The sequence below is a fragment of the Rhodoplanes sp. genome (assembly GCF_013377085.1).
Taxonomy (GTDB): Bacteria; Pseudomonadota; Alphaproteobacteria; order Rhizobiales; family Xanthobacteraceae; genus Rhodoplanes.
In genome coordinates, this window is the sequence record NZ_JACAAX010000003.1 from 226,937 (window position 1) to 274,383 (window position 47,447).

Consider the following 47,447-nt stretch of genomic DNA (forward strand, 5'->3'; position numbering starts at 1 on the left):
ACCCCGCCGCGTCATTCCGGAAGCCGACCGCAGGTCGGCTGTCCGGAATCCATAACCCCTGTCTGTGAGTATGGATTCCGGGCTCGCGGGCCTTCAGCCCGCGCCCCGGAATGACCGAGCCTATCGTGTCGGCAGCGCGTTCACGGAATCCCGGCGATGCTGCGCGCCTCGCCGGTGACCTCGAGGATGTGCATGCCGGTGTTGGCGCGATCGACCACATAGATGTAGCCGCGGTCGTCGGTCTCCACATTGTTGCTCTGGATCGCCACCTTGCAGCGGTCCTGCCCGTCGACCTTGATGCAGCGCTTGTCGGTCGCCTCGGTGATGGGCGGGATGAAGTAGCCGACCTCGCGCGGGTTGAACGGGTCGCGGATGTCGAGCGCCCGCACGCCGGCATTGAACCAGGTGATCAAGGCGAGCTTCCTGTTGAACACCGGCGCCGTGCTCTCGTTGGAGGAGTGCGAGCCGAAGCGGCCGCCGCGCTCGCAGAAGTCGCCGCTCGCCTCCTTCACGGTGTAGTTCGAGATCACCATCGGCCGGCGCTCGATCGTCACGTCGGCGAACCACACCATCTGGCGGGCCTCGCCGGCCTGGCACTCGTTGATGAGCGCCTCGTCGACCATCATGACGATGTCGCGCGTGCTGCCGAACTTGTCCTTGGCGAACTCGGCGATCGGCATCTTCAAGAGCGGGAACACCGTGTGGGCGCCGTTGAGCGGCGTCTCCAGCCGGCCGACCTCGGGCGCTTTCAGGTTCTCCGGCGTCGGCTCGGCCGGCCCCTCGAGCAGCTTCTGGCGGTCGACGATCTGGATGATGCCGCCCTTGTTGGTGCCGTAGCCGAAATAGACGCGGTTGCCGGCCGGGCCGGTCGAGATCGGACCGTGCAGCTCTGTCGGCACGTCGCCGGTCGAGCCGGGCTCCTGGCCGGGCAGGCCGAAGTCGCGGATCTTTCGCGGCTTGGCCGGATCGGAGAGGTCGTAGATCTGGGTCATGCGGCGGGTGCGCCAGCCGGGTGCGCCGGAGACCAGATAGGCGATGCCGGTGTCGCACTCCCAGAAGCTCTTGTGGGTGTCGCGCAGGCCGTCGAGCCGCGTGAGCAGGACCGGCTCCTCCGGCTTGGTGACGTCCCAGATCTCGTGCGCCTGGCCGCCGAACACCTTCAGCAGATAGAACTTGCTGCGGTCGCCCTTGGGCAGGCTGGCGCCGGCGCAGACCCTTGTCATCTGGCCGCCGCCGCCCTCGTAGAGGCCCTCCTGGCCGGGCAGATGCTTCAGGTATTTCGGGTTCTTCGGATCGGTGACGTCGATGATCGAGGTGCCGTTGAACTCCGGCTGGCCGGTGATCGGATTGACCGGCTTGGGCACCGCGTCGGTGCCGCCGTGGTGGCCCACATAGGCGATGTAGCGGTCACCCTGGTGCGCGATGGTCGGCTGATAGGCGCTGCGCGCCTGCAGGTCGCTGTAGCCGACGAGGCGCATGTTCTTCGCCTCGGGCGGGTCGCCGACCTTCTGCATCTGTGCGGCGCTCGCTGCGCCGCATCCGAGACCGAGCGATACGCTCAGCATACAAAGCATACGGATAGAGGGGGCTGCCGTCCCGATCATGCGTTTCCTCACGGTTCTTGTCGGGTGATCGTTTTGCGAGAGCCTACGCAGCCGGTGTCGCGAAAGCAATCTCCCGTCGCACGACCGCGATCGTGACACGGCGGGCGCCGGGTGCGGCGCGTCATCGTCTTCGCAGATGCGATCCGGGCTTCTCGGCAGATGCGCCTCTCGACAGGCAAGGATGCACCGGCCATCATAGCCCGACGCCGTTTTGCCTCGCGCAACGAGTGAGTCATGCTGCCGCGCCGCGCCGGATCCTCCGTGATGGCCCCGATCATCGTCGTTCTGCTGGCGGCCGCACTCGCGGCCGACGGGCCGGCGGCGCCGCGCAGCGCGACCGAATCGGCCACGCCGGTGGCGCGCTGGACCGAGGTGAGCTGGCCGTTCTCGATGGATCAGTGGGGCACGGGCCGCGCCTTTCGCTGCAGCGCGGCGGACTGCGGCAGCGACGTCACCGTCTATGTCCGGCCGAAGATCGGCTTCTGCAATTGCACCACCGGGGTCGCCGACGACGAGGAGATGGACCGGGTCGGCGACGTCGGTCTGCTGAGCGAAACCTATGGGCCGGCGGGGCCGGGGCGCGCCATGCCGGTCGGCGGGCTGACCGGCTGGACGCGCGACTACGTGCTCGGCCGCCGGGGCGATCCGGCCGGAACCGTGATCACCGTCGCCTTCTCGGACCAGTGCAACGTCATGGTGGCGACCGTGGTCGACGCGGTCGGCATCACGCCGTCGGTGCGCGCGCGCGTGCAGGAGCTTTTGGACGGTGCCACCATCCTGCCCTGGGCCCGCGCGGCGCTGGGGTCGTGATGCGCAAAGCGCAAATGCTCGCGGGGCGCAATGAGCGCAGCGAATTGCGCCGGAACAACCCACACAGGCTGCAGTTTTTCCGGCGGTGCACGTCGCTTCGCTCAGTGCACCCTAGAGTTCAGCGCACCGCGGTGAAAAACCGCGAGAGCCGCAGGCCTGCCGGCCACTGCCAGGCCGGCTCGCTGGTGATCGCCGGATTCCACGAGCCGACCACGGCCTCGACGCGGCCGATCACGTCCTCGACCGGCAGCAGGCCGACGCCGCCCTGCTCGGTCGGGACCCGGCTGTCGGCCGAATCGTCGCGGTTGTCGCCCATGACGAACAGGTGCCCGGCCGGCACCGTGATCTCGAAGCTGTCGTCGAGTGGCTGGCGGCCGGCGAGCTTCAGGATCGGATGCTCGCGCCCGTTCGGCAGCGTCTCGACATAGCGCAGTGCCGGAATGGTCGAGCCGTCGCGATTCTCGATCGCATCGGCGCCGTCCGGCCGCAGCCGCGCCGGCCGGCCGTCGATCCACAGTTGCCCGGCGCGCATCTGGATGCGTTCGCCCGGCAGGCCGACGACCCGCTTGACCCACACCTGCGCGCGGTCGCCCGGCCAGCGGAACACGACGACGTCGCCACGCTCCGGGGTGGTGCCGAACAGCCGCTCGGTGCGCGGCAGCACCACGCTCGCCGGCAGCGAGGCCGAGCTGTAGCCGTAAGGGTACTTGGTCGCGAGCAGGCCGTCGCCGATCAGCAGGGTCGGTTCCATCGAGCCGGACGGGATGTAGTAGGGCTCGGCGATGGCGGCCTTGGCCACCGTGATCACCAGCACGGCGGCCGCGATCTCGGCGAGGCTGCGAACCCACGGTCGGGAGTTTTGCGTCGACGGTCGGTCTTCGGATGTCATGTCGCACGGGCTCCGGACGGGGAACGGACCACGGTCCAATAGATCGCGATGACGGCAGGATCGCGGTCGGCGTTTCCGGTCGACGAGGTCCGCGGCGTTATGGCGCGCGAAAAGATCAGCCGGTGCCGCCGACCGTGATGCGGTCCATGCGCAGCGTCGGCTGGCCGACGCCGACCGGGACGCCCTGGCCGTTCTTGCCGCAGGTGCCGATGCCGTGGTCGAGCGCGAGGTCGTTGCCGACCATGCTGATGCGGTGGAGATCGGTGGGCCCGTTGCCGATCAGCATGGCGCCCTTCACCGGCGCGCCGATCTTGCCGTCCTCGATCCGGTAGGCCTCGGTGCACTGGAACACGTACTTGCCCGAGGTGATGTCGACCTGGCCGCCGCCGAAGCTCACCGCATAGAGGCCGTTCTTCACCGAGGCGAGGATTTCTGCAGGATCACGGTCGCCGGCCGTCATCAGCGTGTTGGTCATACGCGGCATCGGGACATGGCCAAAACTTTCGCGGCGGCCGTTGCCGGTCGGCGTCATGCCCATCAGCCGGGCGTTCTGCCGATCTTGCATGTAGCCGACCAGGATGCCGTCCTCGATCAGCACGGTGCGGTTGGTCGGCGTGCCCTCGTCGTCGATGGAGAGCGAGCCGCGCCGCGCGGCAAAAGTGCCGTCGTCGATGACTGTGACGCCCCGGGCGGCGACCTGCTGGCCCAGCAGGCCGGCAAACGCCGAGGTCTTCTTGCGGTTGAAGTCGCCCTCGAGCCCGTGGCCGACCGCCTCGTGCAGCATCACGCCGGGCCAGCCGGCGCCGAGCACCACGTCCATCTCGCCGGCCGGGGCCGGCACCGAATCGAGGTTCACCAGCGCCTGGCGCACCGCGTCGTCGGCGGCGCCGCGCCAAGCCGCCTCGCCGACGAACTGCTCCATGGTGGCGCGCCCGCCATAGCCATGGCTGCCGGTCTCCTGGCGGTCGCCGTCGCCGACCACGACCGAGACGTTGACCCGCACCATCGGCCGCACGTCGCGATAGGTCCCGCCGTCGGGGCGGACGATCTCGACCACCTGCCACGAGGCGGCGACGCTCGCCGTCACCTGCCGGACCCGCGGGTCCTTGGCGCGCGTGTAGGCGTCGATGGCCTCCAGCAGCTTCACCTTTTCGGCGAAGGCGATGCCGGCGAGCGGATTGGCGTCGGTGTAGAGCTTTGCGTTGGTGCGCGCCGGGGCGGCCGCAAGGGTGCCGGAGTAGCCGCCCTTGACGGCCTTGACGGCATCGGCGGCGCGGCCGATCGCCTCCTCGGACAGGTCGGACGAATGAGCGTAACCGACCGCCTCGTCCTTCACGGCGCGTAGCCCGAAGCCCTGCGTGGTGTCGTAGGTCGCCTGCTTCAGCCGCCCATTGTCGAAGGTGAGTGCCTCGGATTGCCGGTATTCGAGAAACAGCTCGCCGTCGTCGGCCCCCTCGAGCCCGCGGGCGATCAGGGTCGAAACCTTGGTCCGGTCCAGCCCGGCGCGGTCGATCAGGGAGGTTGTGGCGGTCATGGGGGCTCTTTGGCTGCGTGCGGCGTTGCCGCCAAGATAGTGTCTCGCACGCGGGTGCGCGAGAGGGGCCGAGGCCGCCGATCAGCGAGACCGTGCCGTGTGCTTCGGCTTGGGTTTCGGCGCGCCCGTGGTGGGGACGGCGGGCGTGCCGTGCGGCCCGGACGACGTCATCTCGCCGAGAGACCGCAGCCGGATCGGCGCGCGCGACGGGAGCCGGACGACCAGATCGAGCTCACCGCCGATGGCTTCGACGAAGCTCCGCAATGTCGAGAGATACATGTCGGTCTGCTTCTCGATCTTGGAGACCGACGGTTGGGTGATGGCCAGCGCGGCGGCGATCTCGGCCTGCACCTTGCCTGCGACGCGGCGCAGTTCCTGAAGGCTCTCGACCTCGTCCTTCAATTCGGCGAAGTGGTCCTCGACGCGGCGGCGCCGGTCTTTCGGCAGCGTCGCGAGAACCTCGTCGAGCGTGCGGGCCATCTTACGTCGTTCCCTTCTTCTGCTTGTCGAGCCGGGCGATATGCGCACTGTAACGCTTGTCGGCCTTGGCGATCAGGGACCGGTAGAACCGTTTCGAACTCACGCCCGCCTTGTCGCCGGCGATGAGAATAATCGCGCTGCGACGAGGATCGAACGCGAAAGCGATCCGCCAGGCACCGCCGGCTGCGTCGAACCGCAGCTCCTTCATGTTCGCGTGGACGGAGCCGGCCAGCGTGTCCACATGAGGGCGACCCAGGCCGGGGCCATATTCCGCGAGCAGCTTCGCAGAGGCGAGCAGCGCATCCTGGACCGCCTCGGCCAGCTTCTGGAACTCCGGATCGAAGGCGTCGTCGAAGACGACTGTCCACGCCATATATAGCCTCGAAGCTATATCGCGTCAACGTTACGCGTCAGTCAGCAGCATACACATTTGTCGTGTGGTTGTGCCCTCACTCCCCCAGCACCAGCAGGCGGTCGGTGGCGATGTCGACCGCGACCGCCGTGTCGACGTCGAGCCCTTCGGGGGCGGTTCCGTGCGAGAGGTCCACCAAAACCTCGGCGCCGCCGGCGACCGCGATGCCGTAGCGCTCGGTCGCCCCCAGGAATTCCATGAAACGGACCTTGCCGTCGAGCCGGGTGCGCCCGGGCGCGAGCGGGGAGTCGAGGCGCGACAGGATCGCGTGGTGCGGGCGGAACACCAGTTTGGCGCCGGGCGGCATATCGCCCTCCGGGACCCGGCACGCCGGTAACGGAATCCTTCCCGCCGCGGTCTCGAAGACGCGGGCGGCGCCGTCGCCCCGCACGATGCCGTCGAGCGTGTTGGTGCTGCCGAGGAAGCCGGCGACGAACAGGTTTCTGGGGCGGTCGTAGAGCTCGGACGGGGCGCCGACCTGCTGCACGGTGCCGTCCTTCATCACGGCGATGCGGTCGCAGATGGTGTTGGCCTCCTCCTGGTCGTGGGTGACGAAGATGGCGGTGAGGCCGAGACGCTGCTGCAGCTCGCGCAGCTCGCGGCGGACCTCGCCCCGCAGCTTGGCGTCGAGGTTCGACAGCGGCTCGTCGAGCAGCAGGACCTTGGGCTCGACCACGATGGTGCGGGCGAGCGCGACGCGCTGCTGCTGGCCGCCGGAGAGCTGCGCCGGCCGTCGCTTGCCGAGCGCCCCGAGGCCGACCAGGTCGAGCGCCGCGGCGACGCGCTTCACGATCTCCTGGCGCGGCAGCCGCCGCTCCTCCAGCCCGAAGGCGACGTTCTGCTCGACCGTCATGTGCGGCCACAGGGCGTAGGACTGGAATACCATGCCGACGTCGCGCTTCCACGGCGGCAGATCCGAGACGTCGCGCCCGGCGATCAGCACGCGGCCGCGGTCGGCCTGGTTGAAGCCGGCGATGAGCCGCAACAGCGTGGTCTTGCCGCAGCCCGACGGCCCCAGGAACGCGAAGAACTCGCCCGGCCGAATTTTCAGGTCGACGTCGCGCAGCACATGGTTGGTCCCGTACCACAGGTCGACATGCTCGATGGCGATGTCGACCGAGGGCGTCGTAGGAATCGCGGCGGGCAGGGCGGTCATCCGGTGGCTCCGGGCACGGCCGGGCCGGCGCCGGCACGGCTCTGCCGGCGGTGCTGGCGCTCGACCACGAGATGGGACAGCAACGTGCAGATCGCCACCAGCACCACGGCGATGACGCCGAGCGCCGCGCCCGGCCCGCGGCCCGCCGGCGACTGCATGAAGACATAGAGTCCGTAGGCGAGCGGCGCGTCGGAGTTCGACTGCACCAGCATCAGGGTGGCGGCGAGCTCGACCGAGGCGGTGGCGAAGCTCGAGATGAAGCCGGCCAGCATGCCGCCCGAGATCAGCGGCACGACGACGCGGCGGATGGTGCGTGCCTTGGTGGCGCCGAGATTCTCGGCCGCCTCCTCGAGCGACACCGAGATCTGCTGGAGCGCGGCGTAGCAGGCGCGTAGCGCATAGGGCAGGCGGCGCACCGCCAGCGCCAGCACGATGACGATCCACAGCGTGGCGAGCGGCACGCCGCCGACATCGATGCCGTAGAAGGTGCGCAGATAGCCGATGCCGACCACCACGCCCGGCACCGCGACGGCCGCCATCGCGGTCCAGTCGAGCCACTGGCGTCCGGGCAGCGTCGTGCGCAGCACCAGGTAGGCGATGGCGGCGCCGAGCACGACGTCGATGAGACCGGCAAGCGACGCATAGAGCAGCGTGTTGGTGATGTAGACCGACGAGTCGCCGAACACGCGGGCGTAATGGGCGAGCGTGAAGCCGTCCGGCAGCGGGCTGTAGGACCACACGGTGGCCAGCGACAGCATCAGCAGCGCCGCGTGCGGGGCGAGCACCAACATGAGGATCAGCGTCACCACGACCCAGGCGATAGCGTGTTCGGCGGGGCGCAGCGCACGCCTGGCGAGCCCGCCGCCGCCGCGCTGAACGGTGGCGTAGTCGCGCCCGCGCATGGCCAGCGTCGACAGCATCACGGCCGACACCGACAGGAGAACCAGCACGACCGAGATCACGTAGCCCATCGGGTCGGCGATGCCGATCGAGGTGATGCGCAGGTACGCCTGCGGCGCCAGCATGTCCTTGACGTTGAGGAGGAGCGGCGTGGCGAGATCGTCGAACACCTTGACGAAGACCAGCGAGGCGCCGGCCATGTAGCCAGGCATGGCGAGGGGGAAGACGATGCGGCGGAACAGCCGCAGGCCCGAGCTGCCGAGGTTTTGCGCCGCCTCCTCCATGCTGCGGTCGATGGTGCGCAGCGCGGTCGAGAGGTTGATCAGGATGAACGGAAAATAGTGCACGCCCTCGACGAAGATGACGCCGTTCAGGCCCTCCATGAACGGGATTTCGATGTCGAGCCAGTCGCCGAGCAGGAGGTTGATGCTGCCGCTGCGGCCGAAGAAGAGCTGCATGGCGACGGCGCCGACGAAGGGCGGCATGATCAGCGGCAAAAAGCCGAGCGTCTGCACCAGCGCGGCGCCGCGGAACTCGAACCGCGTGGTGACGACGGCGAGCGGCAGTGCCAGCGCGGTCGCGAGCAGCACCGTCATCACGGCCGCATAGATCGAGTTCCAGGTCGAGCGGACCAGGAGGTCGGTGCGGGCGAAGTCGACGAAGTTCACCAGCGTGAAGTCGCCCGTGCCCTTCTCGGTGAAGGCGACGTAGACCACGGTCCCGACCGGGATCACCAGCGCCACCAGCAGGAAGGCCGCAATGGCGATCGCCGCGGCCCATTGGCCGGGCGTCGCCGTCGCGGCGGTCTTTGCGCGCGCGGGTGCGGTGGGCAAGGCGAGGGTCATGAAGCGGCTTGGGTTGATGTCCAGGACGCGGCGATCCGGCACGGAGCAGTTCCCTCTCCCCGTTTACGGGGAGAGGGTGGCTCGCCGCGAAGCGGCGGGACGGGTGAGGGGGCGTCTCGTGGATACGGAGGCGCCCCCTCACCCGACGTCCGCGCTGAACGCGCGAACGTCGACCTCTCCCCGCGAGCGGGGAGAGGTGAAGATCGCGCCAGCATGAGATCGCGCCTCGTCACTTCGCCAGCCGCGCCGCCTCGTCGGCCTTCGCCTTGGCGCTGGCGTAGTGGTCGCGGGCAAAGCCGGCCCAGCGGTTCTCCAGCTCGGCCTGGCGGGCGCCCTTCTCCTTGGCCCCCGTGAAGGCCCCGGCGATCTCGGGCGAGGCTGCCTCGGTGGCGCTCAACGGCACGGCGGCGACGAGATCGCGGGCCTCCTTCACCAGGGCGCGGGCCTTCGCATTGTCGGTCTTGGCGAGGGCCGCCTCGGCCTCGTGGATCGCCTTGGTGGCGGCCTTGAGGTTGTCGAGCTGGAACGTGATGGTCTGGTCGAACAGCGCATCGACCACATTGGTGCGCTTCTCCGACACGTCCGGATCGAATTTCACCCGCGACCCCAGCGACGGATCCTTGAACGGGTTGGGATAGTCGGCCGGTGCCTTGGCGTAGGTCGCCGGGTTGACGGGCAGGCGCCGGATGCTCGGCTCGAGCAGCACCTCCTGGCCCTTGTCCGACAGCAGGAACTCGATGAAGGCCTCGGCGCCGGCGCGGTTGGGCGCATTGGCGACGATGCCGACATTGGCCGGCACGATCGTGGTGATGCTCGGATAGACGAACTTCACCGGGAAGCCGGCGGCCTGCGCCGAGAAGCCGAAGAAGTCGATGACGATGCCGACGCCGACCTGGCCGGAATTGACCGCCTCCGGCACGCCGAAGGAGCGCTCGGTGACCTGGCGGAAGTTGCCGGCCATCTCCTTGATGGTACGCCAGCCCTGGTCCCAGCCCTCGCCCTGCAGCACGGTCTCGATGGTGAGATGGGTGGTGCCGGAGCGCGACGGGGCCGCGATCGCCACGTGATCGAAGAACACCGGCTTGGCGAGGTCGCTCCACTCCTTCGGATCGGGCAGCTTGTTGGCCCGCGCGTAGCGGGTGTTCCACATGATGCCGTAGCCCGATGCGGCGAAGCCGAAATAGAAGCCCTCGGGATCGTTGATCGGGAAGGCTCCGATCTTGTCCGGGATGCCGGTCGCGTTGATCTGGTACTTCGCCAGCAGGCCCTTGCCCTTCAGCACCTCGAAGGCGTCCGGGGCCGAAGCCCAGAACAGGTCGACCTGGTTCTTGGCCCGGGTCTCCTCGATGTATTTCACGCCCGCATTGGTGTTGCGGTTCTGCACCTCGAGCGTGAAGGCGGGGGCGGCCTGCTCGAAGGCCTTCTTCACCGGATCGGTCACGTCCTTGGAGAACGAGGTCACGACGGTGACGCGGGACGGCGCCTGCGCCGCCGCCGACCCGGCGACCGCGAGCGAGAGGCCGAGAACGACGAGCAATCGGATCATGAACGGGGACTCACCTGGATGGCGATCTGGGCCGGGCCTCGCCCGGGCCGACCGGAGCATAGCCGCGAACCGGAGCGCGGTCACGGGCGCTCGCACCCACCGTCGCCAAGACAAGTGCCATCGCGGTGGGCCGGAGCGGCTCCCCGATCTCCGCTCGTTCCCGCGCAAGCGGGAATCCAGCTTTTCTTGCCCCTGGGTCCCCGCCTTCGCGCTACGGGATGCACAGATCTCGTTTTGTCGAGACCATCTGGTGGTACGGCAAAAAGAGCGCCTTCCCCACCGTCGTCATCGCCGGGCTTGACCCGGCGATCCATCATCCTGCGAACAAAGCATTTTTGCGAAAATCGATGGATGCGCGGGTCGAGCCCGCGCATGACGCTCTCATGCATGGCAAGCGATGTGTGCATCCCGTAGCGCCTTCGCGGGGACGAGCGGACGGACAGGGCTCGGTTGCTGGTTCACGCCCGGCCTCGACGCACCGCAAAAGGAAAGGGCGGCCCGGAGGCCGCCCCCAAAAGTCCGTCCGGCGGGCCGCTTCAGCAGCAGCGGAAACGGCCGCCTTTGCCGAAGGAGTAGCGCGCGTCCTGTCGCTCCCGGAAGAACTCCTCGTAGGTCATCACGGCCTCGTCGGGATGGGTGACCCGGCGATGCGCCACATAGGTGTCGTAGTCCGGCACCCCGACCATCAGGCGGGCCGCACGAACGGCCCACCCGGTGATGCCCAGAGTGTCAGGCATGGGCGACCCCGCTGCCCACCGGCGCCCCGACCTCGACGGTCGTGACGCGCGACGTGCCGAGCGCCTTCCAGATGCTGACGACGCCGTAGAACACCATGGCGAGCACGACCGCGATGAAGGCGGCCGAGAGCGCGGCGTCGACATAGTCGTTGAAGACGATGCGGCTCATCTCCTCGATGGTCTTGGCCGGAGCCAGGATCTTGCCCTGGGCCAGCGCATCCCCGAACACCTGGGCATGGGCGATGAAGCCGATGCGCGGCGACGGATGGACGAGCTTCTGCATGCCGGCCGTGAGCGTGCAGGCGAGCAGCCACGAGGTCGGCACCAGGGTGACCCAGGCGTAGGCCTGGCGCTTCATCTTGAACAGCACGACGGTGCACAGCGTGAGAGCGATGCCGGCCAGCATCTGGTTGGAGATGCCGAACAGCGGCCACAGCGTGTTGATGCCGCCGAGCGGATCGATGACGCCCTGGTACAGGAAGTAGCCCCAGCACATCACCGAAAGGGCCGAGCCGACGAGGTTGTTGGTCCACGACTCGGTGTTCTTGAAGGCCGGGATCACGCTGCCGATCATGTCCTGGATCATGAAACGGGCGACCCGGGTGCCGGCGTCGACCGTCGTCAGGATGAACAGGGCCTCGAACAGGATGGCGAAGTGGTACCACACGCCCATCAGGGCCTGGCCGCCGAACATGCCGGACAGGATGTGGGCCATGCCGACCGCGAGCGTCGGGGCGCCGCCGGCGCGCGACAGCACCGTCGATTCGCCGACGTCCTTGGCCATCTGGGCCAGCATCTCGGGCGTCACTGCGAAGCCCCAGCCGGAGATGACCTGCGAGGCCTGGCCGACCGTGGTGCCGATCAGTCCGGCCGGGCTGTTCATGGCGAAGTAGACGCCGGGCTCGATCACGGTGGCGGCGATCAGCGCCATGATGGCGACGAACGACTCCATCAGCATGCCGCCGTAGCCGATCAGCCGGATCTGGTTCTCGTTCTCGATCATCTTCGGGGTGGTGCCCGACGCGATCAGCGAGTGGAAGCCGGAAACGGCGCCGCACGCGATGGTGATGAACAGGAACGGGAACAGGCTGCCCGACCACACCGGGCCGGTGCCGTCGATGAACTTGGTGATGGCCGGCATCTTCAGGTCCGGCTGCACGATCATGATGCCGATCGCCAGCAGGCAGATGGTGCCGATCTTGAGGAAGGTCGATAGGTAGTCGCGCGGGGCGAGCAGCAGCCACACCGGCAGCACCGAGGCGACGAAGCCGTAGCCGATGATGGCGAGCGCCAGCGTCTCGCCCTTCCAGTTGAACAGCACGGCGAGCTCGGGCGTCTCGGAGACGGTGCGGCCGTAGACCAGCGCCGACATCAAGAGGACGAAGCCGATCGCCGACATCTCGCCGATCTTCCCGGGCCGGATGAAGCGGCAGTAGACGCCCATCAGCATGGCGATCGGGATGGTCGAGACCACCGCGAAGGTGCCCCACGGGCTCCCGGCCAGCGCCTTGACGACCACCAGGGCCAGCACGGCGAGCAGGATGATCATGATCAGCAGCACGCCGACCAGGGCGATGCCGCCGGCCACCGGGCCCATCTCGGAGCGGATCATGTCGCCGAGCGAGCGTCCGTCGCGCCGGGTGGACATGAACAGCACGATCATGTCCTGCACGGCACCGGCGAAGACCACGCCGGCCAGGATCCACAGCGTGCCGGGCAGGTAGCCCATCTGGGCCGCCAGCACGGGGCCGACCAGCGGGCCGGCGCCGGCGATGGCGGCGAAATGGTGCCCGAACAGCACGTATTTGTTGGTCGGAACGTAGTCGAGGCCGTCATTGTGGCGCTGCGCCGGGGTGAGGCGCGCGGGATCGAGCTGAAGCACCTTCTCGGCGATGAACAGGGCGTAGAACCGATAGGCGATCAGGTAGACGCAGACCGCCGCGACCACCAGCCACGCAGCGTTGATGCCCTCGCCCCGGCTGAGCGCCACGACTCCGAGGGAGATGGTCCCTATCACGACGATCAGTGCCCAGAGGGCCCAGTGCCCTCTCGGGTTGCTGCGTACTATAGCAGTCATTGGATTCTCCTGATCCGGATCCCGCGCGAGCAGACGATCGCTGCCGCAATCAGCACTCACGACACGCAATAAACGTTCGGAGTTGCGGAGTATCAAGAAAGGAGAAAAGTACCTAGTCGGACGAGTCCTTACGGTGCGTTACGATGGTGTCCTAATATTGCGTTAGGTCCTGAAACAACGCAATTTTTCGTTATCGGCAACCCTGGCGTGTGTGTGCGGCGCGGTTGTCGCCCAAAGGGCCGGGCGGAACACTCCGGCCCCCGCCGAAACCCTCGACGGCCTCGCCGCGAATCGGGCGGGCTCGGTTTGGTCGCCCGCCGGCCCGCGCGCGAGGGCGGACGAGAGCGGCGTCTCAGCCGAACCGGACCGAGACCTCGCCCAGCGGGTCGAGGGCGTGCTCGAGCAGCCGGTCCTCCGCGGTCAGCATCAGGGGCGCCGTGATCGAGCCGGCGATGATCACGTCGCCGGCCCGCAACGTCTCGCCGAGGGCCGCCAGCGTGTCGGCGACATGGCGCACGATCATGGGAAGCCGGCCGGTGTTCGCCGTGACGTCCGCGGGCGCCGGGATCGGGGCACCGTTGCGCCGCACCGTCGAGACGAGCCCGTCCGTGGCGCCGCCCGGTCGCGGTTGCCGCGGCCCGAAGACGACGTGGCGCTGGAAGATATTGCCGGACAGGATCGCCTCGGGATCGTCCAGGGGCGCGAAGTCGGCGAGCTCGAAGGCGGGGCCGAGCGCCGCGATGGCGGCTGCCGCCGCAGCCTCGTCGCCGCCGCCCGGGAGATCCGTCCCGATCTCGACCGCGATCTCCGGCTCGGCGACCGGCATGGCGAAGCCGGCGAGCGACACGGTCCCGCCCGAGGCCACCACGGCGCGCTCGAGCAGGAAGCCGACCAGCGGCGCCGCGATGCCGAGCTTGGCGAGCCCGGCCGCGCTGCCGAACCCGACCTTCCAGCCGATCGGCCGGAAGCCTTCGGCGAGTGCGGTCTTGCGCAGACCCATCTGGGCCGCCATGCCGCGGGCGAGCCGCGGGTCGGCGAGCGGCCCGGCGCCGGGCGGCCTGCCGCCGAGGGACCCGCTCATCGCTTGCCCTCCGCCGGCTTCTCGGGGCTCTCGTAGCCGGAGTCGGCGATCGAGCCGGCGCCCATCCAGCCCCACACGAGCACGACGTCGCTGTCGGACGTGTTGTTGAAGCCGTGCCAGCAGCCGCGCGGCGAATAGACGACGTCGCCCTTGGCCGAAGCCTCCAGGCCCTTCTCGGTGATGATGTGGCCCTTGCCCTCGAGCACGATGAAGAACTCGTCGCAATTGCGGTGGCGATGGCACTCGTGGCTGGCGCCGGGCTTGAGCACGGTCCAGCCGACGACGTTGTCGGCGCCGGCGGACTTCTTGTCGATCAGGAACTGGACCCGCATGTCGATCCAGCCGTCGTCGCGCTTCAGGCCTTGGACCAGCGGCACGTCGGCCATGTTGGTGCGGAACATCTTGCTCATCATTGTCCTCCCAGCCGCCGGTAGACCTCGTGCGCGGCGACGAAGTCGCGGTGGTCGATGCCGAGCCCGCGACAGGCGTTCATCATCTCGTTGGCGGCCGCCGCCAGCGGCACCGGGCTACCGAGCCGGCGCCCGAGATCGAGCGCCAGCAGCATGTCCTTCTGCTGAAGCGTCACGTCGGCGAGCGGCTTGGCCGGCATCTTGCCCTCCAGGATGAACGGCCCGCGATAGCCGAGCACCGGCGAGGCGGCGACGCTCTTGAGGATCGCCTCGACCGCGACGGCGCGATCGACGCCGCCCTTCTCGGCGAGCGCCACCGATTCGCCGAAGCAGATCACCTCGACCATCAAGAGCAGGTTGACGGCGATCTTCATCTGGCAGGCCAGCCCGTTGCCGCCGACCCGCATCACCTTGGGGCCGATGGCGAGCAGCACCGGCACCAGCCGCTCGTAGGCCGTCTCGTCGCCGCCGACCATGACGGAGGCCTGGCCGGCCTGGATGGTGACCGGGCTGCCCGAGATCGGCGCGTCCAGCATCACCCGGCCGGCTTTTGCGAACTGCTCGGCGACGCCGCGGCTCACATGCGGCGCGATCGTGCTCATGTCGGCGTAGACGGCGTCCTCGCGCAGGCCGGCGAGGATCCCGTCCGGGGCGAGCGCCACCCGCTCGACGGCGGTGCCGTCGGTGACGATCGAGAAGACGATCTCGGCCGAGGCGGCGGCGGCGCGCGGCGTGTCCGCGAAGGCCATGCCGGCCGCGATCAGCGGCTCGGCCTTCGCCCGGGTGCGGTTCCAGCCGGTCACCCGGTGGCCGGCCGCCATCAGGCGCGGCACGATCAGCGAGCCCATGTCGCCGAGACCGACGAATCCGATCTCCACGTGAGGTTCTCCTCGGGGGTTGGCGCCGATCCGGCGCGGTCCCGGGACCGCTCGGCCCGCCGAAACCGGTGGGCCGAGTGGGTCGTCGCGGGCCGCGGAACGGAAGGACGCGGGGGAAGAAGATCGCACGCATGCTGCCGCGGCGATCGGCAATGCGCAAGCCGGACGAGGTGCGCCGGTGGCGGGAACGCCAGGGCGGGTCGCGGCAGGCCGGCCGCGGCGTCTCTGCGTGCCTTCTATACAGAGTTGTCGGGACTGCACGCTTTGCGCGGCCCGCTTCGCAGGGTCGCAGGATTCGGCGATTGACAAATGGGCCATGGCCCGCCGAATGTCCGTCCAACCGCCGAACAATCGGCGGGCAAGAAGCAAACTGACGGGAGAGACGCATGAGCGAGCCGGCAGTGGCCCGGACTCCGGGAGCCAAGCGGGCCGGCCCGGGCGAATACGTGTTCGAGCTCGCGAAGGTCAATCACATCCTGGGCGGTCCCGACTACTCGACCGCCAACGGCGCCTGCGTCGAAGGCGACCGGATGATCGTCGGCCTGATGCGCATGGCCGCCGGCACCGGGGCGCAGCCGCATTCGCATCCGAACGAGCAGTGGATCTACATCCTCGAGGGCACGTTCCGGGCGACCGTGGGCGACAAGCCGGTCGAGGCCGGTCCGGGCTCGCTGGTCTACATCCCGGCCGACACCATCCATTCCGGCGGCGCCACGGCGGATGGCGACGTGCTGTTCTTCACCGTGAAGGACGCCTCGCACGGCCTGCACGGCATCAAGGCCTGAGGCGGCTCGCCGCGCGCGAGCCGTGCGACGGGCGTGCTCGGCCTACGATCGGCCCGCGGCACGGGCCGCTCCAGAACACAACGATCCGTCACCGTCCCGGCGGAACCGACGGACGACCATCGAAGGAGGAGAGCATGAAGCGAACCGTGCTGGCCCTGCTGTCGGCCGCGTCCATTGCCGTGACGGGTTTGGCCGTGACGGGCATGGCCGCTCGAGCGCAGGACAAGTATCCGTCCAAGCCCGTCAAGATCATCGTTCCCTACGCGCCGGGTGGCGCCACCGACATCGTGGCGCGGGTGATCGGCGAGCACATGCGCCAGGATCTCGGCCAGTCCTTCGTGGTCGAGAACAAGCCGGGCGCCTTCGGCATCATCGCCATCGAGGAAATGGCCCGGGCCAAGCCCGACGGCTACACCGTGATGATCGGCAACGTCTCGACCAACGCCATCACGCCGGTGCTCTTCCCGAAGAAGTTCAAGATCGACTACGAGAAGGACGTCGTGCCGGTCACCCGCCTGGTCGACATCCCGGAGTTCATGGTCGCCACCACCAAGGACTTCCCGCCCACCAACGTGAAGGACCTCGTCGACTTCGCCAAGAAGAACCCCGGCAAGGTGCGCTACGGATCGGTCGGCGTCGGCAGCTATCCGCATTACGACGCGGCGCTGTTCGCCAAGCGGGCCGGCGATCTCGACATGATCGCGATCCACAACAAGGCCGGTGCCTCCGGCGTGATCAACGACCTCGTCTCCGGCGACACGCAGTTCTCCTTCCTCAACGTGGCGAGCACCGCCCCGATGGTGAAGGCCGGCAACCTGCGCGCCATGGCGCTGGTGAACCACACGCGGCTGCCCGAGTATCCGGACGTCGCCACCATGCAGGAGCTGGGCTTCCCGGGCGTCGGCACCATCGCCTGGCAGGCGCTGTTCGCGCCGGCCGGCACGCCGCCCGAGGTGCTCGACACGCTGTTCAAGGCCGCCGTCAAGGCCATGCAGGCGCCCGCCGTGCAGGAGGCCTTCAAGAAGCAGAACTTCAACATCGTCCCGAACACGTCGATCGCCGACGCGAAAACCTGGCTCGCCGACGAGATGGCGACATGGCGCAAGATCACCAACGAAGTGAAGATCGAGCTGAGCGAGTGAGGGCGTCTGCTGGCGCGGCGCCTGCTTTGCCTCTCTCCGCGCGCGGGGAGAGGGTGGCTCGCCGCGCAGCGGCGAGACGGGTGAGGGGGCGCCTCCGTACCCTCGAAGCGCCCCCTCACCCGCCGCGCTACGCGCGTCGACCTCTCCCCGCACGCGGGGAGAGGTGAAACCCGACTTGGCTCGATTGTCGTAGAACGGAGTCCTCAGTGCTGGACGTGAAGAGCGAGACGACGACGGGCGGCGCCGCGAGCGGCATCCTGGTCGAGCGGAACGTCGACGTGCCGACCCGCGACGGCTCGCGCCTGAAGGCGGACGTGCTGCGGCCCGATGCCGACGGCCGGTTTCCGGCGCTGCTCAATCTCGGTCCCTACCAGAAGGACAAGGTCTGGATCCCGCCCGAGAATCTCGAGGAGAAGCCGAACCCGCTGATGAACTGGGAGACCATCAATCCCGAATGGTGGATTCCGCGCGGCTATGCCTCCGTGCGGATCGATGCGCGCGGAACCGGCAAGTCGCCGGGCCGCACCGAGCCGTGGTCGCTGCAGGAATCGCTCGACTATTATGACGCGATCGAATGGGCGGCGGCGCAGCCCTGGTGCAACGGCAAGGTCGGGCTGATCGGCATCTCGTATTTCGCCATCAACCAGTGGTTCGTCGCCAACCACCAGCCGCCCTCGCTCGCCTGTATCGTGCCGTGGGAAGGCTTTGCCGATCTCTACCGCGATGCGCTGTTTCACGGCGGCATTCTCAACCAGTTCATGACCAACTGGTTCGTGACGCACCTGTGCCATCACCTGATCGGCCGCGCCTACCGGGACAATCCGGACACCTTCACGGCCGACACGCTGTGGCGCTGGGTGCGCAACAATCTCGATTCCGGCACCTTCGCGGGCGAGCAGGCGCAGTGGGACAAGATCACGCTGCCGCTGTTCTCGGTCGGCAACTGGTCCGGCATGGGCCTGCATCTGCGCGGCAACACCGAAGCTTTTTTGCGCGCGGCGTCGAAGCAAAAGAAGCTGCGCATGCATTCGGGCACGCACGTGCACCCGTTCTACACCGAGCAGGGCCGGCAGGAGCAGCTCCGCTTCCTCGATCATTGGCTGAAGGGCATCGACAACGGCGTGATGGACGAGCCGCCGGTGCGGCTGTTCATCCGCCACGGCAACGGCGAGGGCGTCTGGCGCGACGAGCAGGAGTGGCCGCTCGCCCGCACCCGCTGGACCAAGATGCATCTCGACCTCTCGGCGCCGAAGGCCGGCGCGCCGGTCAACAGCGGCGGCCTGATCGCGGACAATCCGGCCGAGACCGCGTCGCGCACCTATTTCGCCAGCGGCGCCTCCAAGGGCGGCTCGTCTTCGGCGTCGTCGACCTTCCTGGCGTCGGGCGCCATGCAGGCCGGCATGGGCATCTCGCTCGATTCCGCGCCGCTCGCCCAGGATACCGAGATCACCGGCCCGGTCGCCGCGACGCTGTGGGTGTCCAGCACCACCGAGGACATGGATCTGTTCCTCACCATCCGCGACATCGATCAGGACGGCAACGACGTCTGGGAGGTCGGCCAGCAGGGCCAGCAGGTGCCGGTGGCGAAAGGCTGGCTGCGCGTCTCGCATCGCGAGCTCGACCCCGAGCTGACAAAGCCGTGGCGACCCTATCACCGGCACCAGCGGCGGCTCTATCTGGCACCGGGCGAAGTCGTGAAGGTCGAGGTCGAGATCTGGCCGACCTCGATGGTGTTCCGCAAGGGCCACCGCATCCGGCTCGACATCCAGCCGCGCGACGGTGTCGGCAGCGTCCACTACACGCACTACCACGCCGACTACAACACCGGCACCAACACCATCTATTCCGGCGGCGACAAGGAGTCGTTCCTGCTGCTGCCCGAGATTCCGCCCAAATGAAAAGTGTGCTCGATCAAATCTCCTCGGTCATTCCGGGACGCTGCGAAGCAGCGGTCCCGGAATCCAAAACCCCGGTGCTCGAAAGGAATCACAGGGCGTATGGATTCCGGGTTCGCCCCTGCGGCGCGCCCCGGAATGACGGACGTGATGACGTCATCCAGTGTGCCGGAGGCCGGCCATGACCGAGGACTCCGGCTTCGCGCTGTCGCGTCCGTGGCGACGCATTTTGCTCCACCGCGACGTGCTGGCGGGTCTGCTGTTCATCGCCGTTGCCGGGCTCGGCCTGTGGCTGTCTCGAGACTATCCGGTCGGCACGGCGCTGCGGATGGGCACCGGCTACATGCCGCGGCTGTTGTGCTGGATCCTGCTCGCCCTGGGCGCCCTGATTTCTGCGCGCGGCTTTCGCGACCCCGGCGGATCCACGGGAGAGAGCCCGATCGGCCGCGAGGCGCTGTGGCCGGTCCTCCTGGTATTCGTCGCCCTGGTGGTGTTCGGCCTTGCGCTGGAGCGGCTCGGGCTCGTCGTCGCGGTGCTGCTGCTGGTCGCGATCGGGGCGCTCGCCGGCCGCACCCTGCGCCTCGCCGAGACCGTGCTGGCCGCCGCCTTCCTGGTGACGCTCGCCTGGGCCGTGTTCATCGCCGGGCTGGGACTGACGATCCCGGTCTGGCCGGAGTGGTAGGCATGGAACTCCTGTCCAACCTGGCGCTCGGCTTCTCGGTGGCGCTCACCCCGTGGAACATGCTGTTCGCCTTCATCGGCGCCATGGTCGGCACGCTGATCGGCGTGCTGCCCGGCATCGGGCCGATCGCCACCATCGCGATGCTGCTGCCGCTGACCTTCCATCTCGAGCCGACCGCCGGGCTGATCATGCTGGCCGGCATCTTCTATGGCGCCCAGTACGGCGGCTCGACCAGCGCCATCCTGATCAACCTGCCGGGCGAGACCTCGTCCGTGGTGACGACGATCGACGGGCACCAGATGGCGCTGCAGGGCCGTGCCGGCGCGGCGCTCGCCGCCGCCGCGCTCGCCTCGTTCTTCGCCGGCTGCGTCTCGACCGCCCTGATCGCCACCTTCGCGCCGCCGCTCGCGCGGCTCGGCCAGTCCTTCGGCTCGCCCGAGTATTTCTCGCTGATGGTCTTGGGGCTGATCGCCGCCGTGGTCTTGGCGCACGGCTCCGTGATCAAGGCCGTGGCCATGATCGTGCTCGGCCTGCTGCTCGGGCTGGTCGGCACCGACGGCAACACCGGCGGCCAGCGCTTCACCTTTGGGCTCAACGATCTCGCCGACGGGCTCGACGTCGCGACGCTCGCCATCGGCCTGTTCGGCATCAGCGAGATCATGGCCAACCTGGCGCAGCGCGAGTCCTCCCGCGACGTCGTTGCCAAAAAAATCACCCGGCTGTGGCCGACGGCCGACGACTTCCGGCGCGGCTGGCCGGCGGTGCTGCGCGGCACCGGGCTCGGCGCCGTGCTCGGCGTGCTGCCCGGCGGCGGCGCGACGCTGTCGTCGTTTGCCGCCTATGCGCTGGAGAAGCGCGTCTCCAACCGCCCGGAGATGTTCGGCCGCGGCGCCATCGAGGGCGTGGCGGCGCCCGAGGCCGCCAACAATGCCGGCGCGCAGAGCTCCTTCATTCCGATGCTCACGCTGGGCATCCCGGGCAATCCGGTGATGGCCCTGATGATCGGCGCGCTGATGATCCACGGCATCCAGCCGGGCCCGCAGATCATGACGGAGCGGCCGCAGATGTTCTGGGGCATGGTCGCCAGCATGTGGGTCGGCAACCTGATGCTGGTGATCATCAACCTGCCGCTGATCGGCTTCTGGGTGCAGCTCCTCAAAGTTCCGTACCGGTTCCTCTATCTGGCCATCCTGTTGTTCTGCGGCATCGGCGTCTACACGGTGAGCAACAGCCCCGCCGCCGTGGTGATCGCGGCGGTGTTCGGGCTCTTGGGCTTCGTCTTCCAGCGGCTCAATTGCGAGCCGGCGCCCCTGATCCTCGGCTTCGTGCTGGGGCCGCTGATGGAGGAGAACCTGCGCCGGGCCTTGCGGGTCTCCGGCGGCGACCCGATGATCTTCCTCAACCGGCCGATTTCGCTCGGCCTCCTGATCACCGCCGCAATTCTGCTGTTGATTGTCGCCCTCCCGGCGATCCGCTCCACCCGCGAGCAGGCGTTCCAGGAATAGCGCGTTCGAACGCGGCGTGCGCGCCGCCCGCAGGAGAGTGTTCGATGGCAATTCATTTCAACGAGAGCGAGGTCGCGCCGGTGCCGGTCGGCGAGGGCGTCACCCGGCAGCGGCTGCTCGACGAGACCCGGGTGCCCGACATCCTGTTCGCGCTCGACCGGCTGGTGCTGGCGGCTGGCGGCGCCGTCGCCTTGTCGGTGCCGAGTGACTCGCTGTCCTGGTTCCAGATGATCGACGGCTCCGCCATGCTGCGCACGGCGGACGATGAGGTCGCGGTGGCGCCGACCCATATCGGGCTGTTGCCGCCCGGCTTTTCGGGCACGCTCGAGAGCGAGGCCGGCGCGACGCTGCTGTGGGCCTCGGTGCCCGACGCCGGCCGTCTCGACGCCGCCGTCATCGCCCACCCGCCGCCGTTCCGCCTGGTCGACTGGCGCGAGGAACCGCTGCTGAAATCCGAGCACGACGCGCGCAAGCGCGTCTACATCGTCACCCCGAAGATGTTCGGCGTGCGCGCCATAAGGGGCGAGATGATCATCTATCCGCCCGGCACCGAATGCCCGGTGCATCATCACGAGGGCGGCGCCCATTTCATGTATTTCCTCGCCGGGCAGGGCACCTGCTATGCCGGCGACGACCAGGAAATGCGCGTGAAGACCGGCGACCTCGTCTACTATCCGGACCGCGAGCCGCACTGGGTGAAGGGCGGCGACGAGGGCGACATGATCTTCTCGGAGTTTTTCGTGCCGAGCGCGGTCGCCACCGTCTGGGCCGATCCGTCGAAGATCTGCACCTGGATCCCGATGGGCGTGAACCACCGCGGCGGCACGCCGTCGCGCGTGATCGAGAAGCACGCCCACGGCCCGATGGCCGAGGTGTGACGTTTGGTCATTCCGGGGCGCCGCGCAGCGGCGAGCCCGGAATCCATACTCACGGACAGGGGTTATGGATTCCGGGCTCGCGGGCCTTCGGCCCGTGCCCCGGAATGACCGTGTTGGAAACCGACCCTGATTGCACGTTGATTTTGTCAGTCCCGCAAGGGCTTGGCGTTCCGGCGCGGCTGTGGTCAAGTGCGCTCCCCGCCACCCCGGACTGCACAATGGCCATCGTCAATCCCAATCCCTTCACCACCCGTCCCGAGATCGAAGGCAGCTTCGGCGTCGTCACCTCGACCCACTGGATCGCCACCGCGGTCGGCATGGGCATGCTGGAGAAGGGCGGCAACGCCTTCGACGCGGCGGTCGCGGCCGCCTTCACGCTGCAGGTGGTGGAGCCGCACCTCAACGGTCCCGGCGGTGACGTGCCGATCGTGCTCTACGACGTGCGCAAGGGCCGCCCCGAGGTGATCTGCGGCCAGGGCCCGGCGCCGGCCGGCGCCACCATCGCCTATTACCGCGGCCTCGGGCTCGACATGGTGCCGGGCACCGGACTGCTGGCCGCCTGCGTGCCCGGCACGTTCGAGACCTGGATGACGCTGCTGCTCGAATACGGCACGATGCGCCCGGCCGACGTGCTGGCGCCGGCGATCTTCTATGCCCGCGAGGGCCATCCGCTGGTCGAGCGCGCCAACGCCACCATCCGCTCGGTCGAGACGCTGTTCCGTCAGCACTGGCCGACCTCGGCCGCCGTCTACCTTCCGGGCGGCAGCGTGCCGGAGATCGGCAGCCGCTTCGTCAATCCGGTGCTGGCCGACACCTACACGCGGATCCTGCGCGAGGCTTCGAACGGCGGCGGCGGCCGGGAGCAGGAGATCGCCCGCGCCCGCAAGGCGTGGTCGGAGGGCTTCGTCGCCGACGCGGTCGACCGCTTCTGCCGCACCCAGAAGGTGATGGACACCTCGGGCGAGCCGCATCGCGGCGTCCTGTCCGGCCACGACATGGCGATCTGGAAGCCCCGCATCGAGGCGCCGCTCACCTACGACTACGGCCGATACACGGTGTGCAAGGCTGGGCCCTGGTCGCAGGGGCCGGTGCTCCTCCAGCAACTCGCGCTCTTGAAGGGCTTCCATCTCGACGGGCTCGACGTCGCCGGTCCCGAGTTCATCCACACCGTGGTCGAGTGCGCCAAGCTCGCCTTCGCGGATCGCGAGACCTTCTACGGCGACCCCGACTTCGTGAAGGTGCCGATGGATGTGCTGCTGTCGGACGCCTACAACGATGCCCGACGCAAGCTCGTCCAGCACGCCGCGTCGCTGGAGTTCCGTCCCGGCTCGGTCGAGGGGTTCGGTGGGACCGTGAAGTTGCGCCGGGCCGAGGAGGCGGGCGCCACGGCCGGAGCCGGCGAGCCGACCGTCGGCCGCATCGGAACCAAGCCGGGCGAGGTGCGCGGCGACACGGTGCATTTCGACATCATCGACCGCGCCGGCAACATGATCTCGGCGACGCCGTCGGGCGGCTGGCTGCAATCGTCGCCGGTCATTCCGGATCTCGGCTTCTGCCTCGGCACAAGGGCCCAGATGTTCTGGCTGGAGGAGGGGCACCCGGCGGCGCTCGCGCCCGGCAAGCGGCCGCGCACCACGCTGTCGCCGACGCTGGCGCTGCGCGACGGCGAGCCCTACCTCGCCTGGGGCACGCCGGGCGGCGATCAGCAGGACCAGTGGACGACGCAGTTGTTCCTTCGGCATGTGCATGCCGGCATGAACCTGCAGGAGGCGATCGACGCGCCGGCCTGGCACAGCGAGCATTTTCCGATCTCGTTCTGGCCCCGCACGGCACGCCCCGGCGTGCTGGTCGTCGAGGAGCGCGTCTCGCCGGAGGCGCGGCGCGAGCTTTCGGCACGCGGCCACATTGTCGAGGTCGGGCCGGCCTGGTCGGAGGGGCGCCTCACGGCGGCCTCGCGCGACGGCTGGCGCCGCCGCGCCGCCGCCAATCCGCGCGGCATGCAGGGCTATGCGGCCGGGCGGTAAGAACGGAGCATATCCCCGTGGTCGCCGATGTTTTCGTCACCTCCCCCTGGAGGGGGGAGGTCGACGCGCGGCGCGAAGCGGCGTGCGTCGGGTGGGGGTGACAGCGGTGCCGGTGCGTGGGGCTTCACCCCACCCCGGTGCCCGCCTTCGGCGCGCCCCGACCCTCCCCCTCCAGGGGAGGGTGAATACGAGTGCAAGGCCCTTCGAGCCAGTAGAGGACCACCATGACCAACGTGATCCGATCGTCGCGCGCCGGTGCCGTCGTCACCCTGGTGATCGACCGGCCCGAGGAGAACAATCTCCTCACCATCGCGCAGGTGCGCGAGCTGACCGCGGCTATCAATGCGGCGGCGGCGAGCGACGCCAAGGCGATCGTGCTGCGGGCGAACGGCGCCGACTTCTGCCGCGGCCGCGATCCGCGCGACGGCTCGGGGCTCACCAACGCGCTGACGCTGCGCACCACCACGCTGGAGCCGATCCTGGCCGCCTATGCGGCCATCGAGGCGGCGCCGCAGCCCGTGATCGCGCTGGTGCACGGCGCCGCGCACGGGTTCGGCTCCGCTGTCACGTCGGCCTGCGACATCGCCATCGCGGCCGATACGGCGCGCTTCAAGCTGCCCGAGATGGAGCATAATTTGCCGCCGACGCTCGCCATGTCGGCGTTGGTCCCCAAGGTCTCGCGAAAGGCGCTCGGCTGGATGGTCTTTGCCCTGGAGGAACTCTCCGCCGCGCAGGCCTTGCAGATCGGCCTCGTCAGTACCGTGGTGCCCGAAGCCCAGCTCGCCGCGGCATTGGAAAAGCTGCTCGCCACCGTGACGTCGCGAGCGGCGCCGTCGCTCGTCGCCGTGAAGGATTTTTTGCGGGTCGCCTATCACATGGAGCCGCGCGGGCTCGCCGACTATTCGGCCAATGCGCTGGCGACCGTGCTGTCCTCGCGGGAGCGCTGACGCGTGGCCGCCCCGGACGTGGGGGCCGGCTCGCCGTTCTGGCGCTTCTCGCTGGCCACCTACCGCAAGTCGGGCGTGGCGGAGGCGTGCCTCGCCCTGCAGGACGGTCTTGGCGTCGACGTCAACGTGCTGCTGTTCGTCCTGTGGCTCGGGGCGCAGGGACGTCGTCTCGACGACGTCGAGATGCAGTTTGTCCTGGATGAGGCGGCCGGCTGGGCGGGCGAGGTGGTCGTGCCGCTTCGAACCGTGCGGCGACGCCTGAAGGACGATGCGCCGCTGGTCGCGACCGAGGCGGCGCAGGCGTTCCGCACCCAGGTGAAGCGGCTGGAGCTGGAGGCCGAGCGCCTCGAGCAGGAGGCGCTCTTCGGTCTCGCCGGGCGGATTGCCGGCGGCGAGCGCACATCGCCCGAGGTGGCGATCCGCGCCAATGTCGACGCGCTGGCGCGGGCGATGGACCGCAGCTTTCCCGAGCCCGAGGTCATTCGGCTCGTCGCGGCGGCCCGGCCCCCGAGCGCATCATGAGCGAAGCGGCGTCAGCGCACTGGCGAAGCCGTCTTCGACGCGACGCGGGTCAGCGCGTCACCACGATCTTCTGGTACAGCCCGCCGAAATAGGACTGCCGCGGCCACTGCTTCTTCGACCAGGGGGCCGGCATCCAAGTCTGCAGCGCGTTGTTCCACAGGTCGAGTGCGAACGGCTCCAGCACGGCCAGCACCGGCTTGAACCAGTAGCGCCAGGGGTGCCACCAGTCCGGCTTGGCGTAGTCGACGATCACCACCTTGCCGCCCGGCTTCACCACCCGGAAGATCTCGGCCAGCGTGCGCTCGCGGTGCTCCACCGGCTGCTCGTGGAAGAGCAGATAGACGATGGCGCGGTCGTAGCTCGCGTCCGGCAGGTTGAGGTCGGCCGAATCCATGTTCAGGAGCCGCACCGGCGAGTCGGACTTGAGCTTGCGCCGCACGTTGCGGAGCTGGGCCGGCACGATGTCGATCACGTCGAGCCGCCCGCCGCCCGCCGACACCCGCTCGCATAGATGCGGGGTGAGGTCACCATAAGCGCAGGCGACCTGCAGGGTCTGTCCCGGCAGCTCGTCACCCATCTCGGCCAGCGCGGCATTGCGCAGCTTGGCGTAGTTGCCCCACAGGATGAAGTTGATGATCGGCTGATGGTCGAAGAACCGGATCGCGTTCGGATGAATATAGGCCCACCAGTAATGCTTCTCGAGATACTGAGGAATGGAGACGATTGGAGCTTTCGCGCTGTCTACCGGCGAGCCGGCCTCGGTTCGCACCGAGGTCGACGTTCGTACTGCAACAGTCTGCATCTGTAATGGCCTCGAAGCGGGTGGGGGATCCCGCAAGAGTTCATGCCCCCCGAGATCGACCATCGCATTCACCCTCGTACAACACCTTGAGAAAAAGCAAGACTCGCCGTTTGACACATCCGCTATGCGGACCCGTCGAGACACCGCTCAGCGGCTGATTACGATCGCTTGATAAAGTCCGCCAAAATACGACCGACGCTCGATTTTCCGTTGGTCCCACGGTTCTGGAATCCATCTGGTGATATCGTCCCGCCACAAGTCGAGCGCGAAAGGCTCCAGCGCGGCGAGCACCGGTGCGAATGCGTATCGCAGCGGGTTCCACCAGCGCGGGCGGGCGTAATCGATGATGACGATGCGACCGCCCGGCTTCACCACCCGCAGCGTCTCGGCGAGGGTGCGGCGGCGATAGGCCTCGGGCTGCTCGTGCAGCAGGAAGAACAGGAGCGCGCGGTCGTAGGCCGCGTCGGGCAGCGGCAGCGCGGCCGAATCGGTCTCGACCAGGCGGGCCGGTGCGTCGGGCGGCAGCTTGCGGCGGAGATTGTCGAGCTGGACCGGCAGCACGTCGGCGACGTCGAGGGAGCCGCCGCCGGCGGCGACCCGCCGGCACAGCCGCCCGGTGAGATCGCCATAGACGCAGGCGACCTGCAGGGTGCGGCCGGGCAGTTGCTCGCCGAGCGCGCCCAGGGCGGCGTCGCGCAGGCGCGCGTAATTTCCCCATAGTATGAGATTCGCGAGCCACTGGCGCTCGAACACCCGCACCGCGTTGGGGTGCACATAGGCCCACCAGTAGTGAACATCGAGATAGGGCGGGATCGGCTGGGCGGACTGCGGCCCGAGATGCGGCAGACCGGCATGATTGGTGCACGGGCCTGCCGGCGTCGCGACCGCTGAATCCATGTCCTGCTCCCCCCATTCCCCGAACGAATAACTCCGAACCATACCGCATAGCACACAGGCGCGGGCCGCAACATCCATGGCTTTACAGACCTGCTGTCATGCGGGTCTTACGCGTCGGCGCTTATTTCGGATCACCTGTCGCACTATAGAGGCGGCGGGGCCTCGCGCGAATCGCGGCCCTGCCGCATCGGCCGAATTCCGATTGCGACGCACGGATCCGGGGCCGATACTCGGTCGCCTCGGTGCTCGGTGCGGCCGCCTATGCGCGCCGCGGGCGCGGCGAGCGGCGGCACCGGCCCGGGTCGGATCAGGAGAAGCCGCGATGAAAGCCCGAGACGTGATGAACAGCCGGGTGGTGTCGATCGCCCCCGAGGCGACGATTCTGGACGCCATTCAGCTCATGCTGGAGAACCGGATCAGCGGGCTTCCGGTCGTCGACCATACGGGGGCGCTGGTGGGGATCGTCACCGAGGGGGACTTCCTGCGCCGCCCCGAGACCGGCACGCTGCGCAAGCGGTCGCGCTGGCTCGAGATCCTGATCGGACCCAACAGCCTCGCCACCGACTATGTGCGTTCGCATGGGCGCCGGGTCGAGGAGGTGATGACCCGCACGCCCGTCACCATCGGCGAGGAGGCGACGCTCGACGAGGTGGTCGCCATCATGGAGCGTAAGCGGGTGAAGCGCGTGCCGGTGGTGCGCGGTCGCGAGGTGGTCGGCATCGTCAGCCGCGCCAACCTGCTGCACGCGCTGGCGAGCGTCAGCCGCGACCTGCCTGCGGCCTCCGGCGGCGACGCCGAGATCCGCACGCGCGTTCTCGACGAGCTGGGGCGGCAGCCCTGGGCGCCGGTCGCGCTGGTCGACGTGGTCGTCAAGGACGGTATCGTCGAGCTGTGGGGCAGCATCACCGAGGCGAAGCAGGGTGAGGCCCTGAAGGTCTGCTGCGAGAACGTGCCGGGCGTGAAGGGCGTGGTCAGCCATCTCTCCTGGATCGAGCCGATGTCCGGCCTGGTGATCAGCGAGGCCGATCCGCCGGAGACGGGCGGATCGCGCTGACATAGGTCGACGCGCCCCGAGGCGCAGACGGCGCGGCGGACGAACCGGTACGGCAAAAATGCAAGAAATCCCTGCGGGCAGCGCGGGGCCACTCGTCATACAAGGATCTGGTCCGTGCCTTCGGCAGCGGCTATGACAGCCGGTCCGCTGGAGGAAACAGAACAATGCCGCAAGGTAAGACCATCGACACGCACGCTCACATCCTGAGCGACGAGACCATGCGCCTGATCGCCAAGGAGGCGCCCACGATCTCGCCGAAGATCACGCCGATCGACGACGAGATGTCGGTCCTGGAGGTCGCCGGCGTGCCGTACCGGCCTTTTCCGCGCGGCGGCTGGAATCTTGAGAAGCGGCTCGCCGACATGGATTTCGCCGGCGTCGACATGCAGGTGCTGTCGAACACGCCGCAGACCTTCCTGTACAACGTCGACGCGTCGCTGACCGCTACCCTCGCCGCGCTGCAGAACGACCAGATCGCCGCGACGGTGAAGCAGGTGCCCGACCGTTTCATGGGCATCGCCACCCTGCCCATGCAGGCGCCCGAAAAGGCGGCGGCCGAGCTGACGCGGGCGATGCGCACGCTCGGCCTCAAGGGCGCGCAGATCGGGTCGAACGTCAACGGCCGCAATCTCGACGACCCGGCGCTGGAGCCCTTGTGGGCGGCCGCGAACGAGCTCTCCGCCTTCGTGATGATCCACCCGATGCTGGTCGCCGGTGCCGACCGGCTGAAGTCCTATTACCTCGGCAACCTGATCGGGAATCCGCTCGACTCGACCATCGCGGCGGCCTCGCTGGTGTTCGGCGGCGTCGTCACGCGCTTCCCCAGGATCAGGTTCCTGTTCGTGCATGGCGGCGGCTTCGTGCCCTATCAGTTCGGCCGCTGGATCCACGGCTGGAAGGTGCGTCCCGAGCCGCAGGTGCATCTCAAGGAGTCGCCCGAGGCGGCGCTGAAGACGCTGTGGTTCGACACCATCCTGCATGCCAAGGAGCCGCTCGAATATCTGGTCGCCTCGGCCGGCGCGTCGCGCGTCGTGCTCGGCAGCGATTATCCCTACGACATGGGCACGCTGGAATGCGTCCGGCAGGTGCGGGCGCTGTCGATCTCCGACGCCGACAAGAGCCGGATCCTCGGCGTCGGCCCGCTGACGCTCGTCGGCGGTGCATTTGCACGGAGCGCTGCATGAATGCCCCCGCAACGTCGTTCCGGCGTGCGTCCGTCGCCGCCGTCTCGGGGCTGATCGCCGACTGCCTTGTCGCGGCCGGCATTTCGCGCGAGGACGCCGCGGCCGTCGCCGGTCTGATGACCGAGGCCGATCTCACCGGGGCCGACGGCCACGGCGTGTTCCGGCTGCCGCAATATGTCCGGCGGCTGCGCGCCGGCGGCTTCAACAAGGCTCCTGCGATCACGGTCGCCCGCACGGCGCCGGCGAGCGCGCTGGTCGACGGCGACAACGCCTTCGGCCACCTGGTGGTCAAGCGCGCCGCCGAGACGGCGATCGACATCGCCCGCGACACCGGCGTCGCCTGGGTCGGCGTTCGCCGCTCCAACCATGCAGGTTCGGCCGGCCTCTATGCCGAGATGCCGGTCCAGCACGGCATGGTCGGCATCTATGCGGCGGTGGCGAGCGCCAACCACATGGCGGTGTGGGGCGGCAAGGAGCTTCTTCTCGGCACCAACCCGCTCGCCATCGCGGTGCCGACCGGCGCCGGGCCGATGGTGCTCGACATGGCGACCACGATCGTGTCCTACGGCACCGTGAAGAAATATGCGCTGCAGGGCCTGCCGCTGCCGGAAGGCTGGCTGATCGACCGCGACACCGGCGAGCCGATCACGGATCCGAAGAGGAGCGGAGAGGGCCTGCTGCTGCCGATCGGCGGCTACAAGGGCTCGGGCCTCTCGCTGATGCTCGGCGTCTTGGCCGGCATCCTCAACGGCGCCGCGTTCGGACGCGACTGCGTCGACTTCAACGCCGACGACACCGCCGAGACGAACACGGGCCAGCTCGTCATCGCGGTCGACATCGCCCGCTTCGTGCCGCTCGACCGCTTCGTCGCCGAGGTCGACCGCCACATCGCGGATCTGCGCGCCACGGCGCGGCTGCCCGGCGTCGACGCGATCCGGCTGCCCGGCGACCGCCGTCGCGACTGCCGGGTCGAACGCAGGCAGGCGGGCATTCCGCTGCCGCCGGCGCTGATCGCCCAGCTCGACGCGCTCGCCGGCGAGCTCGGCGTGACGCTGCTGTTCGAGCGCTGAGACCTGGGACGCGAGCAGAAACGAGCGAGCCGTCATGCCCGGCCTTGTGCCGGGCATCCAGGTCTTCGGGCGTCCATCATCGAGCAAGGTCGTGGATGGCCGGGACAAGCCCGGCCATGACGACGCAAACGATGGGGCGCGTCCGGCGTTCCGCTCAGTTCGCCTCCTCGGCGAACACCTTTTCGCGGCCGGAGCGGATCGCCGGCAGCACCAGCACCAGCACGACCAGCGCGGTGAGGATCAGGAACACCAGGCTGATCGGGCGCTCGACGAACACGCTCGGGCTGCCGTGCGAGATCAGCAGTGCGCGGCGCAGGTTCTCCTCGATCAGCGGGCCGAGGATGAAGCCGAGCAGCAGCGGCGCAGGCTCGCACTGCAGCCGTGTCAGCACGTAGCCGACCAGCCCGAACACGCTCGCCACGATGACGTCGAGGGCATCGTTGCGGATCGAGAACACGCCGATGCAGCAGATCAGCAGGATCGACGGATAGAGCAGCCGGTAAGGCACCGTCAGCAGCCTCGCCCAGAAGCCGACCAGCGGCAGGTTCAGCACGACGAGCAGAAAGTTGCCGATCCACATGCTCGCGACCAGCCCCCAGAACAGCTCGGGCTTCTCGGCGATGAGCTGCGGGCCGGCATAGAGGCCGTGCATCATCAAGGCGCCGACCATCAGGGCCATCACGGGGCTGGCCGGCAGGCCGAGGGTCAGAAGCGGGATGAAGGCGGTCTGCGAGGCCGAGTTGTTGGCGGCCTCGGGCGAGGCGACGCCCTCGATGGCGCCGCGGCCGAAGCGGCTCGGGTCCTTGGCGATCTTCTTCTCCAGCGCATAGGCGGAGAACGAGGCGAGCACCGGGCCGCCGCCCGGCAGGATGCCGAGCGCGGCGCCCAGGAACGTGCCGCGCAGCGCCGGCTTGACGATCGCCTTCAGGTCGCGCGGCGACGGCCACAGTCCCTTGTAGTCCTTGACGAACTCACGCTCGCCCTCGGTCCGGCCGAGGTTCGAGATGGTCTCGCCGATGCCGAAGATGCCCATGGCGATGACGGCGAAGTCGATGCCGTCGCCGAACTGCGGCACACCGAAGGTGAAGCGCGGCAGGCTCGAGTTCACATCGATGCCCATGGTGCCGAGCAGGACGCCGACCAGGATCATGCCGATCGCCTTCACGACCGAGCCGTGCGCCAGGATGACGGCGGCGACCAGGCCGAAGACCATCAGCGAGAAATAGTCGGCCGGGCCGAAGTCGAGCGCGAACTCGGCCAGAACCGGCGCCGCGAAGGCGATGATGAAGGTGGCGATCGTGCCGGCCATGAAGGAGGACAGCGCCGCAGTGGCGAGCGCGAGCCCCGCCTTGCCCTGACGGGCCATCTGATAGCCGTCGATGGTCGTCACCACCGAGGATGATTCACCGGGCAGGTTGACCAGGATGGCGGTCGTCGAACCGCCGTAGGCGGCGCCGTAATAGATGCCGGCCAGCATGATGATGGCGGACTGCGGCTGCAGCGTGAAGGTGACCGGCAGCAGAATCGAGATGGTGGCGACCGGGCCGAGGCCTGGCAGCACGCCGATCGCGGTGCCGAGCAAGACGCCCAGAAACGCGTAGAGCAGGTTGATCGGCTCCAGCGCGACGGAGAAGCCGAGGGCGAGATTGCTCAGAACGTCCATGGTGTCCTCACCACTGCGGGAACGGATGGAGCGGGAGGCTCAGGCCGAACCAGAACAACGAGCCGATGAAGCCGACGAGAACGACGGCGAGGATCGCCACCTCGAGCGGACGGAAGTCGCGGTCGGAGAGCCGGGCGAGCACCACCACCAGCACGGCGGAGATGATGAAGCCGGCCTTCTCGACCAAAATTCCGAACAAGAGCGTGCCGAGCAGCACGGCCAGCAGCGGCCGCAGCGCGATCGCCTCGATGCGGTCGCCGGCGATGAAGAAGGATCGAATCACCAGGATGAGCCCGAGCAGGACGAGCCCCGAGCTGACCAGCAGCGGGAAATAGCCGGGGCCGATGCGCTGCGGCGTGCCGAGCGGATAGTTCCAGCCGTAACCGATGGCGAACAGCCCGAGCGAGACGAAGAGAATGCCGGTCACGAGATCGGTGGTGATGCGAATACGCAAGCGTACCCCCTTCGCCGTCGTGCGGCGCAACCGTTTTCAACGTCGCGGCGGCACGCGACGCGGGCGCATCAGGAGAGCGCGGCCGGACGTGGGTGCCCGGCCGCTTCGAGTCTCGAGCTCAGTCCGGCACCGCGCCGGATTCCTTCACCACGACGGTCCAGCGGGCCGTTTCCTTTTCGATGAAGGCCTTGTACGCCTCCGGCGACTCGCTCGCGGAGGCCGTGGAACCGCCGTCGATCAGGCGCTGCTTCACGGTCGGATCGGAGGCGGCCTTGACGATCGCCTGGAACAGCTTGTCGACGATCGGACGCGGCGTGCCGGTCGGTACCAGGAATCCCTGCCACGAGGTGGCGACGAGCTCCGGATAGCCGAGCTCCGCCACGGACGGCACGTCCGGGAGGATCGGGCTGCGCTCCTTGCTGGACAGCGCCAGGATCTTGATCCGGTTCGCCTTGACGTGCGGCATCGCCGCGGCCAGGGTGACGAACATCAGCTCGACGTGTCCGCCGAGAATGTCGGCGACCGCTGGTCCCGCGCCGCCCTTGTAGGGAACGTGGTTCATGTCGAGGCCGGTCGCCTTGCGGAACAGCTCCATCTCCAGCCGGTCGACGCTGCCGCTGCCGGGCGACGCGAAGTTCACCTTGCCGGGCCGCGCCTTCACGTACTCGATCAGCTCTTTGACGTTGTTGGGCGGGAACTTCATGCTGCAGATGAGGGCGCTCGGCGTCTCGGAGGCGTTCGAGACCGGGATGAAGGCCTTGTCCGGCTTCACGCTCATGTCGGGATAGAGGGTCGGGTTGATCGACACCGTGCCGACATTGCCGAAGAACACCGTGTAGCCGTCCGGTGCGCCGCGGCCGGCGACGTCCATGCCGACATTGCCGGCGGCGCCGGTGCGGTTCTCGATGATGACCTGTTGGCCGAGCGCCTGCGACATCGGCGCCTGCAGCAAGCGCATCGCGAAGTCGGAGGCCCCACCGGGCGCGAACGGCACGATCACCCGGACCGGCTGGGTCGGATACTTCGACGGATCTTCGGCGGCGACGGCGCCGCTGACATGGCCGAACCCGGCCGCCGAGGCGGTCCCGAGCAAGAGTCCAATGGCTTGTCGACGATTCATCCTGGTCCTCCAGTGTCGTCCCGGGAGACGGGCGGTGGCACGTATGGCGTGGACGCGGGCGGCGTGGGCAAGTGCGCCGCGGCAAACCGCGGTGGGCTCACGCCGAGAATCAGGCGGCAGCGAGCGCTGCCGGGTCGAGTGGTAGCGAGACCGGCTTCTTCAGCTTGGCGGAGAGGTCGAGGGCCTTGGTCAGCATCAGGCGGTTGTGCGCCTCGGCGGCGGTCGCCGCAACCGTCGGGATGCCGAGCGCCATGCGGTTGAGCCACGACATCGTTTCCTCCGCCATCGGCCCGCGCAGCTCGCCGACCGCCATGTCGCCGGGCGGATAGCTGCCCATGAAGTCGACCAGCCGGCTCTCGTCCGGATTGTAGCCCTCCGACTGCGCCTTCGATACGGCCAGGACGATGTCGCGATGGGTGTCGTCGATGGTCAGCACCCCGGTGGTGCCGGCGATGCCGACCTCGAGGCTGTAGACGGCCGCCGGCCAGGTCACCGGCATGGCCCAGGAGATGCTCAGATGATAGACGGTGCCGTCCGAGAACATGATCATCCCGGCGGTGGCGTCGATTCCCTTGTAGAGGGGGCCCAGCACCTTGTCGACGGAGCGGGCGTACACCTCGGTCGCGGTCTTGCCCTCCAGGCACCACATGCAGATGTCGAGCGCGTGCGTGCCCGAGATCACCAGCGGCGAGATCGTGCTCGGATCGTCGGTGCGCTTGTAATTGTCGATCGCGACCAGCCGGTTCATGAACGCCCGCGAGGTCACGAGCTCCACCTCGCCGAGCGCCTTGGTGCGGCACTTCTCCTTGGCGGCGAGCCAGCGGCGGCGGAAGCGCTGGGTGTAGCCGACCACCGCATCGAGGCCGGCCTTCTCGATCTCGGCGAGCACTTTTGCCGAGGCGCCGAGGTCGGTCGCCAGCGGCTTCTCGATCAGCATCGGCAGGCCGCGCTCGATCGCCGCCATGATCGGATCGATGTGCAGGTGCTCGTCGGTCGCGATGATGACGCAGTTGACCTCGGGACGCGCCAGCAGCTCGCGGTGGCTGTTGGTCACGAAGTCGGCGCCGATCTTGTCGGCGACGGAGGCGGCGCGGTTCGGATTGAGCTCGGCGATGCCGATCCATTCGACCGAAGGATGGCGGGTCGCCACCTCGCCCCGAAACAATCCGACGCGCCCGGCGCCGACGATCGCCAGCCCGAGCTTCTTCGGCGTCCGACCTTTCATATCAACCCCCGACCTTTTTTCTTGAGCTTGCGCGACGTGATCACGGCGACTTTACGCCGTCAACCGCGCGGCTAGACCCGTCCTGCAATGCTTCCATGTCGGGATGCAGCACTCGTCGCCGGCCGGCGCCGCTGCCGCCTCCGGCTGCGCCGGTCGTGGGTGCAGCGCACCGCGGCCGTTGCGTTCCCCGGCGCTGGACGGAGAGCCGGCCGGAACGGTTTGCACGTCCTAGGACGCAGGATCGTCGCCCCGGATCGTCGCCCCGGATCGCCGGCGCCGAGCGAACCAGTCCGTTCCGCGACCCCCAAACACTGCGCCGGAGGATCCCGTGACCGATCTCGTCGGACTCCACCGCGACGGCGACGTCGCCGCGATCACGATCGACAACCCGCCGGTCGAGCCCTCGACGTGGATGTGCGGGCCGGCCCGGGGGCCTCTCTTGCTGCAGCGCAAGGTGACCCGGCCGTCGCCGTGATGCTGATCCGCTGCGCCGGGCGCACCTTCGTGGCCGGCGCCGACATTTCCGAACTCGGCAGACCCCCGCTGGCGCCGTTCCTGCACGATGTCGTCAACGCGATCGAGTGCAGCCCGAAGCCGGTGGTTGCCGCCCTGCACGGCACCGCGCTCGGCGGCGGGCTCGAGATTGCGCTCGGCTGTCATTATCGCGTCGCCGTGCCCGGCACCCGCATGGGCCTGCCGGGATCAAGCTCGGGCTTGATCCCGGGCGCCGGCGGCACCCAGAGGCTGCCGCGCCTGGTCGGTCCGGACAAGGCTTTCGCCGTTTTGGTCATCGGCACAAACGCACAGTGCCCGCAGAAGATTTCGGCGAAGCGCCGAACCCCCACTTCCTTTGGTTGCGCTGATATGGGTTGCGACATATCATTAATGCAACCAAAACGCTCGCCGGCGACCCTTGCTCGCGGGTAGAGCAGCGGGAGGATGATAGATGAGAACCTTTGGGAATTTCGGAGCTTCCGGGACATTCGCCGTGCTGCTCGCGGTCTCGACGATCGCCCTCGGCATCGCCGTCGCGACGCCGGCACACGCCCAGGCATCGCGAACCTGGGTCTCCGGCGTCGGCGACGACGCCAATCCGTGCAGCCGGACGGCTCCGTGCAAGACCTTTGCCGGCGCGATCTCGAAGACCGCCGCGCTCGGCGAGATCAACTGCCTCGATCCCGGCGGCTTCGGCGCGGTGACCATCACCAAGTCGATCACCATAGACTGTCACGAGGTCTTCGCGTCGATCCTCAACTCCGGCACCAACGGGATCATCATCAATTTCGATTCCTTTACCGACGCGAGAAGGACCGTCCGCATCCGCAACATCAACTTCAACGGCGTCGACACCGGTTTGAACGGCATCCGCATCCTCGGCGCGGCCGGCGCGGCCGGCAGCGAGGTCTTCATCGAAGACTGCTTGATCGACGGCAATTTCGGCGGCACGGGGACCGGCATTACCGATGAGCGCACGGGAGGCGGCACACTCGCGGTCCTCAACACGACGGTCCGCAATGTCGGAGTGACGGGAATCAGACTCCCGGGCGCCGCTACGCGGATCGACGCAAGCGTCGACAATGTGCGCGTCTACAACGCGAGCTTCGGCATCGTCGCCGGCACCAATGTGAAGATGATGATCACCCGCTCGTTGCTGTTCGGGAACACGCAGGCCGGCATTGCAGGTTCAGCCGGGAGCGAGGTCAACATCGACCACACGGTCGTCAGCAGCAACGGAATCGGCGTGTCGGGCGGCGGGATCGTTCGCCTGTCCAATACCGACATCGCCTTCAACGCCACCGCTGTCTCCGGGGCGACCCAGTCCTTCGGCAACAATCGCATCTCCGGCAACACCAATGTCGGCACCGCTCCGACCCCGATCGGCGGCGTGTCGAACACGTTCGGTCAGCAGTGACGCCATGAAGCCGTCCCGACATCCGACGCCCCGCGCCGGATGTCGACCTGCTTGAACGATATTAATCAGCCGGTTTGTCGGCTCCGCGCGTGCCTGATCACGCCGCCCGACTTTGCCCGGACCCAACTCCTACGTGATCCGAGGAGAACAAGGATGCGCCAACAGGGACAATTCGCCACTCGCTCGATCTCGACCGCGCTCGCCGGGTGCTGTCTGCTCGGCTTGCCCGCAACGGCGCAAATGCCGACGAGGGCGCCGCTGCCCGCGAACGTGGCCCAGGTCTCGCTGATCGCCCAGGATGAGTCCGACTGCACCAACACCACCGTGAAGGACGATCCCAACCGGACCCGCGGCGGCGAGATCACCGTGACCCGTCAGGACGGCGGGACGACCACCGTGCAGGTCGGAATGACGGCGACACCGAACACCACTTACCACGTCTTCCTGAAGTGCGTGCGGCAACTCGGCGACATCAAGACCGACGAGGAGGGGAGTGGGATCGGGACCTTCAGCTTCCCGACCGGGTCGGTCGGCTCGACGTTCGCCTTCGACATGTATCCGGAAGGAGCGCCGCACGGAAACAAGTTCCAGAGCCTGACCGTCACGATCAAGTAGTCGGCCGAGGCTCGCGGGGCTCCGCACTCGAACGGGCGCAAGTCCGAATGCCGGACGAGCGCCTGCACGACTCACGTCATCCCGATCGCCTCGGCGACCCGCCTTGCGGCGTGAACGACGATCCGGCTTGGCGCAGCGAGGTGATCGACCATGCCACGGGCCGCCGGCGCTGCGCCGCCCATGCACTCGGCCTCCTCGCCAGCGACGACCGCGACCAACGACGACCGCGCCGATTGGCGCGAGGCCTTGGACCAAGTACGAAGGCGGCGCCGAGTCATTCGCTGCATGCTGCGCCGCGCCCGGGGCACGAGGCCCGTCTGTCTCACATGCTCGGCAACGCCCGGATCACCAGCGTGATGCCGGAACCAATCAGAACGACGTAGAGGATGCGCAAGAACTGCTCGCGGGAGAGCCGCAGCGTGACGTGGTGGCCGGCCCAGGTGCCGAGCAGCATGCCGGGCACCAGCAGCAGCGCCAGCACCACCAGCCGCCCGTCCGAATAGACGCCGGCGAACGCGAAGATGACGGCGCGGGTGAACGTGCTGAGCCCGATCAGCGCGCTCTGGGTGGCGCGGATCGCGTCCTTGTCGTCGAGTCGGCGGCCCAGATAGATCGCGTAGATGAAGCCGCCACTGCCGAACATGGCGCTGACGATCCCACCGATGCCGCCGAACGGCAGCACCCAGGGGCGCGCCAGCCGGCCGCGCGGCGGTGGGGCGAGAAGCGCGTACACCGCGTAGAGAACGACGAACACGCCGAGCGCCAGCATCATCGGCCGCGGCGGCACGATCAGCAGCAGCCAGGCGCCGACCAGGCTCCCGGCCACCATCAGCGGCACCAGCGTGAAAAGCTCGTCGCGCGCGACCTTGTCGCCGATCCGCACGCCGTTGACGATCGCAGCCGCGCAGTCGAGCAGCGCCAGCGTCGGCACGATCGCCGAGACCGGCATGCTGTGGGCCAGCACCGGCGCGGCGATCAGCGCCGTGCCGAAGCCGGCGATGCCGAAAATGATATAGGCCACCGCCAAGGTCGGCAGCGCCACGGCGATCTGGTCGAGGGAGGGGAGCGCGTCGAAACCCATCGCGCGGCACCAGTGTGGCTTGCGGGATACGGCAGGATCGCATGCGAGCGCGGCGAGCGCAAACTCCGAGACGCGCCACCGTCATCCGCGCGGTCCTGCGAACGCGCCACACACCCGAGTCGCTCGGCGTGCATGAAAGCCGTCCTGCGCGGGCTCGACCCGCGCATCCATCCAAAACGCAAAAAGGGCATCTTGCGAATGGCGATGGATCGCCGGGTCGAGCCCGGCGATGACGCGAAGGGGACGGGAGCTGCCATCAGTCGAAACGGCGCGAAAATCCGCGCACGCTCTGCCTCGGTCACTCCGCTGCGGCGGCCGTCCGGGTGCCGCGGACGCCGTTGTACCAATCGAGGATCTGCTCGCCGTTCCAGTGCAGCACGCCCTCGAAGCGGTTCACATACTCGTAGATCTGCTCCAGATACTTGATCCGGTGCGGCTGGCCGCTGATGTAGGGATGGATCGCCACCGCCATGATCTTGGCGCGGTCCTTCCCCTCCTCGTAGAGCCGGTCGAACTGGTCGATGGCGCGCTGGAGGAAGTAGCTGCTCTCGTGATGCTGAACCGCCATCACGCTGATGTCGTTGATCTCCACGGTGTAGGGCAAGGTGACGAGCGGGCCCTTGGTGGTGCGGATCACGGTCGGCTCGTCGTCGTGCACCCAGTCGGCGATGTATTTGACGCCCGCCTCGGCCAGCAGGTCGGGGCTGTCCAGGGTCTGGGTCAGGCCCGGGCCGAGCCAGCCCACCGGGCGCTTGCCGGCGAACCTCTCCAGGATGTCCAGCGTGCGGCCGATCATCCCGGCCTGGTCGTCCCACTTGTGGGTCGGCATCTGGTCGTAGGCGTGACCCATGAACTCCCAGCCGAGCCGGCGCGCCTCCTCGGCGACCCGCGGGTAGTCCTCGCAGACACGCGCATTGATGGCGAGGGTGGGGCGAATGCCGAGCTTCTCGTACATCGAGAAGAACCGCCAGGCGCCGACCCGAACGCCGTATTCGTGCCAGCTCCAGTGCGGCACGTCGGGCAGGAGCGTCACACCGGTCGGCGGCGGCAGGACCTGGCGCGGCATCGGCCGGCCGATGTCCCAGACTTCGTAATTGACGAAGCTCCAGATCACGATCCTGGCGCCGCCCGGGAGCTTTAGGGGCGGACGGTCGACGATGGCGGAATAGTCGATCCGGTCGCGCGGCAGCATGGGAGACGGCATTATCCACCCTCTTCTCGGTTTGCTTGTCGACACGCCAAGCTTCTGCCCCGGTTCGAGAAAGTCAACGCGCGCCGGCCGCGGGGCAGGCCGCCTCCGGCGGCAGTCGTCCACCGCGGTTCCGCCCTCCGGGAGGGCCTATTGACGCGGCGGGGAGCGGTCCCTATCGTCCGCGCGCCGTCGCCCCATGGGTGAGCGCCGAGCGCCTTTTCCCCGAGTCGGACCGTTCCATGCCGCTGAACGATCTCGTAGCGCCGCAAGCGGTCATCCCGGCGCTCAAGGTCAACAACAAGAAGCAGGCGCTTCAAGAACTCGCCGAACGTGCCGCCGATCTCACCGGCCGCACCGAGCGCGAGATCCTGGAGGTGCTGATGCAGCGCGAGCGTCTCGGCTCGACCGCGATCGGCAACGGCATCGCGATTCCGCACGGCAAGCTGCCGCGGCTGGAGCGCCTGTTCGGCCTGTTCGCGCGGCTCGACCGGCCGATCGACTTCGAGGCGCTCGATGGCCAGCCCGTCGACCTGATCTTCCTGCTGCTCGCGCCGGAGAGTGCCGGTGCCGATCATCTCAAGGCGCTGGCGCGGGTCGCCCGCATGCTGCGCGAGCCGGAGATCACCCGCATGTTGCGCGACTCGCAGGACCGCGAGGCGCTCTATGCGGTGCTGGCGATGCCGCCGCCGGTCGCCTGAGCGACGCTGCGCCGATCATCTCATTGAAACGACGTCGTCCAGACGACAATGCCCGGCGCAATGGCCGGGCATTGAAAATTCGTCGGTCGTGATGGCCGCGCGCGCGGCGCGAGCCGTTCGCGTCAGTGCACGCTCACCGCCTCGAGCTCGTGGCTCCAGGCATTGGCGACCGCCGCCTCGCGGCTGTCGGTGATCATGATCGGGGTGCCGTCGGCGGCGTGCAGGGCGAAAAGCTGCAGCCCGGGCTCGACCTGCGGCGCCTGCGGGAACAGGGCGGGCAAGTCCTCGGACCGGATGGCCTTCACATAGGCGAGGCGGCCGTCGCCGAGATGGGCCAGCGCTTCCTGCGTGATCGCGGGATTCGTGGCATTGCGGGGGGTGGTTTCGTTGTTCATGGCCCTCGACTCCTTGTTTTCGTGGCTTTGCCGAGTCCTGTGCGTGACCGTCAGTCCTGCTGCTTGATGGCGATCGACCGTACCATGCGCGCCGGCTCTGGACGCGCCAGATCGATCGACAACAGCCCGTTCCTCAGGTCGGCCCCCAATACCTCCATCCCGTCAGCCAGCAGAAAGGTGCGCTGGAACTGTCGTGCGGCGATGCCGCGATGCAGATACTGGCGTGTCTTCTCCTCCTGCTGCCGGCCCCGGATCAGGAGCTGGCTTTCCTCGACCGTGACGTCGAGCTGCTCCCGTGTGAAGCCGGCCACGGCGAGCGTGATGCGCAGCCGTTCGGGCTGCCCGTCACCGCCGGCGATCCGCTCGATATTGTACGGCGGATAACCGTCGGCCCCCTTGGTCACCCGGTCGAGTGCCCGCTCGATCTCGTCGAAACCGAGCAGGAAGGGGCTGGAGAGCGAAGACACACGCGACATGGTCTCAAAGTCCTGTTCAGCGACTTTGCGATTGGGGCCCTTGTGGCGCCCCAGCCCGGCACCGGCAGCCGATTGGGCCTGCCGACGGCGGACACCCCAGAATATGGTCAGAACTTTTAAGGGTTCAAGAACGCGACTGCCGCAACCGCGAAGGATCGGGCGCCTCCGCTCGTCACCCTCGCCCCTCCCAGGGGGGCTACGGGATGCACACAAGGCTCACCATGCATGCGAGCGTCATGCGCGGGCTCGACCCGCGCATCCATCACGTTTCGCAAAAACGCTTTGGTCGCAGAATGATGGATCGCCGGGTCAAGCCCGGCGATGACGACGGCGGGAAGGTGCGCTCTTTGCCGTGACACCCGATGGTCTCGACAAAACGAGATCTGTGCATCCCATAGTGGGGGGGGACCGCGCGCCATGCAACCGAGCCTGACGCCCCGCCCCCCTGTCGCGGGCCCGGCCGAAGGAGTAGAGCGGACCGCGGATTTCCAACTCGGAGAGGACCATGCGCATCGCGGTGATGGGCTCGGGCGGGCTCGGCGGCTTCTATGGCGGACGGCTGGCCAAGGGCGGGGCCGATGTGGTGTTCGTGGCCCGGGGGGCGCATCTCGCCGCCCTGAAGGCGAACGGGCTGTCGATCGAGAGCCCGGAGGAGACCGTCACGCTGCCCAAGGTCCAGGCGACCGACGACCCGGCCTCGATCGGTCCGGTCGATCTCGTTCTGTTCACGGTCAAGCTGTGGGACACCGAGGCGGCCGCCCGCGCCGTGGCGCCGATCGTCGGCCCGGAAACCGCCGTGGTATCGCTGCAGAACGGCGTCCAGAAGGATGACATGCTGCGGCCGATCGTCGGCTCCGCCGCCCTGATGGGGGCGATCGCCCAGATTTCCACCACGATCGCCCGGCCCGGCGTCATCGCCCAGACCGGGACCATGCAGCGCCTCGTCTTCGGCGAGTTCGACGGCACCCGCTCGGCGCGGGCCGAGGCCTTCCTGGCCGCCTGCCTGGCGGGCGGCATCAAGGCCGAGATCGCGACCGACATCGCCCGCGAGATCTGGCAGAAATTCGTCTTTCTCGTCGGGCTTTCGGCGCTCACCTGCGCGACCCGCTGCACCATCGGGCCGGTGCGGGACAACCCGCATACACGGGCCATGCTGCTCGGCGTCATGGCCGAGGTGGTGGCGGTCGGCCGCGCCCATGGTGTTGCGATTCCGAACGATTTCGCCGCCGACCGGCTCGGCTTCATCGACACCCTGCCGGCCGGGATGGTCGCCTCGATGTTCCACGACCTCGCGGCGGGGCGCCGGCTCGAGCTGCCCTGGCTGTCGGGCGGGGTGGTCGATCTCGGGGCTGCCGTCGGGGTGCCGGCCCCGCTCAACCAGGCGATCCGGGACGTGCTGATCCTGCATGCCGACGGCCGCCCGGCGTGAATTGTCGTCACGGTGCGGGAGTAGTGATCTGCCGTCCGATTTCTGCTCCAATCCTGTGGTCCCGCTCGGGGGGAGCACACACGCTTTTTTGGGGAGACCGACTTTGCACAGACGGATCGTGACCCTTGCCTCGCTTCTGGCCCTTGCAGTCGTGGCGGCCGGCACCCCGGCGCTCGCCCAGGCGGGCCGTTTCGCCTCGGTCGAGACCATGACGATCGATGATCAGCCCGGATACGAGCCGGGTGCCGACGAGGAGCGGCTGCCGCCGGCGCTGCAACGCCAGATGGTGTTCTTCCGCACCACCGAGGCGCCCGGCACCATCATCGTCGTCACGTCGGAGCGGTTTCTCTACGTGGTGCAGGGAAACAACCGGGCGATGCGCTACGGCATCGGGGTCGGCCGCGACGGCTTCCAGTGGCAGGGCCTCAAGTCGATCGTCCGCAAGGCCGAGTGGCCGGACTGGACGCCGCCGCCCGAGATGATCGCCCGCCAGCCCTATCTGCCGCGCTTCATGGCCGGTGGCCCGGGCAACCCGATGGGAGCGGCGGCCCTCTATATCGGCGGCACCGTCTATCGCATCCACGGCACCAACCAGCCGCAGACCATCGGCCACGCCGTGTCGTCGGGCTGCTTCCGGCTGGTCAACACCGACGTCGCCGATCTTTACACGCGCATCCCGGTCGGCACCAAGGTTGTGGTCCGCCAGGCGCCGGAGCTTTGATCATGACGAGTCGCACGACTGTTTCCGCCGGCAGCCTCGCGGTCGCCGGCGCCTCTCTCCTGGTCGCGCTCTCCGGTGGCCTCGCCGAGGCCCAGACCGGCACGACCCTGAAGGCCGTCAAGGACCGCGGCACGCTCAATTGCGGCGTCAGCGAAGGCTTGGCCGGCTTCTCGGCCAAGAACGACAAGGGCACCTGGACCGGTTTCGACGTCGATTTCTGCCGCGCCATGGCGGCGGCGATCTTCGACGATCCGTCGAAGGTCAAATACGTGCCGCTCAATGCCGAGAAGCGCTTCGCCGCCTTGCAGGCCGGCGAGATCGACGTGCTGTCGCGCAACTCCACCTGGACGCTGGCGCGCGAGACGAGCCTGAAGATCGTCTTTCCGGCCGTGACCTATTTCGACGGCCAGGGCTTCATGGTGCGCAAGACAATGTCGGCGCAGTCGCCGCTCGAGTTCGAGAACGTCAAGGTCTGCGTGCAGGACGGCACCACCAATGCCCGCAACGCCGCCGACTATTTCCGGGCGAACGACGTCAAGGCGACGCTGATGACGACCGCCAGCGCCCGCGAGGCCGTGAAGGCCTACGAGGAGGGCCGCTGCGAGGTCTTCACCAGCGACGTGTCGCAGCTCCATGCCGAGCGCGCCGGCCTCGGCAAGCCGGGCGACCACGCGATCCTGCCCGATGTCATCTCGAAAGAGCCGCTCGGCCCGGCGGTCCGCCAGGGCGACGACGCGTGGGCGCTGCTGGTGAAGTGGGTGCATTTCGCCATGCTCGACGCCGAGGAGCTCGGCGTGACGTCGCAGACGCTCGACAAGGCGCTGAAATCGGAGCGGCCGGAGGTTCGCCGGCTGGTCGGCACCGACGGCGATCTCGGCAAAGAGCTCGGTCTGACCAAGGACTGGGTGGTGCGCATCGTCCGCCATGTCGGCACCTATGGCGAGGTGTTCGAGCGCAATGTCGGGACCGAGACTCCGCTCGGCATTCCGCGCGGGCTCAATCATTTGTGGTCCACCGGCGGCATCCAGTACGCCCCGCCGCTGCAGTAGCGCCGCCGACCCTTCTCCTGGCTGTCGCGCCTGATGGCTCTTCACCTCTCCCCGCGCGCGGGGAGAGGTCGGATCGCGCAGCGATCCGGGTGAGGGGGCGCCTCCGTCTCCACGCGACGCCCCCTCATCCCGACCCTCTCCCCGCACGCGGGGAGAAGGAGAGCGGGCGCCGCGGCAGGACGACGTCGTCATGCGCGGGCTCGACCCGCGCATCCCTCAAGACGCAAAAAAACGCTGAACTCGCAGCATGTCGTCGCCGGCGGCGGAGCGCCGTCGGCTCCGTTCACGCGAGCCCGGCCCGCCGGGCTCGCCCAACAAGGCGTGGCGGCCTGACGTGCAAGGCGGGATTATTCGAGCCAGCTTGCCGGGTCGCGCATGCCGTGCACCACGGCGACCACCAGCACACCGTCCGGGGACGGCTCATAGATGACGATATAGCGCCCTTCGACCAGGATGCGGGCTGACGGGCTCAGTTCCGGCCGTGCAGCTCCCATCATGGGATTGTCGGCGGCGAGGTCCACCTTGTGCATGATGCGGCGGAGCACGCCATCGGCGGCGGCGGGATTGTCGGGCGCGATGCCCGCCCAAACCTCGAAGAGGTCGGCTTCGGCACGGGGAGTGAGAAAGACCCTAGCCACGGGCCGCAGACTTGCCCTTGAACTCCGCCAGAAGGGTCTCGGCATCCACGGCGCGTGGGGTGCCGCTGGCCTTGCCTTCGTCGTAGGCGCGTTTCAGCTGGGCGAGCTCCAGGGCACGCACCTCCTCGCGCTGTTCCCACAGCCGCAGGGCGTCGCGAATGACTTCGCTGTTCGAGGCGTAGGAGCCCGACTCCACGGCCTCCTGAATCCTTCCCACCTGGCGTTGGGAGAGTGAGACGGTCAGGGTCCGCATACTGGCTGCAGGTCGTTCCATGCCCCCATCATCGGACGACTAACAAGAATTAACAAGACCTGTTAGCGACGGAGATTCCGTGCCGCAGGGCGCCTCCGTCTCCACGCGACGCCCCCTCATCCCGACCTTCTCCCCGCCAGCGGGGAGAAGGAGCGCGGGCGCCGCGGCAGGACGACGTCGTCATGCGCGGGCTCGACCCGCGCATCCAGCAAGTCGCAAAAAAACGCTGAATTCGCAGCATGTTGTCGCCGGGCCAGGACGTCGCCGCCGGCGGCCTCCGAAAACCAGCAGCGGCGTTCCTGGAACCAAGAAAAAGAAGTCTAGGAAAGTGCGGGTGCCAACAGCGGAGATAAGGCCCGGCAAGTGAGTCGGGCCGAGTGGTTAACACCTGACGCTTGGTACCCGCCCTGGGCCACTGTCCTGCGCCGATTGGGAATAGATGCAAAGTGCCAGAAACAGACATCAGCATGCTCCTCAATCACCACGTTGGCGCGCAACAAAATCGGGAATTGTGAGGCCAGGCGCTTCCGCGATCTTGAGATTTATGACTAGATCGAATTTCGTTGGCTGCTCGATGGGGAAAGGCAGCCGCTAAGGGCCGCGTCTATGAAGCAAGACCGAAGCGAGCCAATCGGGATACTAAAATCGCTCTGGACAAAGAACGAGGCGGGCGTCTGGGTCATACATGGCATCAAGGGAGTCGACTTGAAGCCCCGCCAAGGCTTTGAAGCAGACTATTTCAAAATCAAAGACGAAATGGTCCTGCTTACTGAACGGCCAGGACCTGTGATTCGGGATTTCTTCGCTACATTTGGTCACACTGAGTTTCTAATTAGACAAAGCATCGTTCCGATCGTTGCTTGGAACGACGGCGATAGAGGAATACGTTGTATCGGAACAGGCTTCTTCATAAGCGCCTCGGGCTTCCTAATGACAGCGGCCCATGTCGTCAGAGACCCGATAGATGATGAATACGCAAGCTTCACCCAAATCGCCGACAAAGCTTTCAAGTTCGATAAGTCCTTGCACATGGGGGTTCTGCTTCCCGCTAACCCTGCGATGAGAACCGCCCCTCCTGAAGTGTTCAACGGTCCAGACGAAATTCGTGGCGCAGACTCATTCATTGTACCGATCGAGTGGGCCTTACATTGGGGGCAAGAAGTGGTTGGACCTTTGTTTCATATGAAGCCCGAGTACAAACTCGATCTCGACATCGCGGTTTGCAAGGTCGCCGAAAATCGAATTGGCGGCTCCTATCAACCGCTTAACGTCGGTCAACACGATTTAAAGATCGGCGACCGAGCAGTCGCAATCGGATACGCCGAGATGGAAAGCATTCAGTTCGGCCAAGCGGTCTATCAGCCGTCATTGGTAGTGTCCGTCGGATCCATTACGAACATCTACCCAGATAACATCACTAAAAAGGAGGCAACGACGCCTGGGCCATGTTTTGAGTTCGACGCGAAGATTCCGGGAAAGATGAGCGGCGCCCCAATTCTTGTCGGGTCGGGCATCATTACCAAGGGGGTCGTTAGTCGAAGCTGGCAAGATGAAAAGCGCGCTAGCGGCAGTCTGATCGCTCCCATGATGGGTTTGGGCTTGAGCGCAGCGAACGAAAAAAGCCTCCTTCAAATCATGCAGGAGGGAAACGAAGGAATGGCCCAAATGATGGGAAGAGACCTTTGATCATAAGTTAACCGCAGGAGGTCGTCGAATGTCGACTGTGGGTCATTTGCGGACTTATCGACGGCCGGAGAAGCGCCTTTCGCCCGTCCGTTCC

The 47,447-nt window shown here is 67.9% G+C and carries 48 protein-coding genes; 23 read left to right on the forward strand and 25 right to left on the reverse strand.

The window, feature by feature from the left end; all coding sequences use genetic code 11:
* Window positions 1-140 precede the first annotated feature (140 nt).
* On the reverse strand, window positions 141-1,514 hold the full coding sequence (locus HXX10_RS04230; protein WP_296520278.1) for a hypothetical protein: 1,374 nt from the start codon (window positions 1,512-1,514) through the stop codon (window positions 141-143).
* 324 nt (window positions 1,515-1,838) lie between these two features.
* Here HXX10_RS04230 and HXX10_RS04235 point away from each other — a divergent pair, with 324 nt between their 5' ends.
* Window positions 1,839-2,414, forward strand: a complete 576-nt coding sequence (locus tag HXX10_RS04235) for a hypothetical protein (protein WP_296520279.1) — start codon at window positions 1,839-1,841, stop codon at window positions 2,412-2,414.
* A 118-nt stretch (window positions 2,415-2,532) separates the two neighbouring features.
* Here HXX10_RS04235 and lepB read toward each other — a convergent pair whose 3' ends face one another.
* The 12 genes from lepB to HXX10_RS04295 form a co-directional block, all read right to left on the reverse strand.
* A complete protein-coding gene (gene lepB / locus HXX10_RS04240) occupies window positions 2,533-3,303 on the reverse strand; it encodes a signal peptidase I (RefSeq protein ID WP_296520280.1) in 771 nt (256 codons plus the stop codon).
* 115 nt (window positions 3,304-3,418) lie between these two features.
* On the reverse strand, window positions 3,419-4,837 hold the full coding sequence (gene tldD, locus HXX10_RS04245) for a metalloprotease TldD (RefSeq protein ID WP_296520281.1): 1,419 nt from the start codon (window positions 4,835-4,837) through the stop codon (window positions 3,419-3,421).
* Window positions 4,838-4,918: 81 nt separating this feature from the next.
* Entirely contained in the window at window positions 4,919-5,317 is a 399-nt protein-coding gene (locus tag HXX10_RS04250) for an XRE family transcriptional regulator (RefSeq protein WP_296520282.1), read from the reverse strand.
* Between the two features lies 1 nt (window position 5,318).
* The gene (locus tag HXX10_RS04255) at window positions 5,319-5,690 is read right to left on the reverse strand and encodes a type II toxin-antitoxin system RelE/ParE family toxin (RefSeq protein WP_296520283.1); all 372 of its coding nucleotides are present in this window, start codon (window positions 5,688-5,690) and stop codon (window positions 5,319-5,321) included.
* 76 nt (window positions 5,691-5,766) lie between these two features.
* Complete coding sequence (locus HXX10_RS04260; RefSeq protein WP_296520284.1) at window positions 5,767-6,885, reverse strand: ABC transporter ATP-binding protein; 1,119 nt, start codon at window positions 6,883-6,885, stop codon at window positions 5,767-5,769.
* A complete protein-coding gene (locus tag HXX10_RS04265) occupies window positions 6,882-8,630 on the reverse strand; it encodes an iron ABC transporter permease (protein ID WP_296520334.1) in 1,749 nt (582 codons plus the stop codon). Before HXX10_RS04265 ends, HXX10_RS04260 begins: the two co-directional genes overlap by 4 nt.
* 229 nt (window positions 8,631-8,859) lie before the next feature.
* Window positions 8,860-10,176, reverse strand: a complete 1,317-nt coding sequence (locus HXX10_RS04270) for an extracellular solute-binding protein (protein WP_296520285.1) — start codon at window positions 10,174-10,176, stop codon at window positions 8,860-8,862.
* 536 nt (window positions 10,177-10,712) lie between these two features.
* Window positions 10,713-10,913, reverse strand: a complete 201-nt coding sequence (locus HXX10_RS04275) for a CstA-like transporter-associated (seleno)protein (protein ID WP_296520286.1) — start codon at window positions 10,911-10,913, stop codon at window positions 10,713-10,715.
* The gene (locus HXX10_RS04280; protein WP_296520287.1) at window positions 10,906-12,990 is read right to left on the reverse strand and encodes a carbon starvation CstA family protein; all 2,085 of its coding nucleotides are present in this window, start codon (window positions 12,988-12,990) and stop codon (window positions 10,906-10,908) included. The genes HXX10_RS04275 and HXX10_RS04280 overlap by 8 nt, the downstream gene beginning before the upstream one ends.
* Before the next feature lie 352 nt (window positions 12,991-13,342).
* Window positions 13,343-14,071 (reverse strand): fumarylacetoacetate hydrolase family protein, encoded by a 729-nt coding sequence (locus HXX10_RS04285; protein ID WP_296520288.1) that lies wholly within the window; start codon window positions 14,069-14,071, stop codon window positions 13,343-13,345.
* Window positions 14,068-14,481 (reverse strand): cupin domain-containing protein, encoded by a 414-nt coding sequence (locus tag HXX10_RS04290; protein ID WP_296520289.1) that lies wholly within the window; start codon window positions 14,479-14,481, stop codon window positions 14,068-14,070. The genes HXX10_RS04285 and HXX10_RS04290 overlap by 4 nt, the downstream gene beginning before the upstream one ends.
* Complete coding sequence (locus tag HXX10_RS04295) at window positions 14,481-15,359, reverse strand: NAD(P)-dependent oxidoreductase (RefSeq protein ID WP_296520290.1); 879 nt, start codon at window positions 15,357-15,359, stop codon at window positions 14,481-14,483. The genes HXX10_RS04290 and HXX10_RS04295 overlap by 1 nt, the downstream gene beginning before the upstream one ends.
* Before the next feature lie 386 nt (window positions 15,360-15,745).
* Between HXX10_RS04295 and HXX10_RS04300 the strand changes: the two genes are divergently transcribed.
* The 9 genes from HXX10_RS04300 to HXX10_RS04340 all read left to right on the forward strand — a co-directional run bounded on the left by HXX10_RS04300 (window position 15,746) and on the right by HXX10_RS04340 (window position 25,739).
* On the forward strand, window positions 15,746-16,144 hold the full coding sequence (locus HXX10_RS04300) for a cupin domain-containing protein (RefSeq protein ID WP_296520291.1): 399 nt from the start codon (window positions 15,746-15,748) through the stop codon (window positions 16,142-16,144).
* Window positions 16,145-16,278: 134 nt separating this feature from the next.
* On the forward strand, window positions 16,279-17,286 hold the full coding sequence (locus HXX10_RS04305) for a tripartite tricarboxylate transporter substrate binding protein (protein WP_296520292.1): 1,008 nt from the start codon (window positions 16,279-16,281) through the stop codon (window positions 17,284-17,286).
* Window positions 17,287-17,492: 206 nt separating this feature from the next.
* Window positions 17,493-19,184 (forward strand): CocE/NonD family hydrolase, encoded by a 1,692-nt coding sequence (locus tag HXX10_RS04310; protein WP_296520293.1) that lies wholly within the window; start codon window positions 17,493-17,495, stop codon window positions 19,182-19,184.
* A 178-nt stretch (window positions 19,185-19,362) separates the two neighbouring features.
* Window positions 19,363-19,863 carry a tripartite tricarboxylate transporter TctB family protein gene (locus tag HXX10_RS04315; RefSeq protein WP_296520294.1) on the forward strand — a complete coding sequence of 167 codons (501 nt, stop codon included), beginning with the start codon at window positions 19,363-19,365 and terminating at the stop codon, window positions 19,861-19,863.
* 2 nt (window positions 19,864-19,865) lie between these two features.
* A complete protein-coding gene (locus tag HXX10_RS04320) occupies window positions 19,866-21,368 on the forward strand; it encodes a tripartite tricarboxylate transporter permease (protein WP_296520295.1) in 1,503 nt (500 codons plus the stop codon).
* A gap of 44 nt (window positions 21,369-21,412) precedes the next feature.
* Entirely contained in the window at window positions 21,413-22,246 is an 834-nt protein-coding gene (locus tag HXX10_RS04325; RefSeq protein ID WP_296520296.1) for a cupin domain-containing protein, read from the forward strand.
* A gap of 218 nt (window positions 22,247-22,464) precedes the next feature.
* A complete protein-coding gene (locus HXX10_RS04330; RefSeq protein WP_296520297.1) occupies window positions 22,465-24,270 on the forward strand; it encodes a gamma-glutamyltransferase family protein in 1,806 nt (601 codons plus the stop codon).
* A gap of 224 nt (window positions 24,271-24,494) precedes the next feature.
* Entirely contained in the window at window positions 24,495-25,217 is a 723-nt protein-coding gene (locus tag HXX10_RS04335) for an enoyl-CoA hydratase/isomerase family protein (protein ID WP_296520298.1), read from the forward strand.
* Between the two features lie 3 nt (window positions 25,218-25,220).
* The gene (locus HXX10_RS04340; RefSeq protein WP_296520299.1) at window positions 25,221-25,739 is read left to right on the forward strand and encodes a TIGR02444 family protein; all 519 of its coding nucleotides are present in this window, start codon (window positions 25,221-25,223) and stop codon (window positions 25,737-25,739) included.
* Between the two features lie 49 nt (window positions 25,740-25,788).
* Here HXX10_RS04340 and rquA (HXX10_RS04345) read toward each other — a convergent pair whose 3' ends face one another.
* Both rquA (HXX10_RS04345) and rquA (HXX10_RS04350) read right to left on the reverse strand, forming a co-directional pair.
* On the reverse strand, window positions 25,789-26,541 hold the full coding sequence (gene rquA, locus HXX10_RS04345) for a rhodoquinone biosynthesis methyltransferase RquA (RefSeq protein WP_296520300.1): 753 nt from the start codon (window positions 26,539-26,541) through the stop codon (window positions 25,789-25,791).
* Between the two features lie 147 nt (window positions 26,542-26,688).
* On the reverse strand, window positions 26,689-27,438 hold the full coding sequence (gene rquA / locus HXX10_RS04350) for a rhodoquinone biosynthesis methyltransferase RquA (protein ID WP_296520301.1): 750 nt from the start codon (window positions 27,436-27,438) through the stop codon (window positions 26,689-26,691).
* 322 nt (window positions 27,439-27,760) lie between these two features.
* Here rquA (HXX10_RS04350) and HXX10_RS04355 point away from each other — a divergent pair, with 322 nt between their 5' ends.
* The 3 genes from HXX10_RS04355 (at window position 27,761) to HXX10_RS04365 (ending at window position 30,746) form a co-directional block, all read left to right on the forward strand.
* Window positions 27,761-28,492 carry a CBS domain-containing protein gene (locus HXX10_RS04355; protein WP_296520302.1) on the forward strand — a complete coding sequence of 244 codons (732 nt, stop codon included), beginning with the start codon at window positions 27,761-27,763 and terminating at the stop codon, window positions 28,490-28,492.
* A 164-nt stretch (window positions 28,493-28,656) separates the two neighbouring features.
* A complete protein-coding gene (locus HXX10_RS04360) occupies window positions 28,657-29,676 on the forward strand; it encodes an amidohydrolase family protein (RefSeq protein WP_296520303.1) in 1,020 nt (339 codons plus the stop codon).
* Window positions 29,673-30,746, forward strand: coding sequence for an Ldh family oxidoreductase (locus tag HXX10_RS04365; protein WP_296520304.1), 1,074 nt, complete (start codon window positions 29,673-29,675; stop codon window positions 30,744-30,746). The genes HXX10_RS04360 and HXX10_RS04365 overlap by 4 nt, the downstream gene beginning before the upstream one ends.
* A 154-nt stretch (window positions 30,747-30,900) precedes the next feature.
* On the opposite strand, the gene HXX10_RS04370 is transcribed toward HXX10_RS04365, so the two are convergent.
* The 4 genes from HXX10_RS04370 to HXX10_RS04385 all read right to left on the reverse strand — a co-directional run bounded on the left by HXX10_RS04370 (window position 30,901) and on the right by HXX10_RS04385 (window position 35,208).
* The gene (locus HXX10_RS04370) at window positions 30,901-32,409 is read right to left on the reverse strand and encodes a tripartite tricarboxylate transporter permease (protein ID WP_296520305.1); all 1,509 of its coding nucleotides are present in this window, start codon (window positions 32,407-32,409) and stop codon (window positions 30,901-30,903) included.
* A gap of 7 nt (window positions 32,410-32,416) precedes the next feature.
* Window positions 32,417-32,863 (reverse strand): tripartite tricarboxylate transporter TctB family protein, encoded by a 447-nt coding sequence (locus HXX10_RS04375; RefSeq protein WP_296520306.1) that lies wholly within the window; start codon window positions 32,861-32,863, stop codon window positions 32,417-32,419.
* Window positions 32,864-32,981: 118 nt separating this feature from the next.
* A complete protein-coding gene (locus HXX10_RS04380) occupies window positions 32,982-33,983 on the reverse strand; it encodes a tripartite tricarboxylate transporter substrate binding protein (protein ID WP_296520307.1) in 1,002 nt (333 codons plus the stop codon).
* A 109-nt stretch (window positions 33,984-34,092) separates the two neighbouring features.
* Window positions 34,093-35,208, reverse strand: coding sequence for a Gfo/Idh/MocA family oxidoreductase (locus tag HXX10_RS04385; RefSeq protein WP_296520308.1), 1,116 nt, complete (start codon window positions 35,206-35,208; stop codon window positions 34,093-34,095).
* 328 nt (window positions 35,209-35,536) lie between these two features.
* Between HXX10_RS04385 and HXX10_RS04390 the strand changes: the two genes are divergently transcribed.
* The 4 genes from HXX10_RS04390 (at window position 35,537) to HXX10_RS04405 (ending at window position 37,735) form a co-directional block, all read left to right on the forward strand.
* Window positions 35,537-35,683: a hypothetical protein gene (locus HXX10_RS04390; RefSeq protein ID WP_296520336.1), complete on the forward strand. Its 147-nt coding sequence runs from the start codon at window positions 35,537-35,539 to the stop codon at window positions 35,681-35,683.
* Window positions 35,623-36,135, forward strand: coding sequence for an enoyl-CoA hydratase/isomerase family protein (locus HXX10_RS04395; RefSeq protein WP_296520335.1), 513 nt, complete (start codon window positions 35,623-35,625; stop codon window positions 36,133-36,135). The genes HXX10_RS04390 and HXX10_RS04395 overlap by 61 nt, the downstream gene beginning before the upstream one ends.
* Window positions 36,136-36,403: 268 nt before the next feature.
* The gene (locus tag HXX10_RS04400) at window positions 36,404-37,120 is read left to right on the forward strand and encodes a hypothetical protein (RefSeq protein ID WP_296520309.1); all 717 of its coding nucleotides are present in this window, start codon (window positions 36,404-36,406) and stop codon (window positions 37,118-37,120) included.
* 153 nt (window positions 37,121-37,273) lie between these two features.
* Window positions 37,274-37,735: a hypothetical protein gene (locus HXX10_RS04405; protein WP_296520310.1), complete on the forward strand. Its 462-nt coding sequence runs from the start codon at window positions 37,274-37,276 to the stop codon at window positions 37,733-37,735.
* 322 nt (window positions 37,736-38,057) lie between these two features.
* Here the strand turns inward: HXX10_RS04405 and HXX10_RS04410 are convergent, their stop codons facing one another.
* A complete protein-coding gene (locus HXX10_RS04410) occupies window positions 38,058-38,816 on the reverse strand; it encodes a sulfite exporter TauE/SafE family protein (protein ID WP_296520311.1) in 759 nt (252 codons plus the stop codon).
* A 298-nt stretch (window positions 38,817-39,114) separates the two neighbouring features.
* The gene (locus HXX10_RS04415; protein ID WP_296520312.1) at window positions 39,115-40,020 is read right to left on the reverse strand and encodes a polysaccharide deacetylase family protein; all 906 of its coding nucleotides are present in this window, start codon (window positions 40,018-40,020) and stop codon (window positions 39,115-39,117) included.
* Between the two features lie 227 nt (window positions 40,021-40,247).
* On the opposite strand from HXX10_RS04415, the gene ptsN reads away from it, so the two are divergent.
* Window positions 40,248-40,706: a PTS IIA-like nitrogen regulatory protein PtsN gene (ptsN, locus tag HXX10_RS04420; protein WP_296520313.1), complete on the forward strand. Its 459-nt coding sequence runs from the start codon at window positions 40,248-40,250 to the stop codon at window positions 40,704-40,706.
* Between the two features lie 122 nt (window positions 40,707-40,828).
* On the opposite strand, the gene HXX10_RS04425 is transcribed toward ptsN, so the two are convergent.
* Both HXX10_RS04425 and HXX10_RS04430 read right to left on the reverse strand, forming a co-directional pair.
* The gene (locus HXX10_RS04425; RefSeq protein WP_296520314.1) at window positions 40,829-41,101 is read right to left on the reverse strand and encodes a DUF1150 domain-containing protein; all 273 of its coding nucleotides are present in this window, start codon (window positions 41,099-41,101) and stop codon (window positions 40,829-40,831) included.
* A 50-nt stretch (window positions 41,102-41,151) separates the two neighbouring features.
* Window positions 41,152-41,577, reverse strand: a complete 426-nt coding sequence (locus tag HXX10_RS04430; protein WP_296520315.1) for an Hsp20 family protein — start codon at window positions 41,575-41,577, stop codon at window positions 41,152-41,154.
* Window positions 41,578-41,798: 221 nt separating this feature from the next.
* On the opposite strand from HXX10_RS04430, the gene HXX10_RS04435 reads away from it, so the two are divergent.
* From HXX10_RS04435 to HXX10_RS04450, 4 genes are all read left to right on the forward strand, one after another.
* On the forward strand, window positions 41,799-41,933 hold the full coding sequence (locus HXX10_RS04435) for a hypothetical protein (protein WP_296520316.1): 135 nt from the start codon (window positions 41,799-41,801) through the stop codon (window positions 41,931-41,933).
* Window positions 41,934-42,082: 149 nt separating this feature from the next.
* The gene (locus HXX10_RS04440) at window positions 42,083-43,006 is read left to right on the forward strand and encodes a 2-dehydropantoate 2-reductase (RefSeq protein WP_296520317.1); all 924 of its coding nucleotides are present in this window, start codon (window positions 42,083-42,085) and stop codon (window positions 43,004-43,006) included.
* A 118-nt stretch (window positions 43,007-43,124) separates the two neighbouring features.
* Window positions 43,125-43,727 carry a L,D-transpeptidase gene (locus tag HXX10_RS04445; RefSeq protein ID WP_296520318.1) on the forward strand — a complete coding sequence of 201 codons (603 nt, stop codon included), beginning with the start codon at window positions 43,125-43,127 and terminating at the stop codon, window positions 43,725-43,727.
* A gap of 2 nt (window positions 43,728-43,729) precedes the next feature.
* On the forward strand, window positions 43,730-44,776 hold the full coding sequence (locus tag HXX10_RS04450) for an amino acid ABC transporter substrate-binding protein (protein WP_296520319.1): 1,047 nt from the start codon (window positions 43,730-43,732) through the stop codon (window positions 44,774-44,776).
* 347 nt (window positions 44,777-45,123) lie between these two features.
* On the opposite strand, the gene HXX10_RS04455 is transcribed toward HXX10_RS04450, so the two are convergent.
* A complete protein-coding gene (locus HXX10_RS04455) occupies window positions 45,124-45,414 on the reverse strand; it encodes a type II toxin-antitoxin system RelE/ParE family toxin (RefSeq protein WP_296520320.1) in 291 nt (96 codons plus the stop codon).
* Entirely contained in the window at window positions 45,407-45,667 is a 261-nt protein-coding gene (locus HXX10_RS04460; protein ID WP_296520321.1) for a type II toxin-antitoxin system ParD family antitoxin, read from the reverse strand. The genes HXX10_RS04455 and HXX10_RS04460 overlap by 8 nt, the downstream gene beginning before the upstream one ends.
* Before the next feature lie 705 nt (window positions 45,668-46,372).
* On the opposite strand from HXX10_RS04460, the gene HXX10_RS04465 reads away from it, so the two are divergent.
* Entirely contained in the window at window positions 46,373-47,353 is a 981-nt protein-coding gene (locus tag HXX10_RS04465; RefSeq protein WP_296520322.1) for a serine protease, read from the forward strand.
* Window positions 47,354-47,447 lie beyond the last annotated feature (94 nt).

Bases quoted from the DNA above. Each gene is read 5' to 3' on its own strand.
- HXX10_RS04230 (WP_296520278.1), bottom strand. From the start codon at position 1,514: ATGCAGAAGGTCGGCGACCCGCCCGAGGCGAAGAACATGCGCCTCGTC.
- HXX10_RS04235 (WP_296520279.1), top strand. From the start codon at position 1,839: ATGCTGCCGCGCCGCGCCGGATCCTCCGTGATGGCCCCGATCATCGTC.
- lepB (WP_296520280.1), bottom strand. From the start codon at position 3,303: ATGACATCCGAAGACCGACCGTCGACGCAAAACTCCCGACCGTGGGTT.
- tldD (WP_296520281.1), bottom strand. From the start codon at position 4,837: ATGACCGCCACAACCTCCCTGATCGACCGCGCCGGGCTGGACCGGACC.
- HXX10_RS04250 (WP_296520282.1), bottom strand. From the start codon at position 5,317: ATGGCCCGCACGCTCGACGAGGTTCTCGCGACGCTGCCGAAAGACCGG.
- HXX10_RS04255 (WP_296520283.1), bottom strand. From the start codon at position 5,690: ATGGCGTGGACAGTCGTCTTCGACGACGCCTTCGATCCGGAGTTCCAG.
- HXX10_RS04260 (WP_296520284.1), bottom strand. From the start codon at position 6,885: ATGACCGCCCTGCCCGCCGCGATTCCTACGACGCCCTCGGTCGACATC.
- HXX10_RS04265 (WP_296520334.1), bottom strand. From the start codon at position 8,630: ATGACCCTCGCCTTGCCCACCGCACCCGCGCGCGCAAAGACCGCCGCG.
- HXX10_RS04270 (WP_296520285.1), bottom strand. From the start codon at position 10,176: ATGATCCGATTGCTCGTCGTTCTCGGCCTCTCGCTCGCGGTCGCCGGG.
- HXX10_RS04275 (WP_296520286.1), bottom strand. From the start codon at position 10,913: ATGCCTGACACTCTGGGCATCACCGGGTGGGCCGTTCGTGCGGCCCGC.
- HXX10_RS04280 (WP_296520287.1), bottom strand. From the start codon at position 12,990: ATGACTGCTATAGTACGCAGCAACCCGAGAGGGCACTGGGCCCTCTGG.
- HXX10_RS04285 (WP_296520288.1), bottom strand. From the start codon at position 14,071: ATGAGCGGGTCCCTCGGCGGCAGGCCGCCCGGCGCCGGGCCGCTCGCC.
- HXX10_RS04290 (WP_296520289.1), bottom strand. From the start codon at position 14,481: ATGAGCAAGATGTTCCGCACCAACATGGCCGACGTGCCGCTGGTCCAA.
- HXX10_RS04300 (WP_296520291.1), top strand. From the start codon at position 15,746: ATGAGCGAGCCGGCAGTGGCCCGGACTCCGGGAGCCAAGCGGGCCGGC.
- HXX10_RS04305 (WP_296520292.1), top strand. From the start codon at position 16,279: ATGAAGCGAACCGTGCTGGCCCTGCTGTCGGCCGCGTCCATTGCCGTG.
- HXX10_RS04315 (WP_296520294.1), top strand. From the start codon at position 19,363: ATGACCGAGGACTCCGGCTTCGCGCTGTCGCGTCCGTGGCGACGCATT.
- HXX10_RS04320 (WP_296520295.1), top strand. From the start codon at position 19,866: ATGGAACTCCTGTCCAACCTGGCGCTCGGCTTCTCGGTGGCGCTCACC.
- HXX10_RS04325 (WP_296520296.1), top strand. From the start codon at position 21,413: ATGGCAATTCATTTCAACGAGAGCGAGGTCGCGCCGGTGCCGGTCGGC.
- HXX10_RS04330 (WP_296520297.1), top strand. From the start codon at position 22,465: ATGGCCATCGTCAATCCCAATCCCTTCACCACCCGTCCCGAGATCGAA.
- HXX10_RS04335 (WP_296520298.1), top strand. From the start codon at position 24,495: ATGACCAACGTGATCCGATCGTCGCGCGCCGGTGCCGTCGTCACCCTG.
- rquA (WP_296520300.1), bottom strand. From the start codon at position 26,541: ATGCAGACTGTTGCAGTACGAACGTCGACCTCGGTGCGAACCGAGGCC.
- rquA (WP_296520301.1), bottom strand. From the start codon at position 27,438: ATGGATTCAGCGGTCGCGACGCCGGCAGGCCCGTGCACCAATCATGCC.
- HXX10_RS04355 (WP_296520302.1), top strand. From the start codon at position 27,761: ATGAAAGCCCGAGACGTGATGAACAGCCGGGTGGTGTCGATCGCCCCC.
- HXX10_RS04360 (WP_296520303.1), top strand. From the start codon at position 28,657: ATGCCGCAAGGTAAGACCATCGACACGCACGCTCACATCCTGAGCGAC.
- HXX10_RS04365 (WP_296520304.1), top strand. From the start codon at position 29,673: ATGAATGCCCCCGCAACGTCGTTCCGGCGTGCGTCCGTCGCCGCCGTC.
- HXX10_RS04370 (WP_296520305.1), bottom strand. From the start codon at position 32,409: ATGGACGTTCTGAGCAATCTCGCCCTCGGCTTCTCCGTCGCGCTGGAG.
- HXX10_RS04380 (WP_296520307.1), bottom strand. From the start codon at position 33,983: ATGAATCGTCGACAAGCCATTGGACTCTTGCTCGGGACCGCCTCGGCG.
- HXX10_RS04385 (WP_296520308.1), bottom strand. From the start codon at position 35,208: ATGAAAGGTCGGACGCCGAAGAAGCTCGGGCTGGCGATCGTCGGCGCC.
- HXX10_RS04405 (WP_296520310.1), top strand. From the start codon at position 37,274: ATGCGCCAACAGGGACAATTCGCCACTCGCTCGATCTCGACCGCGCTC.
- HXX10_RS04410 (WP_296520311.1), bottom strand. From the start codon at position 38,816: ATGGGTTTCGACGCGCTCCCCTCCCTCGACCAGATCGCCGTGGCGCTG.
- HXX10_RS04415 (WP_296520312.1), bottom strand. From the start codon at position 40,020: ATGCCGTCTCCCATGCTGCCGCGCGACCGGATCGACTATTCCGCCATC.
- ptsN (WP_296520313.1), top strand. From the start codon at position 40,248: ATGCCGCTGAACGATCTCGTAGCGCCGCAAGCGGTCATCCCGGCGCTC.
- HXX10_RS04425 (WP_296520314.1), bottom strand. From the start codon at position 41,101: ATGAACAACGAAACCACCCCCCGCAATGCCACGAATCCCGCGATCACG.
- HXX10_RS04430 (WP_296520315.1), bottom strand. From the start codon at position 41,577: ATGTCGCGTGTGTCTTCGCTCTCCAGCCCCTTCCTGCTCGGTTTCGAC.
- HXX10_RS04435 (WP_296520316.1), top strand. From the start codon at position 41,799: ATGCATGCGAGCGTCATGCGCGGGCTCGACCCGCGCATCCATCACGTT.
- HXX10_RS04440 (WP_296520317.1), top strand. From the start codon at position 42,083: ATGCGCATCGCGGTGATGGGCTCGGGCGGGCTCGGCGGCTTCTATGGC.
- HXX10_RS04450 (WP_296520319.1), top strand. From the start codon at position 43,730: ATGACGAGTCGCACGACTGTTTCCGCCGGCAGCCTCGCGGTCGCCGGC.
- HXX10_RS04460 (WP_296520321.1), bottom strand. From the start codon at position 45,667: ATGCGGACCCTGACCGTCTCACTCTCCCAACGCCAGGTGGGAAGGATT.